At 49.7% G+C, this 50,255-nt stretch carries 47 protein-coding genes, 1 tRNA gene and 2 pseudogenes (1 of these 50 cut by a window edge); 45 read left to right on the top strand and 5 right to left on the bottom strand.

Features of this window, described 5'->3' with window-relative positions:
- Positions 1-79: 79 nt before the first annotated feature.
- The 11 genes and pseudogenes from FGQ86_RS04420 to FGQ86_RS04370 all read left to right on the top strand — a co-directional run.
- Positions 80-283: pseudogene (locus FGQ86_RS04420) on the top strand (antirestriction protein ArdA); the annotation flags it as partial.
- A 104-nt stretch (positions 284-387) separates the two neighbouring features.
- Positions 388-777 carry a conjugal transfer protein gene (locus FGQ86_RS04415; RefSeq protein WP_070504088.1) on the top strand — a complete coding sequence of 130 codons (390 nt, stop codon included), beginning with the start codon at positions 388-390 and terminating at the stop codon, positions 775-777.
- Positions 764-3,223, top strand: a complete 2,460-nt coding sequence (locus FGQ86_RS04410) for an ATP-binding protein (RefSeq protein ID WP_070504091.1) — start codon at positions 764-766, stop codon at positions 3,221-3,223. Before FGQ86_RS04415 ends, FGQ86_RS04410 begins: the two co-directional genes overlap by 14 nt.
- Positions 3,220-5,376, top strand: coding sequence for an FUSC family protein (locus tag FGQ86_RS04405; RefSeq protein ID WP_070504094.1), 2,157 nt, complete (start codon positions 3,220-3,222; stop codon positions 5,374-5,376). The genes FGQ86_RS04410 and FGQ86_RS04405 overlap by 4 nt, the downstream gene beginning before the upstream one ends.
- Complete coding sequence (locus FGQ86_RS04400) at positions 5,373-6,374, top strand: bifunctional lytic transglycosylase/C40 family peptidase (protein ID WP_070504096.1); 1,002 nt, start codon at positions 5,373-5,375, stop codon at positions 6,372-6,374. The genes FGQ86_RS04405 and FGQ86_RS04400 overlap by 4 nt, the downstream gene beginning before the upstream one ends.
- 21 nt (positions 6,375-6,395) lie before the next feature.
- Positions 6,396-7,301, top strand: a complete 906-nt coding sequence (locus FGQ86_RS04395; RefSeq protein WP_117579492.1) for a conjugal transfer protein — start codon at positions 6,396-6,398, stop codon at positions 7,299-7,301.
- A gap of 171 nt (positions 7,302-7,472) precedes the next feature.
- Positions 7,473-7,940 (top strand): RNA polymerase sigma factor, encoded by a 468-nt coding sequence (locus FGQ86_RS04390; RefSeq protein ID WP_207742250.1) that lies wholly within the window; start codon positions 7,473-7,475, stop codon positions 7,938-7,940.
- Entirely contained in the window at positions 7,937-8,653 is a 717-nt protein-coding gene (locus FGQ86_RS04385; RefSeq protein ID WP_070504102.1) for a hypothetical protein, read from the top strand. Before FGQ86_RS04390 ends, FGQ86_RS04385 begins: the two co-directional genes overlap by 4 nt.
- A pseudogene (locus tag FGQ86_RS04380) lies at positions 8,638-9,270 on the top strand (ABC transporter ATP-binding protein); the annotation flags it as partial. The gene FGQ86_RS04385 and the pseudogene FGQ86_RS04380, both read left to right, overlap by 16 nt.
- Before the next feature lie 64 nt (positions 9,271-9,334).
- Positions 9,335-10,591 (top strand): ABC transporter permease subunit, encoded by a 1,257-nt coding sequence (locus FGQ86_RS04375; RefSeq protein WP_070504108.1) that lies wholly within the window; start codon positions 9,335-9,337, stop codon positions 10,589-10,591.
- Positions 10,592-10,761: 170 nt separating this feature from the next.
- Positions 10,762-10,941 (top strand): cysteine-rich KTR domain-containing protein, encoded by a 180-nt coding sequence (locus FGQ86_RS04370; RefSeq protein ID WP_070504111.1) that lies wholly within the window; start codon positions 10,762-10,764, stop codon positions 10,939-10,941.
- 67 nt (positions 10,942-11,008) lie between these two features.
- On the opposite strand, the gene FGQ86_RS04365 is transcribed toward FGQ86_RS04370, so the two are convergent.
- Positions 11,009-11,368 carry a helix-turn-helix domain-containing protein gene (locus FGQ86_RS04365; protein WP_070504114.1) on the bottom strand — a complete coding sequence of 120 codons (360 nt, stop codon included), beginning with the start codon at positions 11,366-11,368 and terminating at the stop codon, positions 11,009-11,011.
- A 547-nt stretch (positions 11,369-11,915) separates the two neighbouring features.
- On the opposite strand from FGQ86_RS04365, the gene FGQ86_RS04355 reads away from it, so the two are divergent.
- The 4 genes from FGQ86_RS04355 (at position 11,916) to FGQ86_RS04340 (ending at position 14,753) form a co-directional block, all read left to right on the top strand.
- The gene (locus tag FGQ86_RS04355) at positions 11,916-12,332 is read left to right on the top strand and encodes a sigma factor-like helix-turn-helix DNA-binding protein (protein WP_070504117.1); all 417 of its coding nucleotides are present in this window, start codon (positions 11,916-11,918) and stop codon (positions 12,330-12,332) included.
- Between the two features lie 5 nt (positions 12,333-12,337).
- A complete protein-coding gene (locus FGQ86_RS04350; protein WP_070504119.1) occupies positions 12,338-12,574 on the top strand; it encodes a helix-turn-helix domain-containing protein in 237 nt (78 codons plus the stop codon).
- Between the two features lie 345 nt (positions 12,575-12,919).
- Positions 12,920-13,132, top strand: a complete 213-nt coding sequence (locus FGQ86_RS04345; RefSeq protein ID WP_070504122.1) for a helix-turn-helix domain-containing protein — start codon at positions 12,920-12,922, stop codon at positions 13,130-13,132.
- 97 nt (positions 13,133-13,229) lie between these two features.
- Positions 13,230-14,753, top strand: coding sequence for a tyrosine-type recombinase/integrase (locus FGQ86_RS04340; RefSeq protein WP_070504125.1), 1,524 nt, complete (start codon positions 13,230-13,232; stop codon positions 14,751-14,753).
- Between the two features lie 53 nt (positions 14,754-14,806).
- On the opposite strand, the gene FGQ86_RS04335 is transcribed toward FGQ86_RS04340, so the two are convergent.
- Positions 14,807-14,892 (bottom strand) — tRNA-Leu (locus FGQ86_RS04335).
- A gap of 360 nt (positions 14,893-15,252) precedes the next feature.
- On the opposite strand from FGQ86_RS04335, the gene polA reads away from it, so the two are divergent.
- Genes polA through FGQ86_RS04305 form a run of 6 tightly spaced genes read left to right on the top strand, consistent with a single transcriptional unit; the run spans position 15,253 to position 21,904 of the window.
- Positions 15,253-17,868 carry a DNA polymerase I gene (polA, locus tag FGQ86_RS04330; RefSeq protein ID WP_138303068.1) on the top strand — a complete coding sequence of 872 codons (2,616 nt, stop codon included), beginning with the start codon at positions 15,253-15,255 and terminating at the stop codon, positions 17,866-17,868.
- A gap of 12 nt (positions 17,869-17,880) precedes the next feature.
- Positions 17,881-18,492 carry a dephospho-CoA kinase gene (gene coaE / locus FGQ86_RS04325; RefSeq protein ID WP_033124605.1) on the top strand — a complete coding sequence of 204 codons (612 nt, stop codon included), beginning with the start codon at positions 17,881-17,883 and terminating at the stop codon, positions 18,490-18,492.
- A gap of 22 nt (positions 18,493-18,514) precedes the next feature.
- Complete coding sequence (locus FGQ86_RS04320) at positions 18,515-19,312, top strand: MBL fold metallo-hydrolase (protein WP_033124606.1); 798 nt, start codon at positions 18,515-18,517, stop codon at positions 19,310-19,312.
- A gap of 26 nt (positions 19,313-19,338) precedes the next feature.
- Positions 19,339-19,611 carry an ACT domain-containing protein gene (locus FGQ86_RS04315; protein ID WP_033124647.1) on the top strand — a complete coding sequence of 91 codons (273 nt, stop codon included), beginning with the start codon at positions 19,339-19,341 and terminating at the stop codon, positions 19,609-19,611.
- Between the two features lie 16 nt (positions 19,612-19,627).
- The gene (locus FGQ86_RS04310) at positions 19,628-20,992 is read left to right on the top strand and encodes a PFL family protein (RefSeq protein ID WP_138303067.1); all 1,365 of its coding nucleotides are present in this window, start codon (positions 19,628-19,630) and stop codon (positions 20,990-20,992) included.
- Between the two features lie 54 nt (positions 20,993-21,046).
- Positions 21,047-21,904 carry a DegV family protein gene (locus FGQ86_RS04305; protein WP_033124608.1) on the top strand — a complete coding sequence of 286 codons (858 nt, stop codon included), beginning with the start codon at positions 21,047-21,049 and terminating at the stop codon, positions 21,902-21,904.
- 69 nt (positions 21,905-21,973) lie between these two features.
- Here the strand turns inward: FGQ86_RS04305 and FGQ86_RS04300 are convergent, their stop codons facing one another.
- A complete protein-coding gene (locus FGQ86_RS04300; protein WP_033124609.1) occupies positions 21,974-23,254 on the bottom strand; it encodes a nucleotidyltransferase in 1,281 nt (426 codons plus the stop codon).
- Positions 23,255-23,393: 139 nt separating this feature from the next.
- Here FGQ86_RS04300 and mgtE point away from each other — a divergent pair, with 139 nt between their 5' ends.
- The 16 genes from mgtE (at position 23,394) to ilvA (ending at position 41,404) form a co-directional block, all read left to right on the top strand.
- A complete protein-coding gene (gene mgtE, locus FGQ86_RS04295; RefSeq protein ID WP_052083807.1) occupies positions 23,394-24,785 on the top strand; it encodes a magnesium transporter in 1,392 nt (463 codons plus the stop codon).
- A gap of 121 nt (positions 24,786-24,906) precedes the next feature.
- Positions 24,907-25,923 (top strand): phosphate acetyltransferase, encoded by a 1,017-nt coding sequence (gene pta / locus FGQ86_RS04290; protein ID WP_255349842.1) that lies wholly within the window; start codon positions 24,907-24,909, stop codon positions 25,921-25,923.
- 51 nt (positions 25,924-25,974) lie between these two features.
- The gene (locus FGQ86_RS04285; RefSeq protein ID WP_033124611.1) at positions 25,975-27,180 is read left to right on the top strand and encodes an acetate kinase; all 1,206 of its coding nucleotides are present in this window, start codon (positions 25,975-25,977) and stop codon (positions 27,178-27,180) included.
- Between the two features lie 44 nt (positions 27,181-27,224).
- Positions 27,225-27,752, top strand: a complete 528-nt coding sequence (locus tag FGQ86_RS04280) for a DUF177 domain-containing protein (protein WP_033124612.1) — start codon at positions 27,225-27,227, stop codon at positions 27,750-27,752.
- A 3-nt stretch (positions 27,753-27,755) separates the two neighbouring features.
- Positions 27,756-27,935, top strand: coding sequence for a 50S ribosomal protein L32 (gene rpmF / locus FGQ86_RS04275; protein WP_033124613.1), 180 nt, complete (start codon positions 27,756-27,758; stop codon positions 27,933-27,935).
- 171 nt (positions 27,936-28,106) lie between these two features.
- The gene (locus FGQ86_RS04270) at positions 28,107-28,853 is read left to right on the top strand and encodes a DeoR/GlpR family DNA-binding transcription regulator (RefSeq protein WP_033124614.1); all 747 of its coding nucleotides are present in this window, start codon (positions 28,107-28,109) and stop codon (positions 28,851-28,853) included.
- 3 nt (positions 28,854-28,856) lie between these two features.
- Positions 28,857-29,777 (top strand): 1-phosphofructokinase, encoded by a 921-nt coding sequence (gene pfkB, locus FGQ86_RS04265; protein WP_033124615.1) that lies wholly within the window; start codon positions 28,857-28,859, stop codon positions 29,775-29,777.
- Between the two features lie 15 nt (positions 29,778-29,792).
- Positions 29,793-31,724 carry a fructose-specific PTS transporter subunit EIIC gene (locus FGQ86_RS04260; protein WP_033124616.1) on the top strand — a complete coding sequence of 644 codons (1,932 nt, stop codon included), beginning with the start codon at positions 29,793-29,795 and terminating at the stop codon, positions 31,722-31,724.
- A gap of 387 nt (positions 31,725-32,111) precedes the next feature.
- Positions 32,112-32,345: a hypothetical protein gene (locus FGQ86_RS04255; protein ID WP_033124617.1), complete on the top strand. Its 234-nt coding sequence runs from the start codon at positions 32,112-32,114 to the stop codon at positions 32,343-32,345.
- A 167-nt stretch (positions 32,346-32,512) separates the two neighbouring features.
- A complete protein-coding gene (locus FGQ86_RS04250; RefSeq protein ID WP_138303066.1) occupies positions 32,513-33,412 on the top strand; it encodes a tyrosine-type recombinase/integrase in 900 nt (299 codons plus the stop codon).
- Positions 33,413-33,508: 96 nt separating this feature from the next.
- Complete coding sequence (gene plsX, locus FGQ86_RS04245; RefSeq protein ID WP_138303065.1) at positions 33,509-34,531, top strand: phosphate acyltransferase PlsX; 1,023 nt, start codon at positions 33,509-33,511, stop codon at positions 34,529-34,531.
- A 30-nt stretch (positions 34,532-34,561) separates the two neighbouring features.
- Positions 34,562-34,792, top strand: a complete 231-nt coding sequence (acpP, locus tag FGQ86_RS04240; RefSeq protein WP_033124620.1) for an acyl carrier protein — start codon at positions 34,562-34,564, stop codon at positions 34,790-34,792.
- Between the two features lie 52 nt (positions 34,793-34,844).
- Positions 34,845-35,540: a ribonuclease III gene (gene rnc / locus FGQ86_RS04235; protein WP_138303064.1), complete on the top strand. Its 696-nt coding sequence runs from the start codon at positions 34,845-34,847 to the stop codon at positions 35,538-35,540.
- 7 nt (positions 35,541-35,547) lie between these two features.
- Positions 35,548-39,129: a chromosome segregation protein SMC gene (gene smc, locus FGQ86_RS04230; protein WP_138303063.1), complete on the top strand. Its 3,582-nt coding sequence runs from the start codon at positions 35,548-35,550 to the stop codon at positions 39,127-39,129.
- 37 nt (positions 39,130-39,166) lie between these two features.
- Entirely contained in the window at positions 39,167-40,114 is a 948-nt protein-coding gene (gene ftsY, locus FGQ86_RS04225) for a signal recognition particle-docking protein FtsY (RefSeq protein WP_138303062.1), read from the top strand.
- Positions 40,115-40,183: 69 nt separating this feature from the next.
- Positions 40,184-41,404: a threonine ammonia-lyase gene (ilvA, locus tag FGQ86_RS04220; RefSeq protein ID WP_138303061.1), complete on the top strand. Its 1,221-nt coding sequence runs from the start codon at positions 40,184-40,186 to the stop codon at positions 41,402-41,404.
- Positions 41,405-41,465: 61 nt separating this feature from the next.
- Here ilvA and FGQ86_RS04215 read toward each other — a convergent pair whose 3' ends face one another.
- A complete protein-coding gene (locus FGQ86_RS04215; protein WP_138303060.1) occupies positions 41,466-41,690 on the bottom strand; it encodes a helix-turn-helix transcriptional regulator in 225 nt (74 codons plus the stop codon).
- Between the two features lie 95 nt (positions 41,691-41,785).
- Between FGQ86_RS04215 and FGQ86_RS04210 the strand changes: the two genes are divergently transcribed.
- Positions 41,786-43,291: a sugar transferase gene (locus FGQ86_RS04210; RefSeq protein WP_243127154.1), complete on the top strand. Its 1,506-nt coding sequence runs from the start codon at positions 41,786-41,788 to the stop codon at positions 43,289-43,291.
- A 24-nt stretch (positions 43,292-43,315) separates the two neighbouring features.
- Positions 43,316-43,936 carry an immunoglobulin-like domain-containing protein gene (locus FGQ86_RS04205; RefSeq protein ID WP_033124820.1) on the top strand — a complete coding sequence of 207 codons (621 nt, stop codon included), beginning with the start codon at positions 43,316-43,318 and terminating at the stop codon, positions 43,934-43,936.
- Here FGQ86_RS04205 and FGQ86_RS04200 read toward each other — a convergent pair.
- Positions 43,931-45,025 carry an acyltransferase gene (locus FGQ86_RS04200; protein ID WP_033124821.1) on the bottom strand — a complete coding sequence of 365 codons (1,095 nt, stop codon included), beginning with the start codon at positions 45,023-45,025 and terminating at the stop codon, positions 43,931-43,933. The genes FGQ86_RS04205 and FGQ86_RS04200 overlap by 6 nt on opposite strands.
- A gap of 77 nt (positions 45,026-45,102) precedes the next feature.
- On the opposite strand from FGQ86_RS04200, the gene FGQ86_RS04195 reads away from it, so the two are divergent.
- The 6 genes in view from FGQ86_RS04195 to FGQ86_RS04170 are tightly spaced (at most 22 nt apart) and all read left to right on the top strand, a layout consistent with a single transcriptional unit that may run on beyond the window.
- Complete coding sequence (locus FGQ86_RS04195; protein WP_033124822.1) at positions 45,103-45,822, top strand: CpsB/CapC family capsule biosynthesis tyrosine phosphatase; 720 nt, start codon at positions 45,103-45,105, stop codon at positions 45,820-45,822.
- Positions 45,823-45,831: 9 nt separating this feature from the next.
- Positions 45,832-46,533: a Wzz/FepE/Etk N-terminal domain-containing protein gene (locus FGQ86_RS04190; protein ID WP_033124823.1), complete on the top strand. Its 702-nt coding sequence runs from the start codon at positions 45,832-45,834 to the stop codon at positions 46,531-46,533.
- Between the two features lie 22 nt (positions 46,534-46,555).
- Complete coding sequence (locus tag FGQ86_RS04185) at positions 46,556-47,236, top strand: CpsD/CapB family tyrosine-protein kinase (protein WP_138303059.1); 681 nt, start codon at positions 46,556-46,558, stop codon at positions 47,234-47,236.
- Positions 47,233-48,432, top strand: a complete 1,200-nt coding sequence (locus FGQ86_RS04180) for a glycosyltransferase family 4 protein (RefSeq protein ID WP_138303058.1) — start codon at positions 47,233-47,235, stop codon at positions 48,430-48,432. The genes FGQ86_RS04185 and FGQ86_RS04180 overlap by 4 nt, the downstream gene beginning before the upstream one ends.
- A 12-nt stretch (positions 48,433-48,444) precedes the next feature.
- Positions 48,445-49,542, top strand: coding sequence for a glycosyltransferase family 4 protein (locus tag FGQ86_RS04175; protein ID WP_033124825.1), 1,098 nt, complete (start codon positions 48,445-48,447; stop codon positions 49,540-49,542).
- A protein-coding gene (locus FGQ86_RS04170; protein WP_033124826.1) for a glycosyltransferase crosses the window boundary here: on the top strand, positions 49,529-50,255 show its 5' portion. Its footprint extends 314 nt past the window's final position; 727 of the gene's 1,041 nt are visible here — the first part of the coding sequence; the start codon lies at positions 49,529-49,531; its stop codon lies beyond the right edge, outside the window. Before FGQ86_RS04175 ends, FGQ86_RS04170 begins: the two co-directional genes overlap by 14 nt.

Below are 50,255 nucleotides of genomic sequence, written 5' to 3'. Positions count from 1 at the left end.
ATACTTCTATTGTATCATGTATTGTCTATTTGGAATTTTCTCATTTTGACTTGCACTATTTATATTCTAGCACCACTACGAGCATAAGGACGATATTATCCAGTATCCCGGCTGCGAGAACATGGTAGACGTTGCTTATTACCTCATTGACGAGTGCAGCTCTCTGGGCGAGATACCAGACCGTTTGAGAAATTACATTGACTATGAAGCCTATGCCCGTGATATTGACTTAGAAAGTTGTTTCATAGAGACAAGATATGGGGTATTTGAAATCCCCTACTAGCTGTCAGATCTAACGCAAGTGTTCTTCTGGCAGTTTTTTTATTGCAGCAGTCTGTATATACAGGCTGCTGTATTCATTTCAGAAGAAAGGAATGGTACGAGACTTTGAAAAAAATTAGAAGCTACACAAGTATCTGGAACGTGGAAAAGGTCATTTACGCTATCAATGATTTTCAACTCCCGTTCCCGATTACCTTTACACAGATGGCATGGTTTGTTGTCTCCCTGTTTGTGGTTATCCTGTTCGGGGAGCTGCCGCCCTTTTCCCTCATTGACGGGGCGTTTCTTAAATATTTTGGTATCCCCGTCGCCCTTACATGGTTTATGAGCCAGAAAACTTTTGACGGCAAGAAACCTTTCGGATTTTTAAAATCCAGTGTCAGCTATCTGGTGCGCCCTAAAGTGACCTATGCCGGGAAACCAGTGAAACTGGGGAAAGAAAAATTCGATACCGCCATCACAGCAGTTAGGAGTGATTTGTATGTTCCCAATTAAATATATCGAAAACAATCTAGTGTTCAACCATGACGGGGAGTGCTTCGCCTATTATGAGCTGCTCCCCTATAATTACTCGTTCCTATCGCCGGAGGAAAAATACCGGCTGCATGACAGCTTCCGTCAGCTTATCGCACAGAACCGTGACGGGAAGATACACGCCTTGCAGATAAGCACGGAGTCCAGTATCCGACAGATACAGGAACGCTCCAAAGAGGAAGTGACCGGGCGGCTGCGTGAAATCGCCTGTGAGAAGATAGACGAACAGACGGACGCTTTAGTGGATATGATTGGTGAAAATCAGATTGATTACCGCTTTTTTCTTGGCTTTAAGCTGCTGGTGAACGAGGAAGAAATCAGTCTGAAAGGCGCAAGGAAATCCCTGTCCATGACCTTTGCTGACTTCCTCTATGAAGTCAACCACAAGCTGATGGGTGACTTTGTCTCCATGAGCAATGATGAAATCAACCGCTTTCTAAAGATGGAGAAACTATTGGAGAATAAAATCGCTCGCCGGTTCAAGGTGCGCCGTCTGGAGAAAAAGGACTTCGGCTATCTTTTGGAGCATATCTACGGCAAGACCGGCGTTGCCTATGAGGACTATTCCTATGACTTTCCTGTAAAAAAGCTGAAACGGGAAACGCTGGTAAAACGGTATGACCTTATCCGTCCGACACGCTGCTTAGTGGAAGAAAATCAGCGATACCTCCGTCTGGAAAGTGAAAATCAGACGGCGTATGCCGCCTACTTCACGATTAACAATATCGTAGGGGAGCTGGATTTTCCATCTTCGGAAATCTTCTACTACCAACAGCAGCAGTTTACGTTCCCGGTGTCCACCTCTATGAACGTGGAAATCGTCACCAACAAAAAGGCGCTGACAACGGTACGCAACAAAAAGAAAGAGCTGAAAGATTTGGATAACCACGCATGGGAAGCCGGGAACGAAACCGGCAACAGTGTGGTGGAAGCTCTGGACTCGGTCAATGAGCTGGAAACTGCCCTAGACCAGAGCAAAGAGTCCATGTATAAGCTCTCCTATGTGGTGCGTGTGTCTGCGGACAGTCTGGACGAACTGAAACGCCGCTGCGACGAGGTCAAAGATTTTTACGACGACTTGAACGTAAAGCTGGTGCGCCCTTTTGGTGATATGCTCGGACTTCACAGCGAGTTCATTCCTGCCAGCAAGCGATACATAAACGATTATATCCAGTATGTGACCAGCGATTTTCTGGCTGGTCTGGGTTTCGGTGCGACACAGCAGCTAGGGGAAAAGGACGGTATCTATATCGGCTATAACCTCGATACCGGCAGGAACGTGTACCTAAAACCCAGCCTTGCGGCACAGGGAGTCGAAGGCTCTGTCACAAATGCGCTGGCGGCTGCCTTTCTCGGTTCTCTGGGCGGTGGAAAATCATTCTGCAATAACCTCATTATCTATTATTCTGTACTGTTCGGTGGTCATGCGGTGATTATTGACCCAAAATCAGAGCGTGGCAGATGGAAAGAGACACTCCCGGAGATTTCGGAGGAAATCAATATCGTAAACCTCACCAACAGCGAAGAAAACAGGGGTATGCTTGACCCGTATGTGATTATGAAAGACGTACATGACGGGGAAAGCCTTGCCGTGGATATTCTGACCTTTCTGACAGGTATCCGATACCGTGACGGCGAAAAATTCCCTGTCCTCATGGCGGCACTACAGGAAGTGACAAAGGGAGAAAAACACGGACTTCTCTGTGTGGTGGACGAGCTGCGGAAAATCGGCACGCCAACGGCAAACAGTATCGCCAGCCATATCCAGAGTATTGCGGACTATGACTTTGCACATCTGCTCTTTTCCGACGGAACGGTGGAACATTCTATCAGTCTGGACAAGCAGCTTAACATCATACAGGTGGCTGACCTTGTACTGCCGGATTGTGACACGAAGCTGGAGGACTACACCTCTACGGAGCTGCTCTCTGTAGCTATCCTTATGGACATCAGTACCTTTGCCTTAGATTTTATCCATTCTGACAGGAGTATTTTTAAAATCGTGGACTTAGACGAAGCGTGGACGTTCTTACAGGTGGCACAGGGGAAATCCCTCTCTAATAAACTTATCCGTGCCGGGCGCTCCATGAACGCCGCCGTCTATTTCGTGACGCAAAATTCCGGCGACGTGGACGACGAGAAAATGAAGAACAATATCGGTCTGAAATTTGCGTTCCGCTCCACGGACAGCAAGGAGATTAAAAACACGCTGGAATTTTTCGGCGTGGACGGCGACGACGAGAACAACCAGAAGCGGCTCCGGGATTTGGAGAACGGGCAATGCCTGTTTCAAGACCTCTATGGGCGTGTGGGCGTTGTCCAGATACACCCGGTCTTTGCGGATTTATTTGCCGCTTTTGATACCAGACCGCCAAAGCAGCGTGAAGAAACGAGGGAGAGCCTATGAGGAAACGAAACATCCTGCGCTATCTCGGTATCGCCCTGCTGGTGGTGTTCGGTATTCTGGCGTTTCTCTCCATCACAGGTACGGTGGCTCATGCTGCCGGTCTGGTGGACGATACAGTGGACGCTGCCAATGAATACTCAAAATATCCGCTGGAAAACTATCAGCTTGACTTCTATGTAGACAGCTCGTGGGATTGGCTGCCATGGAACTGGCTGGACGGTATCGGTAAGAGTATCCAGTACGGACTCTATGCGATAACTAATTTTGTCTGGACAGTGAGTATGTATATCTCCAACGCCACTGGCTATGTGGTGCAGGAAGCCTATAAGCTGGACTTTATTTCAGATACGGCAGACGCAATCGGAAAGAATATCCAGACCCTTGCCGGGGTGACGGAGAACGGATTTTCCACACAGGGATTTTATGTAGGCTTCCTGCTTATCCTCATTCTGGTCGTGGGTATCTATGTAGCCTATGTGGGATTGCTGAAACGGGAAACGACAAAGGCGGTTCACGCCGTCCTTAACTTCCTTGTGGTCTTTCTCCTGTCAGCGTCCTTTATCGCCTATGCCCCTAACTACATTGCAAAAATCAATGATTTTTCCTCGGACATCAGTAGTGCGGCTCTGACGCTGGGTACAAAAATCACGCTGCCAGACTCCAGCAGTCAGGGGAAAGACAGCGTTGACCTTATCCGTGACAGCCTGTTTTCCATACAGGTAAAGCAGCCGTGGCTCTTATTGCAGTATGATACGACAGATGTAGACAGTCTCGGTGCTGATCGGGTGGAGAGCCTGCTGTCTGCCAGTCCAGACACCGACGAAAGAGAGAATATCGTGATTGAGGAAATCGAGGACAGGGATAACAACAACATGAGCATTACTAAAACCATGAGCCGGTTAGGTACAGTCGTCTTTCTGTTTATCTTCAATATCGGTATCTCTGTCTTTGTGTTCCTGCTTACCGGCATGATGATTTTCTCGCAAGTGCTGTTTATCATTTATGCCATGTTCCTGCCGGTGAGTTTTATCCTGTCCATGATACCGACGTATGAGGGCATGGGGAAACGGGCGGTCACAAAGCTGTTCAACACTATTATGCTGCGTGCCGGTATTACCCTTATCATCACCGCCGCCTTTAGCGTCAGCACAATGTTTTACTCTATTTCAGCCGGGTATCCGTTCTTTATGATAGCCTTTTTGCAGATTGTCACCTTTGCCGGTATCTATTTCAAGATGGGCGATTTAATGTCCATGTTCAGCTTACAGTCCAATGACACCCAACAGGTCGGCAGACGTATCATGCGCCGCCCGTATCTGTTCCTCAACCGTGGGGCAAGGCGTTTGGAGCGTCGTATCGGCAGGACACTGACGGCTGGTGCTGCCGTTGGCGTGGTAGGAGCTGCGGCGGCTTCCGGCTCTAAATCTGATACCAAAAGAGCCGCTTCCCGTCCTAACCATAGTACCGGGCAAAACCCGGGCACTTTTTCCGGGAAACGTGCCGCTTCTGCTGTAGGTGATACGGAAGAAAAACAGCGTGCCGGTGACACCAGCCGGAAATCACAGGCTGGCAAGGCACAGGACAGGAAAAACCTGTCACAGTCTGGCTATGCGGCTTCCACAGAACAGACAACAAAGGTATCCGGCGTTCAGCGTGACGTTATAGAGAACCGCCATGCAAGGCGGCATGATCGGAGCAACCGGCAGGAGAACCGCCGTCCATCTATCGCTCAAAGGCGCATGGAAATGGAGAAAGCGAAACAGGCAGGATCAGCGACAAAGGCTGCCCCTGTCCATGAGCGTCCAGCGACACAGCCGGTATTAGAAAAACCTACTTCCCCGGTGGCTGCTTCTAAGGTGCAGCATAGTGAACCTATGAAAAAAGAGCGTCCGGCGGTATCCCGTGAGAATGTAGCAAAATATCCCACACCCAAAGAGCCGGTGTCAAAGACACAGGAAATCCGTACACAGGTGAAGAATGAGCCGGTGTCTCATGCGCCGAGAGTAAAAAATCCGGCTCTCCCGGAACGAAAGAACCCATCTTTGCCCGGGAATAAGGAAATCCGGCAGACTGCCACGAAACGGTCTGTCCAGAAAAATATCGAGCGTAACACCGTGAAGAAAACTACCACAAAGAAAGGACGGAAACAATGAAGCTGCGCCATCTGCTGATATTTGGATGGATTTTCACGGGGATTATCAGCTTGCTTTTGTTCCTTTTTATCGTCACTTCTGACGACGAGGAAAGCAGCGGCGCACAGTTTGACTATTCGGGGTTGAACCTGTCAGCGGAGGTTTTGAAACATCAGCCTACTGTTGAAAAATACGCACGGAAGTACGGCATTGAGGACTATGTGAACTATCTGCTCGCCATCATGCAGGTGGAGTCCGGCGGCACAGGCGAGGACGTTATGCAGTCCAGTGAAAGTCTTGGTCTGCCGCCCAATTCCCTTAATACGGAGCAGTCGATTGAGCAGGGGTGCAAGTATTTTGCTTCCCTGCTTTCTTCAGCAGAAGCGAAAGACTGCGATATAAATACCGTCGTCCAGAGTTACAACTATGGCGGCGGTTTTATCGACTATGTGGCTGCTCGTGGAAAGAAATACAGCTTTGCACTGGCAGAGAGCTTCGCAAGGGAGAAATCCGGCGGCGTCAAGGTGGACTATAAGAATGAAATCTCCATCAAGCAGAACGGCGGCTGGCGGTATAAATACGGGAATATGTTCTATGTACAGCTTGTCTCACAATATCTGGCTGTACCTCATTTCAGCGACGCAACCGTACAGGCAATATTCAATGAAGCCTTAAAATATCAAGGCTGGAACTATGTCTATGGCGGCAGCAATCCTAATACTTCCTTTGATTGCAGCGGTCTGGTTCAGTGGTGCTATGGAAAAGCCGGTATCTCACTTCCCAGAACGGCACAGGCACAGTATGACGCTGTGCAGCATATCCCTCTGTCACAGGCAAAAGCTGGTGACTTGGTATTTTTTCACAGTACCTACAGTGCCGGAACGTATGTAACCCACGTCGGGATATACGCCGGGAATAACCGTATGTACCATGCCGGTGACCCGATTGGATATGCAGACCTCAATTCCTCGTACTGGCAGCAACACCTAATCTGCGCCGGACGTGTAAAATCCAACTAAGACAGAAAGGACAATATTTTTATGAAATGGAAGAAAAAAGAAAAAGAGACAAAACCTAATAAAGTGAAAAAGGTGCGTACTATGAAAGTCGGCACGCACAAGAAATCCGTGATTGCCCTGTGGCTGGTGCTGATCGCAAGCGTCAGCTTCGGGGTATATAAGAATTTCACTGCGATAGATATGCACACCGTCCATGAAAAGAAAATCATAGAAGAGCGTATCGTGGACACCAATAAAATAGAAAATTTCGTCAAGGACTTTGCAAAAGCCTATTATACATGGAGCAATACCAAAGAAGCGATTGACGCACGGACAGCCGCCATCAGCGGCTACCTCACAGAGAGCTTGCAGGATTTGAACGTGGACACTGTCAGAAGCGATATTCCTACCAGTTCTGCGGTGGGCGAAGTCAAGATATGGAATATCGAACAGACCAGCGAGGACGAGTACACCGTCCTCTACTCGGTAGATCAGACGGTGACGGAGGGAGAACAGGTGACAGAAAACACCGCCGCTTATACGGTAACTGTTCATGCGGACAGCAACGGAGATATGGTTATCATCAAAAATCCGACTATCAGCAGCCTGCCGGGGAAATCCGGCTATACGCCAAAAGCACAGGAAGCGGACGGCTCGGTAGACGCTGCCACCACAGTGGAAGTGACAGAATTTTTGGAAACATTCTTCAAGCTGTATCCTACCGCCACAGATAAGGAGCTTGCCTACTATGTGTCCGGCAATGCCCTTGAACCCGTGGGCGGCAATTATCTGTTCTCGGAGCTTATCAACCCGGTATTTGGTATGGATGGGGATAACGTCAAAGTGTCCGTATCCGTGGCATACCTAGACCAGACTACAAAAGCGACACAAATATCACAGTTTGATTTGACACTGGCAAAGGCAGATGGAAACTGGAAGATAATATAAGTAACTGGAGGCTTATAGTGTATATCAAATATGCCCTATAAGCCTTCAATTTTAAATGCACAATGACGACAGTTGAAAATAGAAGTATTCTTACAGTAAAATAATATACAAAATTTAAAAAAAAGCGCACATACCATATGATTTTTACGTTGAACATAATGAAAGGAGGTTTTGATTATATACATTGATTTAGAAGAACAATACAGAAAAATATACCGCTATTGCTATTTCAAGCTTCAACACCAACAGTTGGCAGAAGATATTACACAAGAAACCTTCCTTAAATTTTATGAAAGTAACCAATATGTAGAAGCTGGGAAAAAGGTGAGATACCTATATAAAATAGCTCATAATTTGTGTGTAGATTTGTATAGGAAAGAAAAAATAGACACAAAACCTTTGACAGATGAATTGTTTGTAGAGGATACAGAAGAAGAAATATTGACAAGTATAGCTGTCAAAAGAGCGTTAATGCAACTTGAACAAGTAGAACAGGAAATATTACTTTTGCGGTATGTTAATGAAGTACCTGTATCAGATATTTGTAATATTTTACATATATCGAGATTTGCTCTTTATAGAAAAACTAAAAAGGCAGTAGAGCATTTTAAAAACATCTTAGGGGAGGGTTTCATATGAATAAAAAATTGAAAAAGGCTTTACAAAATGCTTTTGAACCACCTAAACCAATACATGAAAAAGAATTTATCAAGCAATTTCCACAACCTACTATCAGCACGTTGTCGTTTGTATTGTCACAAATAAGATATATCCAAAAGTATGTATGGATAGTTTCATTTGCAGTTTTTTTAATAGCTCTTATGGGAGCTAGAGCTTTTGAAAAGGATGTATTGTGGGTGATTTCTGCCTTAATTCCTTTTATTGCGCTATCGCTTGTGACAGAGAATGCTCGTTCTAATACTTATAGTATGGCAGAATTTGAAATGTCTGCCCGCTTTTCTCTAAAAAGTATTGTCCTTGCTCGGATGGGAATTTTAGGGGGATGTCATTTGATTTTACTCGTAATACTAATTCCATTAAGTGCTGCATATAGCGTGGCTACTGTTTTTCAAGTGGGATTATATTTACTTGTTCCCTATTTGCTGACAACTTGCATTGGACTGTTGGCTGTGCGGAAAGTACACGGAAAAGAAGCTATATATGTGTGTATGGGAATTGCGATTAGTGTCAGTGGACTTAATATGTTTATAAGGACCATATTTCCTTATATATACACTAATGAGTATAACTTGAATTGGTTAATATTACTTCTCATTATTGGTGTTTCAGTCATTGTAGAATTACGGAAAAATATCAAGCAAACGGAGGAACTAACATGGAGCTTTTCTTAGACAGAGTATCAAAGCAATATCAAAATAAAATTGCAGTAGACAGGATTTCTTTAAAACTACATAAAGGAGTCTATGGTCTTTTGGGCGCAAATGGTGCTGGTAAAACAACACTAATGAGAATGATTTGCGGTATATTAAAGCCTACAAACGGTACAATTACCTTTAACGGGTTGGATGTTACTACGGAAGAATACCGTGCAAACCTTGGATATTTGCCGCAAGATTTTGGATATTATCCAGAATTTACAGGTAGGAATTTTCTGCTTTATATGGCTACATTAAAAGGATTAACAAAAACACAGGCAAAAAGAAAAACAGATGAAGTTTTAGAATTAGTAAATTTGCAAGAAAATGCCAGAAAGAAAATTAAAACATATTCTGGCGGAATGAAACAAAGGTTAGGCATTGCACAGGCTTTATTAAATGACCCATTGCTTTTAGTTTTAGACGAACCCACGGCAGGATTAGACCCAAAAGAGCGTGTGCGTTTTCGTAATTTAATAGCAGAACTTGGCAAAACAAGTATTGTTATTCTCTCTACACACGTTGTATCTGATATTGAGCATATTGATAATACTGTATTGATGATGAAAAATGGTCAATTTATTTATCAAGGTAAATGGCAGGAACAACAGGGTGATCTTGAGGCTTTTTATTTGCAGCAATTTGAGGAGGATTAAAATGAAAAAAATAGCTCCATTGTTTATCTATGAATTTAAAAAGATTTGTTATAGGAAAATTGTATGGGTGATTGGCAGTGTAATACTCTTATTATGCGCATTTTTAAGTATAAGTGACCTTGTTTCAACTTCGGTATATTACGAAGTAAATGGAAAAGAGGTTAGCGGATATGAAATGATGAAAATAAATAGACAAAATGCAAGAGATTTGTCTGGAAAACTGATAGATGATACTTTGCTTCAAGAAATGAATAAATCTTATACAAAAGCTGGAACAACAGATAACAGTTCACAGAATGTTGAAACATCATCCGATGGAAATCAAATGGTTGTCCTTTCGGGCGATACTGAGGATGATGTTGGAAATGATATACAGCCTTATACGCCTATTTATTCCTTTGTGCAACAGATAATGGGTGATAGTAAAGATGTGTTAAATTCTTCTGCAAATGATATTTACGCTGAACGAGAAAACACTATCTCTGAAAATCGAGCAGACCAGATGTTGAATGAAAAAGAAATGGATTATTGGAAAAGGAAAGATACACAGATAAAAACTCCTTTTACTTACGCCTATTCAGAAGGTTGGAGCAACATGTGGGAATATGCTTATACTTTGAATTACATGTTATTACTAATGCTTGCAATCTGTCTTTCAAATATTTTTTCAATAGAGTATGTTCGTAAAACAGATGCAATTATCATGTGCAGTCGGTACGGAAAAACACAATTATATTATGCAAAAATCTTTGCAGGAATTGTTTTTGGAATAATTGTTGCAATTTTATTCTTCGGGGTTACGCTCCTATCAAGTATTATAGTTTATGGTGCAGATGGGTTTAATACGGCGTTACAAATTGCATTTCCAACCGCTACTAGAAATATGAGTATAGGAAACGCTGTTTGCATGTTATTCCTATTATTTGTACTTATATCCGTGTTGTATAGTGTAGGAATTATGTTTTTATCAATAATATTCAAAAACAGTATTGCTGTTATGGCTATTCCTGTAGGAATTATGTTTTTAACAATGCTTATAGATATACCTTACCAGTTTAGAATAGCTTCACAGATATATGACTTATTACCGACAAACCTATTGGTTAAATGGGAATTATGGAACGACAGGTTAGTATCCATTTTAGGAAAATGCTTTACAAATTTTGAGATTGCTCCTTTTGTATATGTTATTGTCATTCTTCTGTTTCTCTTTTTAGGGAAAAGAAAATATCAAAAATATCAGATTATGGTGCGGTAAAATCGCTATAAACATAATTTTATCATTCAGTTTTTGTTTGGAGCAGATAACTTAGACCCTACTGTGTGGGAGCAAAGCGATTTAACCGATTATGTTTTTTAATCTGCTATGTTAATAGATAATCCTATTAGTTTTTGAATTAGCCGTTGCGTCCAGAAAAGAGGGATAAAATGATTGTGTCCGAGTCTTATTGGTTACATTGTCCAGTCTGCGGCAATAAAACCAGAGTCAAAATCAGAACAGATACAGAATTAAAGAAGTTTCCTTTATTCTGTCCAAAATGTAAACAGGAAAATCTAATTAACGTATACAAATTAAAAATGGAAATTATTAAAGAGCCAGACACTTAGTTGCAGAGCCGATAATTTAAAGGTCAATCCTTTTAAATTACCGGCTCATTTTTTATAGAGTGGATACCTACTTTCCCTCTTCTTCTTTAGACTTGACGATACCATCAATGACGCTTTCTACAATGATAAGCTCTTGATCGGTAAGTTCGTCAAGTCCGGCTTCCACAGCTCTGCGCCGGGTGCTTTTAATCCGGCGTTCGCCGGCTGACAGAAAATGTTCGTCGAGAGATACGTCGAGCAGAGAGACAAGGTCATATAGCACCTGTAGGCTAGGGTGCGCCCCTTTATTTTCAATGTTTGTTAAATAACGTGGGTCAATCTCTATCGCTGCACCCACCTGTTCACGGGTCAATCCCTGTCTTTTGCGTGCTTCTTTGATTGACTGTCCTACTGCCCTGAAATCGTATCTATCCTCTTTTTTACGCATATGTAATCACCTCACCACATTTTACTGTTCCTGTTGAATTAGCAACAGGTATAGAAAAACGTGTTATAGGACTTTCTAATTCCTATTAGGTGCATTTTTCAACTGTATATGCTGCATGGCGGCAAATAAAAAAAACCGCCGTTGGCAGCAAGGCTTTTTCGTGCGCCTTTTTAAACGACGGTTTTACAGCCGCCGTTTTCTTTTTTCCAGACGGTCAAGGTTTTTGTTTTAGCGGCTTTAGGAGGTAGCCGCATGGAAATTCGTATCAGACCGCCACTGGTCTTTGGTAGACCGTCAAAAAAATCTCACTTCTTCCTGCGGCTCAAAGCACCCTGGAATGTGGTTTTTCACATCATATAGCAGGAATAATCTGCAAAGCACAAGATCAGTACGCTTGTATTGTCCTTGTGCTTTTTTGTTGCCAAAAACTTTTTGAAAAAGTTTTTGAAGTCGGGTATCAAATCCCACCTTCTCTGGCGAGTGTTAGTGCGGAAAGGGGTAAAAGCCTTTTTGCTTTAGCAACTTCCGACAGAAAGGAGGTGAGATTATGAACCCATCTTCTTTCGAGAGTGCTATCAGACTTCAATTTGACTGTCTGGCTCGTAAAGTTGTAGGCACTACAGTAAAGGACTATAACAGAGAGCTTGGCAGACGTGCAAAACGTGAAACTCCGTTCTGCGAGCTGTCCGAGATGGAAATAAACCATATCGGCGCTGTAGACGAATACTCGGTTGAATTTACAGCTTTTGACGTATTCGGCAATGAAGTCCGTATCTATGATGAACGCTTATGTGAAGCAATCAAAAAATTAGCAGAAAGACGGCGTAACATTCTGCTTATGTCGTACTTTCTGGAGATGACCGACGCTGAAATAGCAGCGGTCATGGAAATGGAGCGTTACTCCGTTTGCCGGAACAGACTACGCACATTGAAGCTCATTAAGGATATGTACGAGGAGGATTAAAACATATGAAGTCTGTAAAAAAGTGTCCGTTGTTCTCAACCATCTGCTCTGCGGCAGACGGCGACGAAACGGCGATTGCAAAGATTTTGAACCACTACGACGCTTACATATCAAAAGCAAGCCTGCGCCCGTTCTATGACGAACACGGCAATATGTATATTGTGGTCGATATGGAACTGAAAGGCAGAATAAGAGCTGCGCTGATTGAAGCAATTCTTGGTTTTGAAGTCAAAGTGAAATAAAGCCTACAGGAGCGTGTACCACCTCATTCCAGCTCCTAATCTTGCTTTTTGAAAATTGAATAAGGTAATCAGATACTTTAGATATATGACGAGCCTGTAGGCAGATACGCCATGACCTCATACACATGAGCGAGCGGTTCATATCTGTGATCTGCAAGCGACTTGTGGAATGGTCGTGTGCCATGACTCATATATCCTACAATGATACTCCCGTATAGCCTTAGTTTGAGCGTTAGAAGCGTCGCACGCAAAGGGTATGGCTGCACCGTGTATGCAGGGGTGAGACTCCCGTGAGCCGCTAGGCTGTCTGATTACCTGTCTGTATCTTGCCCCGGAGGTGTTGTAATGGATAAAGAATATATGACAAACGATACCTACCGTGTAATGTTCAAGGATTATCCAGACGTAGTGACCGTAGAGCAAATGAGTAAAATGCTCGGTATCAGTATGAAAACAGCCTACATATTATTGAGGGAAAATAAAATCCTGCATTTTAGGGTCGGAAGAACCTATAAGATACCAAAGCTCAATATCCTGCGGTACATGGAAATGCTGTAGAGGTTTACTGCGTCGCTTGTTGTCAGCAGCCCTAGAACCTGTTATACTTGACATAGTCAGTGATAGGTGAATGGCTGCTGCTATTAGGAGGACAAACATGGTAGCAGGACATTTACGAAAACAAAACGGATATTTCCAGATGATTTTAAGCTATAAAGACAGCACTGGCAAAAGGCGTACAAAATCAATCAGTACAGGACTTCCCGTAAAGGGAAATCAGAAGCGTGCGGAAGCTATGCTTTTGGAAACGAGAAAGAATTTCACGCCAGAGGACGCTATGACGGATAAAGAACTCCCGTTTGACAAGTTCCTCGACAAATGGCTGAAAGACCATCTCAACCTTAAGACCTTAGAAGCAGAAACATATGCCCTGTACTCTTACAATGTGAGAATGTATCTCACGCCGTATTTTCAAAAAAAGACATCTCGTATCTGTGATTTGAGGACTACGGACATTGAGAGCTATTACAATTATGAGAGGACGGAACATCACGCTTCAAAGGTGGTAATCTTACAGCTACATGAGATTATTAAAATTTCTCTTGATTATGCGGTCACGCTTGGCTGGATTGAGGACAATCCGGCAGATAGTATTAATCCGGCGACAAATGAGGTATCTATCTTATTTACGGATTTTATGCTGGAATGGCTGGAAATGATGAAACAGTGTGTAGAAGAAACAACAATGGCTTCTTACACTTGCTCTGTGAAAAAGCGTATTGTTCCCTACTTTTTAGAGAAACGATATACTTTGACAGAGATTGAAGAAAACCCTAAATACATTCAAGACTACTATCAGTCAGAATTAGATAAGGGGCTGTCTGCTAACACTGTTATTCACCGCCATGCCAATATCAGAAAGGCTCTGCAATATGCTTTTCAGATTGGACTCATCAAGTCAAACCCGGCAGACCGTGTGGAAAGACCAAAGAAGAACAAATTTGTAGCTTCCTACTATAATAAAGAAGAACTTGACACTTTGTTCAAAGTTTCTAAAGGCGACCCTATGGAACTGGCGATTATTCTCGCTGCTTTCTATGGTCTGCGCCGGAGTGAAGTGGTAGGATTGAAATGGAGTGCGATTGATTTTGAGCGTAAAACTATCACAATCAAATACACTGTAATAGAAGTCAATCTGAATGACGGGCGTGGTAATGTGCTTATTGAAAAAGAGCGGACGAAGTCAAAGACGAGCCGCCGCACGCTGCCGCTTGTGAAACCGTTTGAAGATTTACTTATCAAGATGTATCGGGAACAGAAACAGAACCGGCGATTGTGTGGTGACTGTTATTGCACGGATTATCTGGACTTTATCTATGTTAATGAAATCGGGGAAAGAATAAAACCCGGTTATCTGACACAACATTTTCCCTTGTTGCTGAAAAAATATAATCTGCGGAAAATCCGCTTTCACGATTTGAGGCATAGCTGTGCCAGCCTTTTATATGCTAATGGCGTGAGCTTGAAACAGATACAGGAATGGCTCGGTCACAGTGACATTTCTACAACATCTAATATCTATACGCATTTAGACTACAGTAGCAAGGTTTCATCTGCCAATGCGATATTATCCGTATTCCCGTCACAGACGGCAGCGGAAATTGAAAAGGCAGTAGGTTAGAACTTTTGACAAGAAAAAAGCTCCCTAGCCGTAAGCTAAAGAGCTGAATTTGCTGGTGCCGCTGGCCGGACTCGAACCGGCACGGATATTCTCCGTCTGATTTTGAGTCAGGTGTGTCTGCCAATTCCACCACAGCGGCTTATATTTCAAATCCCTTATTTCTTGTATATCCTTTCCGATTTTGGAGGGATATGCAGGAGGGATATTGAAAACGAAGCAAGTCATTAAGTTGTCAAAAGCCTTGAAAAATCAAGGGATTTAAAAGTTACCTATCAGCCGAGCGCATTGGATTTTGAGTCGTATGCGTCTGCCAATTCCGCCACAGCGGCGCACATAACAGGGTCCTGGGCGCACCAGGACTGAAATAAATTATATCATATGGAAAACCGGATTACAATCATTTTTTGAGTTATGCCTTTCAAAAAATGTCAGTTTGTTGTATAGTAAATAGCAGCAGCGTCTGAATAGACAGGGGCTGACAGAAAAATGGAGAGAAAGAATGGCTGAAAAGATAGTATTGATTGATGGACACAGTATATTGAACCGGGCATTTTTCGGACTCCCGGATCTGACTAACGCCGAGGGGCTCCACACAAATGCCATCTACGGCTTCCTCAACATTATGCTGAAGATACTGGAGGAGGAGAAGCCGGAATATCTGACTGTGGCATTTGACGTACACGCCCCCACCTTCCGCCACGAGATGTACGCGGACTACAAAGGGACGAGAAAGCCCATGGCAGAGGAGCTGCGCCAGCAGGTGCCGGTGATGAAGGAGGTCCTGACGGCTATGGGCATCCGGATCATCGAAAAGGCTGGCCTGGAGGCGGACGACCTGCTGGGCACCATCGCAGGAAGATGCGAGGCCTCGGGGATGGAAGTCTCCGTCATCAGCGGGGACAGGGATCTTCTGCAGCTTGCCACGGAGCACACCAAGATCCGCATCCCCAAGACGAAAAGAGGGGGAACACAGATCGAGGACTACTACGCGGCGGACGTGAAGGAGAAGTACGGCGTGACGCCCCATGAGTTTATCGACATGAAGTCCCTGATGGGAGATACCTCCGACAATATTCCGGGAGTTCCCAGCATTGGCGAGAAGACGGCGGCCAAGATCATAGCGGAGTATCATTCCATAGAAAACGCCTATGAGCACGTGGATGAGCTGAAGCCTCCCAGAGCTTCCAGAGCTCTGAAGGAGCACTGGGACATGGCGGTCATGAGCAAGACTCTGGCCACTATCTGTGTGGACGCAGATATAGACTACGACATTGAGGGGGCAAGGCTGGGAAATATTTTTACCGAGCAGGCCTATCCTCTTTTCCAGCGGCTTCAGTTCAAGAACCTTCTCGGCAGATTTGAGGTGGAAGGGCCCAAAAACGAGGTGGAGGATCACTTTCGTATAATATCCTCCAGAGCCGAGGCCGAAACCGTCTTTGAAAGGGCCCGGAAGGCGGAAAGAGTGGGAGCCGCCATCCTGAAGAATACAGCGGATGTGCCGCCTCTTTTTGCCTCCCAGGCGAAGGCCGGGGGCGCGGCGCTGTGCTTTGGAGAGGAGGAGATCTACTGCATCTGTGCCGGGGAGGAGCTTGCGGCAAAGGAGATTCTGGAAAAGCTGGGACAGACGGCGGCCGGGGCCGGCTGCTTTGCCATCTTTGGGCTGAAGGAGGCCATGGCCAGCTTTACGCCAGGCCGGCAGGACAACTGCTTTGACGGGATCATAGCGGCCTACCTTCTCAATCCCTTAAAAAGTGACTACACCTTTGAGGATGTGGCCAGGGAGCAGCTCTCCCTTCTCCTGGACGAGAAGCAGGAGGATGAGGCTCGGGCCTGCTACGAGGCCTACTGTGCCTGGAAATCCCAGCCCATCCTTGCGGATAAGCTTGAGGAGGCGGGGATGCTCCGGCTCTTTGAGGAGATAGAGATGCCTCTTGTGTTCACCCTGTTCGACATGGAGAGGAACGGAGTGAAGGTGGAGGCAGCCGAGCTGAAGGACTACGGCGACAGGCTGGCCGTCCAGATCGAAAAGCTGGAGCAGGAGATCTACCAGGAGTCCGGGGAGGTGTTCAACATCAACTCTCCCAAGCAGCTGGGCGTGATCCTCTTTGAGAAGATGGGGCTGAAGGGCGGAAAGAAGACCAAGACCGGCTACTCCACAGCGGCGGATGTGCTGGAGAAGCTGGCGCCGGATTATCCCTTTGTGGCGAAGATCCTGGAGTACCGCCAGCTGGCTAAGCTGAAATCCACCTACGCAGACGGGCTTGCCGTCTTCATAGGGGAGGACGGCAGGATACACGGAAAGTTCAATCAGACCATCACCGCCACGGGAAGGATCAGCAGCACAGAACCCAACCTGCAGAACATCCCGGTGCGGATGGAGCTGGGCAGGCTGATCCGGAAGGTGTTCGTGCCCGAGGAGGGCTATGTGTTTGTGGACGCGGACTACTCTCAGATCGAGCTGAGAGTCCTGGCCCACTGTTCCGGCGACCGGCAGCTCATAGAGGCCTACCGGGAGGAGAAGGACATCCACCGGATTACAGCTTCCCAGGTGTTCCACACACCCTTTGACCAGGTGACGGACCTGCAGCGCCGGAACGCCAAGGCGGTCAACTTCGGTATCGTCTACGGCATCAGCTCCTTTGGGCTGAGCCAGGACCTGAGCATCACGAGGAAAGAGGCAGCCCAGTATATAGAGCAGTACTTCAAGACTTACCCGGGCATCAAGGTGTTTCTGGACAACGCGGTGGCCCAGGCAAAGGAGAAGGGCTATGTGACCACTCTCTTTGGCAGGAGGCGCCCGGTGCCGGAGCTCTCCTCCAGCAATTTCGCCCAGCGCTCCTTCGGGGAGCGGGTGGCCATGAACTCGCCCATCCAGGGGACGGCGGCAGATATCATGAAGATCGCCATGATCGGCGTGGAGAGGCAGATGAAGGAGAGGGGCATGCGCTCCCGGCTTGTGCTTCAGGTCCACGACGAGCTCCTTGTGGAGGCCTGGGAGCCTGAAGTAGAGGAAGTCAGGAAGATACTGAAGAATGAAATGGAGCATGCGGCGTCCCTGGAGGTGCCGCTGGAGGTAGATATGCATACTGGCATGAGCTGGTATGAAGCAAAATAGGAGTGACAGAAGATGAAGATCATAGGAATTACCGGGGGGATCGGATCAGGAAAAAGCCAGGTGCTCACGTACCTGGAGAAGACTTATGGCGCCGCCTGCTGTCAGGCGGACCAGGTGGCAAAGAGGCTCCAGAAAAAGGGCACGAAGTGCTATAGAAGGATCGTGGATCACTTTGGAGAGGGCATACTGGACGGGGAGGGCAGGCTGGACCGGGCCGCGCTGGGGAACATTGTCTTTTCCAACAAGGCCCAGCTGCGCATCCTGAACGAGATCGTGCACCCTGCGGTGAAGGAGAAGATCCGGGAGATCATCCGGAAGGAGGAAAAGAAGGGAACTTCTGTCTTTGTTCTGGAGGCGGCGCTTTTTATAGAAGAAAATTATAATGCCATGTGCGATGAAGTGTGGTATATTTATGCAGATGAGGAGACGAGAAAAAGGCGTCTGACAGCCTCCCGGGGCTACAGTGAGGAGAAGATCGAAGGGATCTTTGCCTCCCAGATGTCCTCCTCGGACTTCTTTGCCGGCTGTGACAGAGCCATTGACAACTGCAACTCCTTCCAGGAGGCCTGCGGTGAGATCGACGATGTCATGGCGCAGATTGGCATTAAAAAAATACATGAATAACAGGCAGGAGAGATGACAGACAATGAGACTATGCAGCATAGCAAGCGGCAGCAGCGGCAACTGCATTTATGTGGGCAGCGATCACACCCACCTTCTGGTGGACACCGGCATCAGCAAAAAGAGGATCGATGAGGGGCTCCACACCCTGGGCATCAAAGGGGAGGAGCTGTCCGGCATCCTGATCACCCACGAGCATTCGGACCACATCCAGGGGCTTGGGGTGTTCAGCAGAAAGTATGGAATTCCGGTGTACGCCACAAAGGGAACGCTGAAGGGCATCATGGAGTACAGAAGTCTTGGAAAGATGCCTGAGGGGCTGCTCCACGAGATACAGACAGACACGGATTTCCTTCTGGGAGACCTCTGTGTCCACCCCTTTGCCATATCCCACGACGCCTACGAGCCGTCCGGATACCGGATCGTCTGCGGGGAGAAGTCGGTGGCGGTGGCTACGGACCTGGGAATATACGACGAGTACACGGTGGAGAACCTGAAAAATCTGGACGCGGTGCTTCTGGAGGCCAACCACGATATACATATGCTGGAGGTGGGCCCCTACCCCTATCCGCTGAAGCGCCGGGTCATGGGGGATAAGGGACATCTCTCAAATGAATTGTCAGGACAGCTTCTCTGTGATATACTGCACGATAAGCTGCAGCATGTCATACTGGGACATCTGAGCAAGGAAAATAACTATGCGGAGCTGGCCTACGAGACAGTAAAGCTGGAGGTGACGGTGGGGGACAACCCCTATAAAGGGGAGGACATTCCCATCATGGTCGCCGGGCGTGACGCTGTGTCAGAGGCAGTGACAGTGTAAGAGACTAAGGTATGGAGGACAGAAGAATGAGAAAATGTATTATCACAGTTGTGGGAAAAGACCAGGTTGGCATCATTGCGAAGGTGTGCAACTACCTTGCGGAGGCGAATATCAACGTTCTGGACATCTCCCAGACCATCGTGGACGGGTACTTCAATATGATGATGGTGGTGGACGTGTCGGCGGCAGACAGGGATTTCTCCGTGTACGCGGAGGATCTGGACAAGCTGGGCGAGAGCATGGGCCTTAATATCCGCTGCCAGAGATCAGAGATATTTGAGAAGATGCACAGACTGTAAGAAAGGACACCGGACTATGATCAATATATACGAAGTAAACGAGACAAATCAGATGATAGAGGAGGAAAATCTGGACGTCCGCACTATCACCCTTGGCATCAGCCTTCTGGACTGCGTTGACACAGATCTGGACAGACTCAACGAGAAGATCTATAAAAAGATCACCACGCTGGCGGAAAATCTCGTGTCCACCGGGGAGGAAATCGAGAAGGAGTTCGGCATTCCCATTGTCAACAAGCGGATCTCTGTGACTCCCATCGCGCTTGTGGGGGCTTCCGCCTGCAAGAGCCCGGAGGACTTTGTGACCATCGCAAAGACTCTGGACCGGGCAGCCCTGAAGGTGGGCGTGAATTTTATCGGCGGCTACTCCGCCCTTGTGTCCAAGGCCATGACAAAGAGCGACGAGGATCTGATCCGCTCCATACCGGAGGCTCTGGCCTGCACGGAGAGAATCTGCAGCTCCGTCAATGTGGGCTCTACCCGCACAGGCATCAACATGGATGCGGTGCGCCTCTGCGGCCAGATCGTGAAGGCTACGGCTGAGGCCACAAAGGAGAGAGACTCTCTGGGGTGTGCCAAGCTGGTAGTGTTCTGTAACGCGCCGGATGACAACCCCTTCATGGCGGGAGCTTTCCTTGGCGTGACGGAGGGGGACGCAGTCATCAACGTGGGAGTCAGCGGCCCCGGCGTTGTGAAGCACGCCATCGAGAAGGTGAGAGGGAAGGGCTTTGAGGAGCTCTGCGAGACCATCAAGAAGACAGCCTTCAAGATCACCAGAGTGGGACAGCTTGTGGCCGGTGAGGCATCAAAGAGGATGGGGATCCCCTTTGGCATCATCGATCTGTCTCTGGCGCCTACACCGGCGGTGGGGGACAGCGTGGCTGAGATACTGGAGGAGATCGGCCTCTCCCAGGTGGGTGCGCCAGGCACCACAGCGGCCCTTGCCATGCTCAACGACCAGGTGAAAAAGGGCGGCGTCATGGCATCCTCCTATGTGGGCGGATTAAGCGGAGCCTTCATACCGGTCAGCGAGGACAAGGGTATGATCGACGCGGTGCAGGCGGGAACCCTCACTATTGAGAAGCTGGAGGCCATGACCTGCGTCTGCTCCGTGGGACTGGATATGATTGCCATACCCGGAAAGACAAGCGCGGCCACCATCTCCGGCATCATCGCGGACGAGATGGCTATCGGCATGGTGAACCAGAAGACGACGGCTGTGCGCCTGATCCCGGTGATCGGAAAGGACGTAGGGGAGACTGCCCAGTTCGGCGGACTTTTAGGCTACGCACCTATTATTCCGGTAAACGAGGCGGACTGCACCGCCTTTATCAGCAGACAGGGACGGATCCCCGCGCCCATACACAGCTTTAAGAACTAGGCGGGTACACTCCCGCGGCGACAGCTCACAGAAGCAGAAAGGGAAGAATTCAGTATGAAGAAAGTGGCGGTCATGACAGACAGCAACAGCGGCATTACCCAGAAGGAGGCCCGTAAGCTGGGAATCCGGGTGGTGCCCATGCCGTTTTATATTGACGGTGAATTATATTACGAGGATATCACGCTTACACAGAAGGAATTTTATGAGAAGCTCTCCGGGGACGCGGATATTTCCACCTCCCAGCCATCCCCGGCGGATGTGATGGAGATCTGGGAGGAGCTGCTGGACGAGTACGATGAGGTGGTCCACATTCCCATGTCCAGCGGGCTCTCCACCTCCTGCGAGACAGCCATGATGCTGGCCAAGGATTTTGACGGGAGGGTGTTTGTGGTGAACAACCAGCGCATCTCCGTCACTCAGCGCCAGGCGGTACTGGACGCTCTGGAGCTTGCGGCGGCCGGGCGGTCCGGCCAGGAGATCCATGACATACTGATGAGGGAAAAGCTGGAGGCCAGTATCTATATCACTGTGGACACCCTGAAGTATCTGAAAAAGGGCGGACGGGTGACGCCTGCGGCGGCGGCACTGGGGACTGTGCTGAACCTGAAGCCGGTGCTCACCATCCAGGGGGAGAAGCTGGACGCCTTTGCCAAGGTGCGTGGGCTGAAGTCCGCGAAAAAGGTGATGAAGGAAGCCATGGAGAAAGATATCAAAGAGCGCTTCAGAGGAAAAAGGGTACACCTTGAGGCGGCCCACACCTGCACGGAAGAGGAGGCGGCCCAGTGGAAGAAGGAGCTGGAGGAATATTTCCCCGGCTATGACATCCACATGGATGCCCTCTCCCTGAGCGTTGCCTGCCATATCGGCCCGGGGGCCATGGCGGTGGCCTGCAGCAGGTACGTGGAATATTGATATAGGAAGCAAGGTATAGAACAGACCGGACAAAAAACAGACGGGAACAAAAAATGAGGGCAGCAGGCGTCAGACGATGACGACCTGCTGTCTGTATTCAGAGACAAAGGCGCGATGAAATTTCTCCGTGACCACTGACTCATACAGATCCGCGGCCAGAATGTCCGCCCTGAGCATGTCCCCGGCAAGCCCGCTCCAGGCTTTTGCGCTCTGGCCGGTTCCGGCCCTGGACCCGGTGCGGGGCAGCTTTGTGACAAGAGGGATGGAGCTGCTCTTTTTTATGGCGCCAAGGAGGGAGGATGCGTCCTTTCGAAAGCCGAGAAGGCGGGCGTAGCCGCAGCCCCCCTCCCCCTTGAAGCGGTCCATGTCCTCCCCTGTGATGCCGAGGAGGATGTGGAGCAGGGCACGGCTGATCCGGGAGTAGGTCATCTCCTTTGTCTTCAGGAGGCTGCAGAACTGGTCAAAGGAGAGAAAATCGTTCCGGCTTCCCATGATGCGGTTTGCCAGCTCCCGGCTGACGTCCGCATACCTGGTCAGGCTCTCCTTTGTCTCCTGAAGAAGCCGGTATTTGAGGAGCAGAGAAAGATCGTCTGCCCACACAGGGTACCTTGCCCGGTACGTCTCCTGCAGGATCTGTGCGGAGGAGGGGGGCATCTGTCCCTCCGGGAGGGACAGGCCCGAAGCCGCGGATGAGCAGCCTTCCTTTTCCAGCAGAAGCCGGCGGATGGCGGTGGCGGAGCTGTACCGGCCGGACAGCTCCTGGTCGTGATAGCCCGACTCCCGCCGCCGGATGGTGCAGAACTGAAGGGGGCTCCTCCGGCACAGGATGGCCTTGATATATTCCACACCCAGGATGTTGTTGGGCTCCTCCAGGACGCACCCGGCCTCCTCGTCTCCGAGAAAGGAGGAGAGGGCCTGCTGTCTGGCTCCTGGGAAGGAGAGGCCGCGGCGCAGCCCCTCTTTTAAAAGAGACTTGTAGGGCTCCGGTTCCAGGGCGGTGACCCGGGCGGCCTTCTCCAGAAGGCGGATGTCCCCGCACTCGCTCCCGAAGCAGACTGTGTCCACACATCCCAGGCGGTCCAGCAGGGAGATGGCGCCGGCGGCAAAGTATTCGGCGCTGCCGCAGGCACACCAGAGGGGCAGCTCGATGACAGCGGAGACGCCGGCCTCCAGGGCCATGCGGGCCCGCAGGTGCTTGGGCAGGAGGGCAGGGGCTCCCCGCTGCACGAAATCGCCGCTCATGACAGCAATCACAGCGTCCGCTTTGGTGGCTCTGACTGCCTCCTGCATATGGTATAGATGTCCGTTGTGAAAGGGATTGTACTCGGTGATCAGTCCGACAATTTTCATGGAAATCTCCTTGTATATCTTTTTGAAATTGATTATACTATATGAAGATGTTTACGGCAACCGCTGTAAATATGCCCTTTTTGCGCGCAATACGAAAAAGCGGCTGGCAGAATAACGGCGAAGAGAAAGGAGGATACGTATGGGAAGCACAGATGAAAAGGAAGAATATACGTATGAAAATGAAGAGCGGGAAGAGCTGACAGAAGAACGTATCCTCCAGATGCTGGATGAACGAAAATTCAAGGAGCTCAAAGAAGAGCTGGAGCACATGTACCCTGTGGACCTGGTGGAGCTGATGGAGGATTTCACCCAGAAGCAGCTCGTCATGGTGTTCCGTCTCCTGGCAAAGGAGGAGGCCGCGGAGACCTTTACCGAGATGGACAGCGACATGAGAGAGACGCTGATCGGCGGGCTGACGGACTCCGAGCTGGAGGAAGTCATGGAAGAGATGTATCTGGACGACACGGTGGACGTGCTGGAAGAAATGCCCGCCAACGTGGTGGACCGTCTTCTCATGGCCACCGACGAGGAGACCCGCCAGCAGATCAACCAGCTCCTTCAGTACCCGGAGGACAGTGCGGGAAGCGTCATGAACGTGGACTACATCGCCCTGCGCAAGGAGATGACAGTGGCGGAGTCCATCCTCAAGATCCGCCAGGTGGGTATCAACAAGGAGACCATCTACACCTGCTATGTGACGGAGAAGAGGAAGCTCATCGGCATGGTGGATGTAAAGGAGCTGCTGACCACCAGCGAATCCAAGACCATTGAGGAGATCATGGACACCAATGTGCTCTACGCCCACACTACCGACGACCAGGAGGAAGTGGCCCAGATCATCAACAAATACGGCCTCATTGCCCTCCCCATCGTGGATCACGAGATGTGCATGGTGGGTATCGTCACGGTAGACGACGCCATGGACGTCCTGCAGGAGGAGACTACAGAGGATATCAGCATCATGGCCGGTGTCAGCCCCAGCGACGACTCCTACTTTGAGACCACTGTGCTGGAGCATGTGAAGAGCCGGCTCCCCTGGCTCCTGTTTCTGATGCTGTCCGCCACAGTGACCCAGATGATCATGAACCACTATGAGAGTGCCCTGGCTGTCATGCCCCAGCTGGCGGGATTTATCCCCATGCTGACGGGCACGGGCGGAAACTGCGGCTCCCAGAGCTCCACCCTGGTGATCCGGGGAATTTCCGTGGGGGAGATCGAGTTTGGAGACCTCTTCCGGGTCATCTTCAAGGAGATTCGGGTGGCCATACTCATCAGCCTGATCCTGTCCGTGGTAAACGGCATCCGCATTATCGTCATGGGACAGGGGGACGCGCTGGTGGCCCTCACCATCGGCCTGACCATGGCCTGCACCATCGTCATCGCCAAGGTGGTGGGCTGTACGTTGCCTCTGGTGGCAGAAAAGATCGGTCTGGACCCGGCCATCATGGCCACGCCGCTGATCTCCACACTGGTGGATATCAGCACCATCAGCGTGTATTTTGCCATCGTCAGCGCCGTGTTTTCCCTGTGAGAACAGGGGGGATACCTGACAGAAAATTAACATGGATTGTACTCCAAAAGAGACATCTGATCGACAAAAGAGCCCTTGTTTGCAAGGGTTCTTTGTATTATAATGAAAACAGTGAGAAAAAATGGAAAGGAGTCTTTCAGTCATGGGATTTATAGATGAGATGAAAGCAAAAGCAAAAGCAGACAAAAAAACAATCGTTCTCCCCGAGTCCGAGGACGAGCGCACCTACAAGGCCGCTGAGACGGTCCTGAAGGAGGGCATCGCCAACGTGGTCATCGTGGGAAGCCAGGAGGAGATCGAGAAGAATAAGGGAAGCTACGATATCAGCGGCGCGCAGATCGTAGACCCGGCCACAAGCGACAAGACTGCAGGATACATCGCAAAGCTGGTGGAGCTCCGTCAGAAGAAGGGAATGACAGAGGAGCAGGCAAGGGAGATCCTCCTCACAAACTACCTGTACTACGGTGTCATGATGGTGAAGATGAAGGATGCGGACGGAATGGTGTCCGGAGCATGCCACTCCACAGCGGACACACTGCGTCCCTGCCTCCAGATCCTGAAGACAAAGCCGGGCACAAAGCTTGTATCCGCTTTCTTTGTTATGTGTGTGCCGGACTGCGAGTACGGCGAGAACGGCGTGTTCGTATTTGCTGACTGCGGACTGAACCAGAACCCGGCGCCGGAAGAGCTGGCAGCCATCGCGGAGTCCTCCGCTCAGTCCTTCAGGATGCTGGTGGGAGCAGAGCCCAAGGTTGCCTTCTTGAGCCACTCCTCCAAGGGAAGCGCAAAGCATGCCGATGTAGATAAAGTGGTGGAGGCTGTAAAGATCGCCAAGGAGGCCAACCCGGATCTCATGCTGGACGGCGAGCTTCAGCTTGACGCTGCCATCGTTCCCAGCGTAGGAGAGTCCAAGGCGCCCGGAAGCCCGGTAGCGGGACATGCCAACGTGCTGGTCTTCCCGGATCTGGATGCCGGAAATATCGGATACAAGCTGGTGCAGAGACTGGCCAAGGCAGAGGCCTACGGACCCATGACACAGGGTATCGCGGCTCCTGTAAACGACCTGTCCAGAGGCTGCTCCGCAGAGGATATCGTGGGTGTGGTAGCCATCACAGCTGTGCAGGCCCAGAACCAGTAGAGCGGACAATCTGAGAGAAAGTATACGAAAAATTCCGGAGGAGAAAAGAAGATGAATGTATTAGTAGTAAACTGTGGAAGTTCTTCCCTGAAATTCCAGCTGATCAATTACGATAACAGAGAGGTCATGGCAAAGGGTATCTGCGAGCGCATCGGCATTGACGGACGCCTTGTGTATGAGCCGGAGGGCGGCGAGAAGGAAGTGACCGAGGCGGCTATGCCGGATCACACAACAGCCATCCAGATGGTGCTGGACGCCCTTGTGAACGAGAAGACAGGCGTCATCAAATCCCTGGAGGAGATCGACGCCATCGGACACCGGGTACTCCACGGCGGCATGAAGATCACCAACTCTGTTATCATCGACGACGAGGTTATCAAGGTCATCGAGGACTGCGCGGACTTGGGACCGCTCCACAATCCCGCCAACCTGATGGGGATCAACGCCTGCATGAAGCTGATGCCGGGCGTTCCCAATGTGGCTGTCTTTGACACCGCCTTCCATCAGACCATGCCTCCGAAGGCTTATATGTACGGAATTCCGAAGGAATACTATGAGAAGTATGCCATCCGCAAGTACGGCTTCCACGGCACATCACACAAATACGTGTCTGCCCGGACAGCCGCCTTCCTCGGCAAGGACATCAAGGATCTGAAGATCATTGTGTGCCATATGGGCAACGGCGCTTCCCTGTCCGCTGTGAAGGACGGGAAATGTGTGGACACTTCCATGGGACTGACACCTCTCGAGGGCGTGATCATGGGTACCAGGTCCGGTGACATTGATCCGGCCTTTGTAGAGTACCTGTGCAATAAAGAGAACCTGTCTGTGTCTGAAGTGCTCAATATTCTCAACAAGAAGTCCGGTATGCTGGGAATGACAGGCATCTCCAGCGACTACCGCGATGTGTCCGCCGCCGCTGAAGCGGGCAACCAGGACGCCATCAACTGCCTGGAGGCCTACGCCTACCGCATCATCAAGTACATCGGCTCCTACATCGCAGCCATGGGCGGCGTGGACGTGATCACCTTCACGGCAGGTCTCGGCGAGAACGCCATCCCGCTGAGAAAGACAATCTGCGAGGCCTTTAATTTCATGGGACTCGTGTTTGATGATGAGGCAAACAACAGCCGCGGCAAAGAGGTGATCATCACAAAGCCGGAGTCCAAGATCACAGCCTGCGTCATTCCGACCAACGAGGAGATCGCAATCTGTGAAGAAACCGTAGAACTGGTAAAGAAAAACCTTGACAAATAATGGTTGAAAAGATATACTTTATAAAGTGTGGTTAGGAGAGCGTTATGCTGATTGAACTGACAAAGGTTTTAGAGCAGGATGACAAGGTCATCCGGCAGGAAGCACACCTTGAGATGCAGGACATGAGAGTGTCCGGCAGGAAGTACCGGCTCGAGGAGCTGGAGACACCTGTGTTTGAGATCACCAATCTCGGAAAGAAGCAGGTGCAGGTGAAGGGCAGTGCCAAGATAAAGACCGTTGTCCCGTGCGACAGATGCCTGGAGGATGTGGAGCAGATCTTTGATCTCGCCTTTGAGCGGGAGGTAGATATGAAGCTCGACGAGGAAGGGCGCAGACAGTCCGACGAGGAGTACAGCTTCATGGACGGAACCTGTCTCGACACGGATGTGCTGATACGCAACGAGCTCCTGGTCAACTGGCCAATTCGGGTGCTGTGCAGGGAAGACTGCAAAGGTCTGTGCAGCATTTGTGGTGCTAATCTCAATCATGGTGAATGTGGCTGTGACAGAGAGGTATTAGACCCGAGGATGGCAGCCTTTCAAGATATATTCAGCAAGTTTAAGGAGGTGTAAAGTATGTCCATCTGTCCAAAGAATAAAACATCAAAAGCCAGAAGAGATAAAAGAAGAGCTAACTGGAAAATGAGCGCACCGAACCTGGTAAGATGCAGCAAGTGCGGCGAGCTGATGATGCCCCACAGAGTATGCAAGGCATGCGGTTCCTACAACAAGAGGGAGATCATCGCTCAGGACTAATTACAGCTTAGTGAAATGAAGGAGATCAGTAATGGTCTCCTTTATTTTTTTGCGTTTTGTGACTGAAAATGATTGACAATGACCGATATTGAGCGTATTATAGGGGTAAAGATGACTGAAAATGATTGAAACGTGATTGAAAATGACTGAGACGGAGAGGAAGGAGCACATATGCTGGCAGAAGAGAGAATGAACGAGATACTGGCCATCGTGGGCGACAGGGGGACTGTGACCGTGCAGGAGCTGACCCGGATCCTTGACACCTCCGAGTCCACCATACGCCGGGATCTGACGGAGCTTCACAGGCGGGGCAGCCTGGTGAAGGTCCACGGGGGAGCGGCCGCTGTGGGACTTAAGAGTATGACCAAGGATCCCTCCCTGAGCCTTCGGCAGGAGCTGCACAGGGAGGAGAAGGAGAAGATCGCCGCCAGGGCTGCCCGGCTGGTGGAACCGGGAGATTTCATCTACGTGGACGCAGGAACCACCACAGAGCTCTTCGCGGGGAGGATCAGGGGCAGGGACGTAGTCTGCGTCACCAACGCCATCAGCCATGCCAGAGAGCTGATGAAGCAGGGGGCCCGGGTCTTCCTTCTCGGAGGGGAGCTGAAGGCGGTGACAGAGGCCATCGTGGGAGCCGAGGCCGTGGAGTGCCTGAAAAAGTATAATTTTACAAAAGGATTTTTCGGAGCAAACGGGGTCGACCGGGAGAGAGGGATGACCACTCCGGACCTGACAGAGGCCCTGGTGAAGGCGGAGGCCTTCCGCAGGTGCAAAGAGCGCTATGTGCTGGTGGACAGCTCCAAGCTGGGACAGATATCCGGCGTCACCTTCGGGGAGGCGGATGAGGGGATCATCCTGACGGCCAGCGCCGCGGGAACTGAGTTTGAAGGCAGAGAAAATATCATGGAGGTGGAATAGACAATGATCTACACAGTCACATTTAACCCGTCCCTGGACTATGTGATCTCCCTGGATAAACTTGAGAAGGGGCAGATCAACCGGACCAGGCAGGAGCATATTTACCCGGGAGGAAAGGGCATCAACGTGTCCGTCATCCTCTCCAATCTGGGGTACAGCAGCGTTGCCCTTGGCTTTGAGGCGGGATTTACCGGGAAGACGCTGCGGGAGATGCTGGATCAGTTCGGATGCCAGACAGATTTCATCCACCTGGATGAGGGGATGACAAGGATCAATGTAAAGATCAACGCTGGGGAGGAGACAGAGATCAACGGCCAGGGCCCTGCCATCCCGGAGAGGGCGGTGGAGGAGCTCTACGGAAAGCTGGACGCGCTGCAGGCGGGGGACTACCTCGTGCTGGCGGGCAGTATTCCGGACTGCCTCCCCTCAGACATGTATGAGCGCATACTGGAGCGCCTGGAGGGAAGGGGCATCCACTACATCGTGGACGCCACAAAGGACCTGCTCCTGAATGTGCTGAAGTACCACCCCTTCCTGATCAAGCCGAACCAGCACGAGCTGGGCGACATGTTCGGAAGGACACTGACCACGGAGGAGGAGATCATCGCCCACGCCAGACTACTCCAGGAGATGGGAGCCCGCCATGTGCTGGTGTCCATGGCGGGGGACGGAGCCATCCTGGTGCCCGAGGACGGGGAGGTGATCCGGGAGCGGCCGCCAAAGGGAGAGGTGAAAAACTCTGTGGGGGCCGGGGACTCCATGGTGGCCGGCTTCCTGGCCGGATATCTGGGCACGGGAAGCTGCGAAAAGGCCTTCCGCCTGGGCCAGGCGGCCGGCAGCGCGACAGCCTTTGACTACTGGCTGGCGGACAGAGCCAGCATCGTATCCCTTTTGGGAGAACCAGCGGACAGCTATGGACTGTAGAGGAGTGTGGAAAAGATGAAGATTACAGATTTACTGAAAAAAGAGAGCATAGAGCTGAACGGAAACGTGCAGACAAAGGAGGAGGCCATCAACCAGATGGTGTCCCTCATGGTAAAGGGTGGAAATATCCAGGACGTGGAGATCTACCGGAAGGGCGTTTTTGCCAGAGAGGAGGAGGGCACCACAGGCATCGGCGAGGGGATTGCCATTCCCCACGCGAAATCGGACGCGGTGAAAGCCCCCGGCCTGGCCGCCATGGTAGTACCGCAGGGCGTGGACTATGAGGCGCTGGACGATGAGCCGGTACACCTGATCTTTCTCATAGCCGCCCCCAACACAAAGGACAACGTGCATCTGGACGTGCTCAGCAGGCTGTCTACCCTCCTCATGGACGACAGCTTCCGAGAAAATCTTTTAAAGGCGGAGACGCCGGAGGAATTCCTGGGCTATGTGGACCAGGCGGAGAAGGAAAAGTTTGCCGAGGAGGAGAGAAAGGCGAAGGAAGAGGAGGAGACGGCAAGGACCACCGGCTTCCAGATCCTGGCCGTCACCGCCTGTCCCACAGGCATCGCCCACACCTACATGGCGGCGGAGAGCCTGGAGAAGAAGGCGAAGGAGATGGGCTGCACCATCAAGGTGGAGACCAACGGCTCCGGCGGTGACAAGAATGTGCTGACAGCGGAGGAGATCGCTGCCTGCCAGTGCATCATCGTGGCTGCGGACAAGGAGGTGCGGATGGCCCGCTTTGACGGGAAGCCGGTCCTTGTGACCAAGGTGGCGGACGGCATCAATAAGCCGGAGGAGCTGATCACCAGGGCACTCAGCGGATCCGTCCCCGTGTACCACAGCAAGGGAGGAGAGGAGGAGACCTCCTCTGTAGAGGGCGAGAGCCTGGGAAGAAAAATTTATAAAAGCCTGATGAACGGCGTTTCCCACATGCTGCCCTTTGTCATCGGCGGAGGCATCCTCATTGCCCTCTCCTACCTGGTGGACGGGGCGAACGCCGGTACGGCGGACTTCGGAAACGGCACCCCGCTGGCCCATTTTCTGAACCTGGCGGGCAACACCTCCTTCAGCATGATGTTCCCCATCCTGGCCGGGTTTATCGCCATGGCGGTGGGAGACAGGCCGGCTCTGATGCCGGGTATCGTGGCAGGTCTTCTTGCAAAGGCCGGAACCTCTGTCTTCCTTCCGGAAGACCAGTGGATCGCCTCCGGATTTTTCGGGGCCCTGGCAGGCGGCTTCATCGCCGGCTACCTGATGGTCCTGATCAAAAAGCTGCTGGAGAAGCTGCCCAAACCCCTGGAGGGGACGAAGCCGGTCCTTCTCTATCCGTTCCTGGGGCTTCTCGGCATCAGCGCCATCATGATCTTCCTCATCAACCCGCCTCTTGGAGCCTTCAACACCTGGCTCAACAACAGCCTGGCGGGGATGGGAGAGTCCAGCAAGATCCTGCTGGGGATTGTGCTGGGCGGCATGATGTCCATCGACTTTGGCGGCCCCTTCAACAAGGCGGCCTACGTGTTCGGGACAGCCTCCATCGCGTCAGGACAGTTTGACATCATGGCGGCTGTCATGATCGGCGGCATGACCCCGCCTATCGGCATCGCCCTGGCAACCACCTTTTTCAAGAACCGGTTTACAAAGAGTGAGCGGCAGACAACCGTCACCAATTACATCATGGGACTGTCCTTTATCACAGAGGGGGCTATCCCCTTCGCCGCATCAGATCCTTTAAGGATCATCCCTCCCTGCGTGGTGGGCTCAGCGGTGGCGGGAGCTCTGTCCATGGCCTTTGGCTGCGGATCAAGGGCGCCCCACGGCGGACTCTTTGTCATCGGTATCATCGAGAACGCGCCCATGTTCCTGGTGGCTCTGGTGGCCGGAGCCGTCGTCACCATGATCGGCATCGTGCTTCTGAAGAGGCCGCTGAAGGAGGAGGCGTAGCCTCGTTGCAGGAAAATTTTTAAAAATCCCCTTTTGAAAATTCGGGAAAATTTCATTATAATATAAGTACAACGAGTGGCTTTCAGGCGTAATTCCAGTTGCGCCTGAGGGCCACTCGTCATTTTCAGAAAGAGAGGTAGGACAAGTGAAACGAGTAAAAGCCGCCTGCATCTGTCAGACACTTCACTTCATGCTTATGGTGAAGATCATCAAGCAGTACAATTCCAGCCCGGTTGGAAATTATCTGGACTAAGTGAAAAACCTCTTTCTTTTTTGCGAGTTAAACTGCTAAATTGTTTGAAATTCCGCGAAAGTAGTGTATAATAAAATCAGAATACGTGAAAATTCTAACCAACAGCAAAAGCAAGAAAGAAAGAGGGTTCCATCATGGGAAGATATTATCGGTTAACAAAAAAGATCTCGGACGAGATGGCGCAGGAAATCCTGAAAGAGCTGCAGGAGCTTGAGAATGTAAAAAGCGTAGGCTTTTCAGAGGACCTGTCATTGCTGAAGGTTGAGACAAAGAACGGTCTGTTCCCTGAAGTTATGAACCGGGCAGTCAACATCTGCCGGCGCATAGGAGGAGGCTGTGACCTGAGCTTTGCCGGATTTGTCTGCTAGGGAGCCTGAAGGATCGATTTGCAAAGTGAAAACGGTTGAAACCGAAATAGGATTGCGCCTGGTGCGCAATCTCTTTTATAACCAAAATGTTATAGTATGAAGTATACAGATAACAATTTGGGTGGTTCCGCTTCGCGGAAAATACAGACAAGGCGGGAGGACAGGATATGGACAGCGCATGTGTATCTGAAAGGACCAGGACAATTCTCTGGCCCGATTTTGCGGCCCACTTTAAGAGCGCCACAAGCCGGGCTTCCTACTGGAGCGACCTGTGCGAGTTTTCCAGGATTGCCGGAAAGGACATCACGGAGGCCGGTGCGGCGGATGTACAGAGATACTACGACATCATGGCGGAGAAGACGAGGAGGGGAGAGCTGCAGCCCGGGACACCGGCGAAGAAGTTCCGGGAGCTCCACTCCATTGCGGATTTTCTCAGCCGGGAGAGGGAGCGGTACGGCCTGCCGGAGACCTTTCAGGACTATTTCTATCCCTACCTGCCGCGCCTGGCCAGGCAGGAGAAATACGCCCGGGTCATCCCGGTGGAGGATGTGGACAGGCTTTTTAAAGCCGCGGAAGAAGACCGGATGGCCTACACCATTTTTGTGCTCATGTACCGAGTGGGGCTCTCCTCCACAGAGATATGCGGCCTCTCCCCGGGGGATATAGGGATTTACGAGAACGGGGCCTTTGTGGAGCCGGAGGGGAGGCGCAGCGGTGTGTATGTCCCCGACGACGCCCTGGCCGTGCTGGAGAGCTACTTGGGGCAGAGGGAAGAGCGGCCCTTCCTCTTCTATAACAGGAGGGGCGGCCGGCTGAACACCATGTATATTTCCAGACTTATGAAAAAGTACACTGCCCTTGCGGGCATACCGTCCTACAGCAGCCAGATGCTGCGCAGCGCCTGCGCCTACAATCTGTTTTCCTACGAGGCCAGCCCCGGGCAGGTGGCGGCCCAGCTGGGGACGACGGACACCCACGTGAAGCGGTACAGAAAGATGGCCTACAAGGAGGAGCTGTCGCGGGCCGCCGGGAGCCTGGTGAAGATCCGGGTGGAACGGCCTCTGTAGGTCTTTTCCCCTTTCCGCTAACATCCCGTAAACAAATTATTGATTTTTGGGATAATGTCTAGTAGAATATTTCTAGTAGTTATGGAGGAAAGAAAAATGGCAGAACTTACAAAAATTGCCCTTGACGCCATGGGCGGTGACAACGCCCCGGTGGAGATGGTCAAGGGCGCGGTTGATGCCCTCTCCAGGGAGAAGAGCATCAAGGTGTATCTTGTAGGACAGGAAGAGGTTGTCAGGAAAGAGCTGGAAAAATATACGTTTGACAGCGACAGAATAGAGATTGTGAATGCCACAGAGGTTATCGAGACGGCGGAGCCCCCGGTCAACGCTATCCGGAAAAAGAAGGACTCATCCATTGTGGTGGGCATGAAGATGGTCAGATCCGGCGATGCCGACGCCTTCGTGTCGGCCGGCAGCTCAGGAGCTGTGCTGGTGGGAGGACAGACCATAGTGGGAAGGATCAAGGGAGTGGAGCGGCCGCCCCTTGCGCCCCTCATCCCCACGGAGAAGGGAGTCTCCCTTCTGATCGACTGCGGCGCCAACGTGGATGCCCGCCCTTCCCATCTGGTTCAGTTCGCCAAGATGGGCTCTATCTATATGGAGCATGTGATGGGAGTGAAGAACCCAAAGGTTGCCATCGTCAATATCGGAGCTGAGGAGGAGAAGGGCAACGCCCTGGTGAAGGAGACCTTCCCCCTCCTGAAGGCGGCAAAGGGCATCAACTTTACCGGAAGCATAGAGGCAAGGGAAATTCCCCACGGCCAGGCGGACGTCATCGTCTGCGAGGCCTTTGCCGGGAACATTATCCTGAAGCTGTTCGAGGGTGTGGGAGCTGTGCTGATCAGCAAGGTGAAGGAGGGCATGATGAGCAGCCTCCGCAGCAAGATCGGCGCCCTTCTGGTGAAGCCGGCCCTCAAGGAGACGCTGAAGGGCTTTGACACGAGCGAGTACGGCGGAGCGCCGCTGCTTGGGCTGAAGGGGCTCGTGGTGAAGACCCACGGAAGCTCAAAGGCGAGAGAGGTATCCAACTCCATCCTCCAGTGCCTGACCTTCCGGGAGCAGAGGATCAATGAGAAGATCCAGGAGTGTATTCAGGCGGATGACTCGTCCGATGAATAGATATAAAGCAATATAAAGGAGATGAAGAAAATGGAATTTGAAAAATTACAGGAAATTATCGCTGATGTACTTAATGTGAACGCAGATGAGATCACAATGGAGACAAAGTTTGTGGATGACCTGGGAGCGGACTCCCTGGATATTTTCCAGATCATCATGGGGATTGAGGAAGCATTTGACATTGAGATCGACAATGATGACGCAGAGAAGATCGTGACAGTGGGAGACGCTGTAGAGCAGATCAAAAACGCAACAAACTAGGCAGAAAGGAGAAAAAGCCCGGATGCGGGCTTTTTCTTTTATGAGGGTTTATATGAGTCGGAAATTAAAAGAGCTGGAAGAGCAGATCGGGTACACGTTCCAGGATCCCAAGCTCCTCCGGCGGGCTATGATGCACAGCTCCTATGTGAATGAGAAGCATCTGCCCAAGTACGAGTGCAATGAGAGACTGGAATTCCTGGGGGACGCGGTCCTGGAGCTGGTGTCCAGCGAATTTTTGTTTCACGAAAATGAAAGGATGCCTGAGGGAGAGCTGACGAAGACAAGGGCGGCTATGGTCTGCGAGCAGGCGCTTGCCTTCTGCGCGCGCCAGATCCATCTGGGCGAGTATCTTCTCCTTGGAAAAGGGGAGGACATGACAGGCGGAAGAAAGAGGGACTCTGTCACATCGGACGCCATGGAGGCGCTGATCGGAGCCATCTATTCAGACGGTGGTTTTGCTAGCGCAAAAGAGTTTATACACAGGTTTGTTCTGAACGACCTGGAGCACAAGAAGCTCTTTTATGATAGCAAGACTATCCTGCAGGAGCTGGTGCAGGCCGCCTTTGAGCAGCCGGTGGCCTATGAGCTCACCGGGGAGGAGGGGCCGGACCACGATAAGACCTTCCATGTGGAGGTCCACATCGGGGAGGAGGTCTACGGCACCGGAAGCGGGAGGACCAAGAAGGCGGCCGAGCAGGAGGCGGCCTACAGGACTATCCTGCTCCTGCACAAAAGGAATATAAAGTAGGTGTTACATGTATTTAAAAAGTATCGAGATACAGGGCTTTAAATCGTTTGCAAACAAGATCGTATTCGATTTTCATAACGGGATTACCGGGATCGTGGGCCCCAACGGAAGCGGGAAGAGCAATGTGGCGGACGCTGTGCGCTGGGTTCTTGGCGAGCAGCGCGTCAAGCAGCTGCGCGGCGGCAGCATGCAGGATGTCATCTTCTCCGGGACGGAGAACCGCAGGCCTTTAAGCTACGCCTCCGTGGCCATTACCCTGGACAATTCGGATCATCAGCTCCCTGTGGACTACGAGGAGGTCACGGTCACAAGAAAGCTGTATCGATCCGGGGAGAGCGAGTATCTCCTGAACGGCAGTCCCTGCCGTCTGAAGGACATCAATGAGCTGTTCTACGACACCGGCATCGGCAAGGAGGGCTACTCCATCATCGGGCAGGGCCAGATCGACAAGATCCTAAGCGGCAAGCCGGAGGACAGAAGAGAGCTCTTCGATGAGGCGGCGGGCATTGTGAAGTTCAAGCGCAGAAAGAATATGTCCGTCAAGAAGCTGGAGGATGAGAGGCAGAACCTTCTCAGGGTAAACGATATCCTCGCCGAGCTGGAGAGGCAGATCGGCCCCTTAAAAAGGCAGGCCGAGGTGGCAAGGGAGTACCTGCAGAAGAAGGAGCAGCTGAAGACATTTGACATCAACATGTTTCTTCTGGAGACAGAGCGCCTGAAGGAGCAGATCAGCGAGACTGAAAAAAAGCTGTCTGTTTCCCGGGAAGAGCTTCAGGAGGCGGACGCTTCCTACAGCGCCATGAAGGAGGAGTACGAGGCCATCGAGGCCCAGGTGGACGAGATCGACGACTCCATCGAGAAGGCCAAGGGCCAGTTAAATGAGACCAATCTCCTGAAGCAGCAGCTGGAGAACCAGATTGAGCTCTTAAAGGAGCAGATCAACAGCGCCCGGATGACGGACGAGCATTTCGGACAGCGATACCAGACCATTCAGCATGAGATCCAGGAGAGAAAGGATCAGCTCCTTCAGTTCCAGAAGGAGAAGGAGGAGATTGCCGGGGAGCTGCGGGAAAAATCCGCGGCCAGAGAAAGGGCCAGGGAGCGTCTCATCGAGGTGCAGAGCCGCATCGCCGGACTGACGGACCAGGTGGAGAAGAGCAAGAATGACATCATAGAGATCCTCAACAGCAGAGCCTCCACCCAGGCCAAGATCCAGCGCTACGATACCATGATGGAGCAGATCCAGGTGCGCAAATCCCAGATGAACCAGCGGCTCATCAGGGCCAGAAGTGAGGCTGAGGAAGAGCAGAGGAACGCGCAGGAGCACAGGGAGAAGCTGGAGGAGATCTCGGAGAAGATCCGAGGCCTTTCCGATGAGAACAAGGCCTGTGAGCAGAAGATAGAGAGACTGCAAAGGGAGCTCTCCGGACAGACGGAGAAGCTGCGGGTGGGGCAGACCGCCTACCACAGGGAGGAGTCCCGCCTGGAGTCCCTGAAAAATATCACCGAGCGGTATGACGGCTACGGCGGCAGCATCCGCAGGGTTATGGAGCAAAGAGAAAAGGAAAAAGGCATCCTGGGCGTGGTGGCGGACATCATCAAGGTGGACAAGGAGTATGAGATTGCCATTGAGACCGCCCTTGGAGGCAGCATCCAGAACATTGTCACAGACACGGAGGAGACGGCCAAGAGGATGATCGATTTCCTGAAGAAGAACCGGTATGGGAGGGCTACCTTTCTCCCGCTTACAGGCATCGGGGGAGGCAGGGGCATATCCCGGCCGGAGGCGCTGAGGGAAAAGGGGGTTGTGGGCCTTGCCAACACCCTCGTAAAGGTGGAAGAGCAGTACCGGGGCCTGGCGGAGAACCTGCTCGGCAGGACGGTCGTGGTGGACAATATCGACCACGGCATCGCCATTGCCCGGAAATACAGGCAGACCCTCCGCCTGGTGACTCTGGAGGGAGAGCTTTTGAACCCCGGGGGCTCCATGACAGGAGGAGCCTTTAAGAATTCCAGCAATCTTCTGAGCCGAAGAAGAGAGATCGAGGAATTTGAAAAGACCGTCCGCCGTCTGAAAAAGGAGATGGAGGAGATGGAGGCCTCTGCGGACAGCATCCGGAAGGAGAGGGCTGCCTGCTATGAGACGATAGATGAGATCCAGCAGAAGCTCCAGAAGGCCTACGTCATCCAGAACACAGCCAAGATGAACCTGGATCAGTCCCAGGAGAGGATACAGGCTGCCCTGGAGACTTCCCGGGCCATCCAGAGAGAAAGCCAGGAGCTGGATCAGCAGATCACGGACATCAGCAACAACCAGGAGTCCATCACGGTGGAGCTGGATACCTCCACAGCTCTGGAGCAGGATATCACCCGGAAGACGGAGGAGGATCAGCGGCTTCTGGAGCAGGAAAAGGAAGAGGAGATCCGCTGCCAGAAGGCCTCCGAGGAGGCGCAGCTGGCCTTTGCGGGTCTGGAGCAGAAGCACACCTTTATCCTGGAAAATGAGGAGCGTATCCAGGAGGAGATCGCCAAGTTCGAGGAGGAGCAAAGAGAGCTGGGCGAGAACAAGGAGGACGCCTCCCGGGAGATCCAGGACAAGGAGGAGCAGATCCGAAAGATACGGCAGACCATTGAGGACTCAAAGGAGCTGTTCCAGGAGATCGAGGAGCAGATCCAGGAGAGCGTGAAGCAGCGTGAGGAGCTGAGCCAGAAGCACAAGTCCTTCCTCGGGAAGCGGGAAGAACTCTCCAGGCACATGGCGGACCTGGACAAGGAGATCTTCCGCCTGGAGAGCCGGAAAGAGGGCTTTGAGGAGGCCTCGGAAAAACAGATCAACTACATGTGGGAGGAGTATGAGATCACCTACAGCCACGCCATGGAGCTGCGGGACAAAAACCTCACGGACCTGGCCTACATGCGCAGGCAGATCCAGACTCTGAAGAGCGACATCAAGGGCCTTGGCTCTGTCAATGTGAATGCCATTGAGGACTACAAGGACGTGTCCGAGAGGTACGAGTTCCTGAAAGGGCAGCACGAGGACCTGGTGGAGGCGGAGGCCACTCTGGAGAAGATCATCGCGGAGCTGGACGAGGCCATGCGCAGGCAGTTCACAGAGCAGTTCGCACGTATCGCCCAGGAGTTTGACAAGGTGTTCAGGGAGCTCTTCGGCGGCGGCAAGGGAACGCTGGAGCTGATGGAGGACGAGGACATCCTGGAGGCGGGCATCCGTATCATCGCGCAGCCGCCAGGCAAGAAGCTGCAGAATATGATGCAGCTCTCGGGAGGCGAGAAGGCGCTGACTGCCATTTCCCTTCTGTTTGCCATCCAGAACCTGAAGCCCTCCCCCTTCTGTCTGCTGGATGAGATCGAGGCGGCCCTGGACGACTCCAACGTGACCCGGTTCGCCCAGTATCTCCACAAGCTGACGAAGAACACCCAGTTCATCGTCATCACCCACAGGAGAGGGACTATGACAGCGGCGGACAGGCTGTACGGTATCACCATGCAGGAGAAGGGAGTCTCCACCATGGTTTCTGTCAGCCTTCTGGAAAATGAACTGAATGAGATGGAGAAGCAGCATCAGCAATAAAGGAGAGGCGGCATCAAAAAGAAAAAGGAGCAGGAATATGGCAGAGGAAAAAGGATTTTTCAGAAGACTCGTCTCCGGACTCACAAAGACGAGGGACAATATCGTGTCCGGAATGGACAGCATTTTTCACGGATTTTCCCATATTGACGAGGATTTCTACGAGGAGCTCGAGGAGGTTCTCATCATGGGGGACCTGGGAGTTGCGGCCACAGAGGACATACTGGACGATCTGCGGGCCAAGGTGAAGGAGCAGCATATCAAGGAGCCCTCTAACTGCAGGCAGATCCTCATCGACAGCATCAAGGAGCAGATGGATGTGGGCGAGACGGCCTATGAATTTGAGGAGCGGACCTCTGTGGTCATGGTAGTGGGGGTCAACGGCGTCGGCAAGACCACCACCATCGGCAAGCTGGCGGGCAAGCTGCGGGCTCAGAACAAAAAGGTCATCCTGGCGGCGGCAGACACCTTCCGGGCCGCTGCGGGAGAGCAGCTCAGGGAGTGGGCAAACAGGGCCCAGGCAGAGCTCATCGGCGGCCAGGAGGGCTCTGACCCGGCGGCTGTCGTCTACGACGCGGTGCAGGCGGCCAAGGCGCGTCACGCGGATGTGCTGCTGTGCGATACAGCCGGCAGACTGCACAACAAGAAGAACCTGATGGAGGAGCTGCGGAAGATGAACAGGATCATCGACCGGGAGTACCCGGAGGCCTTCCGGGAGACGCTGGTGGTGCTGGACGCCACCACCGGGCAGAACGCCCTCCAGCAGGCGAAGGAATTCAAGGATGTGGCCGACATTACAGGCATCATCCTGACAAAGATGGACGGGACGGCCAAGGGCGGTATCGCGGTAGCCATACAGGCTGAGCTTGGCATCCCGGTGAAATATATCGGCGTGGGTGAGACCATTGACGATCTGCAGAAGTTTGACGCGGATACATTTGTGGACGCGCTCTTCGCGGTTTCCCCGGACAGGGAGGAAGAGCAGTAGGCGGCGACCTTGCTGTGATCATATAATCGATATACAATAGACAATAAAAGAGAAAGGCAGGAGATTAGGATGGACAAACTGACACTGGAAAATTTTGAACAGGCAAGCGAACTGGTAAAGAAGGTGACCCTTCCCACGGATCTTGTTTACAGTGAGTACTTCAGCTCCCAGACAGGGTGCAAGGTATATCTGAAACCGGAGAACATGCAGTACACAGGAGCCTTCAAGGTAAGAGGAGCCTACTATAAGATCAGCACCATGACAGAGGAGGAGCGGGAGAAGGGACTCATCACGGCTTCTGCCGGCAACCACGCCCAGGGCGTTGCCTTTGCGGCCCAGAAGTTCGGCTGCAAGGCCACTATCGTCATGCCCACAGTGACCCCGCTCATCAAGGTGAACCGCACAAAGAGCTACGGCGCCAATGTGATCCTGCACGGAGATGTGTACGACGATGCCTGCGCCTATGCGCTGAAGCTGGCCGAGGAGCAGGGCATGACCTTTGTCCACCCCTTTGACGACCTGGATGTGGCGACAGGGCAGGGAACCATCGCCATGGAGATTGTCCAGGAGCTTCCCACAGTGGACTATATCCTTGCTCCCATTGGGGGCGGCGGCCTGATCACAGGCGTGGCCACTCTGGCAAAGATGCTGAACCCCAAGATCAAGGTAATCGGTGTGGAGCCCGCGGCCGCGGCAAGCATGAAGGCAGCTCTGGAGGCAGGCGAGCCCGTCACCCTGCCAAGCGCCAACACCATTGCCGACGGCACGGCCGTGAAGCGGGTGGGCGAGAAGGTGTTCCCCTATGTGCAGGAGAATGTGGACGACATCATCACTGTGGAGGACGACGACCTGGTAGGCGCATTCCTGGACATGGTGGAGAACCACAAGATGGTGGTGGAGAACTCCGGACTCCTCTCTGTGGCCGCCCTGAAGCAGCTTGATGTGAAGAATAAAAAGGTAGTCTGCATCTTAAGCGGCGGCAACATGGATGTGATCACCATGTCCTCTGTTGTGCAGCACGGGCTGATCCAGAGAGACCGCATCTTCTCCATCTCTGTTCTCCTTCCGGACAAGCCGGGCGAGCTTGTGCGTGTGGCCACAGCCATCGCTGACGCCCAGGGCAATGTCATCCGGCTGGAGCACAATCAGTTTGTCAGCACCAACCGAAACGCGGCTGTGGAGCTGCGTATCACGCTGGAGGCCTTCGGCACGGAGCACAAGCACCAGATCATGCAGGCTCTGCGGGAGGTTGGATACGAGCCCAGGGAGATCGGGGCAAAGCTGTATTAGAATTTGATGATGTAAGATAATATATATTTGAATAAAAGAGAGCCATATCTAAGAAAAAAGATTATTTTTTCCTTGGATATGGCTTTCTTTCATCTGTGATACCAACTAAGTAATCTATACTGACATTATATAGTTCGGATAAATGAATGAGGAAATCAACAGGAATCTGTCGGGTGCCCTTTTCATATCTGCGATATACTTCTCTTTGACATCCTAGAAAAGAGGCGACATATGCCTGCGTCAAATCTTTATCTATTATCAAATTTTCCAAACGTTGAAAATACATATAGTTTGTCACCTCATTGTGATGCTACCAAATAATTGCTTTTTTTTACATTTATGCTACTATATGGTTGCACATAAACAGTGGATGCTGAGTATATGACACAAAATATAGTTGTTGTGGAAAGGAATGTGAGTGAATGTATGTATCGTAAGCCCTCGGAAGGCTGGCTGAAGCACTGGGATTTTATGTGTCTGGATCTGTTCTTTTTGCAAGCGGCGTATGTGATTTCTTATATAGCCAGAAATGGATTGCAGAATCCATATAAAATACAGCTGTATTTAAATATGGCGATTGTGATTTGCCTGATTGATCTGTGTACGGTTTTTTTTGCAGAAGGATACAGCGGTATTATGAGGCGGGGATATCTTCAGGAATTTAAAGCGGTGGTCAAGCACATATGCATTGTTTGTATGATGATGGTCCTGTATCTTTTTTTCAGCCAGACCGGAGCGGATTTTTCACGTATAAATTTTCTGCTTTTTACCGTAGTCTCTATTATTCTTCTTTATGTGGAAAGAACTCTATGGAAACAGTATCTTCTCAGGCGTCGGAAGACTTCCTTTGAAAGAAAGACACTTCTTGTGATTACAACGTTTGACAGAACAGAGGATGTTATGAGGAAAATGAAGAGGAGTTTTCCTTTTGAGATTGAAGTGATAGGGATTGTACTGTTGGATCGGGACGATTTAAAAGGCAAGAATGTTGACAATACAAAAATTGTATGTCTAAAAAGTGAAATTCTTGATTATGTGAGAACCAAATGGATTGATGGCATATTGATCAATGCTGATCAGGACAATGATGAACTGCGCTCTCTGAAGGATGCGCTCATCAACATGGGAATGACTGTACATACGGTGGTGGCTGTTGAGGAGGAGCGGAGCGGGATGGATAGTGAAGTGCAGAATCAACTTCTGGGAAATCTGGGAGGATATATTGTACTTTCTACAGCAATCCGCGTGGCTTCTTCAAAACAGTTGTTCCTGAAGCGAATGATGGATATAGCCGGAGGTATTACAGGACTGGTTGTAACTGGAGTTCTTACAATTTTTATTGCGCCAGCCATTTATTTTTCTTCTCCGGGTCCTGTGTTTTTTTCACAGACAAGAGTAGGGAAAAATGGAAAAACATTTAAAATCTATAAGTTCCGCAGTATGTATATGGATGCTGAGGAGAGAAAGAAGGAGCTTCTTAAAGAAAATAAAATGCAAGGCCAGATGTTCAAATTGGAGAGGGATCCTAGGATTATCGGAAGCGGAAAGAATGGAGATGGGCATGGTATTGGCTGGTTTATCAGAAAAACGTCTATTGACGAATTTCCTCAGTTTTGGAATATATTAAAGGGAGATATGAGTCTTGTGGGGACCAGACCCCCTACTTTGGATGAATGGGAAAAATATGATTATCATCACAGGGCAAGGCTTGCTACTAAACCTGGCCTTACCGGCCTATGGCAAGTAAGCGGAAGAAGTGATATTACAGATTTTGAAGATGTAGTTAAGCTTGATCTTCAGTATATACAGAACTGGAGTCTTGAACTTGATATAAAAATATTGTTTAAGACGATTTTTGTTGTGCTCTGTGGACAGGGTGCAAAATAGAAGACAATATGAGAGGATAAAAAAATGAGAACAAAGATAATTGCCGTATTATTGCTGCTGTCAGTTGCGCTCGGCGGAGTGCTGAGTGTTGTGAAAATCAGGCAGGATAGAGAGCCTCCGGTGATTTCAATTCCGGAAGTGCGATCATATTCGATGGGAGTATCAGACGAGGAGCTGCTTCAGGGAGTAACAGCAGAGGATGGGCAGGATGGAGATGTGACGGATTCTTTGAGAATAGAATCTGTATATAAGGAGACAGAAGAGGAAATGCTGACTGTCATTTATGTGGCTAAGGATAGTAGCAATAACGTGGCTAAATGTCAGAGAAGCTATACTATTGACCAGAGTGATTCTGACCAGAACATACAGGATCAACAGACAACAGTGGAGACGGCAAGTACAGTTCCACAGATTATTTTGACCACCAATGGATTGGAGCTTCCGGTAGGCTCCGTTTTTAATGCGCTTGATTATGTAAAGGAAATTATCGACGATAAAGATACAGAAGAAGACCTTTGGACTCGTATCAATGTGACAGGGCAGATAGACACGAATATAGCAGGACAGTATCAGGTGGAATATTATGTGGTGGACAGTGATGGTAATCAGTCACCGGCTGCCAGACTCACCGTCTCGGTTTTATAAGGTGAAGATTTTTGACAGAACCGGAATTTTGCTTGCCACAGAAGAGAGTAAAGCACAGATCCACAGAAGGACTAGTGCTGCCCCAATATTTATAAGTATGTTTCCGGAAATTGGAGTATGGGATAGTGCTGTGTGCATGAAGTCAGCCAGAATAGACTGCAGTAGGTATATTCCAAGAGAATGATCGGAAATAAATCTGACATATCTACAGATTCGTTTTTCAGAATACCTATAGGCAAGACTACACCTGAAAATGCAGAGCGTGCCGATGAGAACAAAAATTGTCTCCATTCCGCCCCACACAGGATCGAAATAGGTATCTTGTCCATACGAGCACATAACTCCGTATAGAGTCAGACACAACATGCTAGCAAGATATAAAATAAGAGCGAGCATAAAAGAAAGCTTTTGTGAAAGATGACGGATATGAGTGACTAACAGAGCGCCGACAAGGAAGTAGGCAAAGGAAAAGCCATATATGCCCCTGAAGGGATTAAATTGATTGAAAAAGTTTATGTCGGAAGTAGGAACAGGAGCATGAAAAAGAAATGCGACTAGGCGGGTACAGATTAGCAGCATATTGTTTCCGCAGACAATTACCAGCGATGCGGCTGTAAAAATTAAAAAGGTATGCTTTTTAGTATCGTAGGTCGCCTTCAGGATGGGAAAGAAAAAATACAGGACAAAAAGAGCCATAAGAAACCAGAGCTGATTGCTCCAGCCCGCGTCAAAGCTCCAAAAATGCCGGAGGATAGAAGCAGGGTCTGCAGTATGATACAGAAAAGTCGCTTTGACCAGTACATTTCCCATATCCCATACGATGACAAGAAATATCATATGTGCCATTTTACGGATATGTTTTTTTAAATGAAAAGATTTATTAAACAGGAGGCCACCATTTACTGCAAAAAATACGGGCATACATATTGAAAGACAGGAAATGATGAAGTAGTTGAAATAGGAAACTAGAGATCCTGATCTGACATTTCCTGACACAGTGAGACTGTGATAGAGAATAACACAGAAAATAGCAATTGTTTTTAGAAGATCAAGATAGTGGAGACGGGATTTTTCATTTGTTGTATTCATAAAAGTACCTCCTGTTTGTAAATGGTAATTTTATTGTAGACGGATTTCAAAAAATAAGCAAGTATAGGAGGTTATTTATGACAGGATTGTATGATATACACTGTCATCTGCTGCCGGGAGTTGATGATGGAGCAGAAACAGAAAAAGAGTCGGAGGGTATGTTGGCAATGGAGTACAACCAAGGGGTGCGTCATATTTTTTTGACGCCTCATTACAGGAGGGGGATGTTTGAGACAAAGCAGGAAAAACTGGATGTCCTTATCCAGCAGATCTGTGAAATGGCCCACAGAATCGGTCCTGACCTGACAGTCTATCCTGGATGTGAATTTTATGCGGATGATAGGCTTTTAGACACCTTGGAAGAGCACAGAAAATTCTTCCTGGGAGGATCTGACCATGCTCTGATTGAGTTTGGTGCAGGAACAAGTCAGGTGGAACTAAGAGAGACACTCTGCGGTGTGCTGAGTTATGGTTGGACTCCTGTTCTCGCGCATGCGGAGCGATATGACTGTGTAACGAAAGATTTTACATTTCTGGAGGAACTGTCAGACCTGGGAGTGTTGATATCTGTCAATGCAGGAAGTGTCTTGGGACAGAATGGCATATCTGCCAAGAAGTTCTGTCGGTCTCTTATTAAGTACGATCTGTTGGATCTGATTGGATCTGATGCACACGGACTAAGACGCAGAAAGCCTGATCTGGGAGCCTGTGCTGCGTATCTTACAAAGAAGTACGGTAGTAATTATATGCGGAGGATCATGATTGATCATCCACAAAAAATAATGGAAGGAAGATAGCTGACAAGTATGAAAAGGGACAATGAAAGATTTGAAATAGATACGAAAAAAATATTAACAGAAATATGGAAGAATATGGCAATTATTCTTTTAAGCGGTCTCGCGGCAGCCCTGGCTGCCATGCTGCTATCAGTAACGCTCCTGCCAAGGCAGTATGAATCAACGACGAAAATGTATGTTCTTGCAAAACAGGAGAGCGGCACAGTGACAAACGGAGATATGGAAGCTAGTACAGCTCTGACGAGAGATTATCAGGAATTGATCCAGAGCAGGACGGTGATTGAACAGGTGATTGTTAAGCTTCAGTTGGACATAGAGTATGAGGATCTCCTTAAAAAACTGACTATCCTTGCACCGTCGGAAACGCGGGTAATCTATATTACAGTGTCAGACGAAGATCCCTATCTGGCAGCGGAAATTGCAGATGAAGTGCGAGAAGTATCGGCGCAGCATATTCAAAAGGTTATGAGCACTCAATCTGTCAATGTCGTAGACTATGCCAATATTCCAGATACTCCAGCAGGCGTCGGATCTGTAAAGTACGCTCTGCTTGCCGGTATCGTCGCAGTCTTCCTGGTGCTGGTGACGGTGACCGTAAAAGGCCTTGTAAATGATAAGATAAAAAGTACAGAGGATGTGGAACGGTATCTGAATATCAGCACGCTGGGCATGATACCGGCTATAAATAAAAAAATAGGAAAAAAGAAATAAAATGCTGAAAGGCGGAGAAAAAATGAAAATTAAATTAGCATTAAAACAGCTGGATTATTTCAGTGATGAGGCATATAAAAAACTGCGTACAAATATACAACTTTGTGGAGGAAACAAGAAAGTAATCGCATTTACAAGTAGTATACCAAATGAAGGGAAAAGTAGTGTTTCTCTGAATCTGGCTCTTTCTATGGCGGAGGCGGGCAAAGGAACCCTGTTTATCGATGCCGACCTGCGAAAATCTGTCTTGAAGGCTAGAGTTCGGGTTAAAGATAAAGTGGATGGTCTTACCAACTATCTGACAGAGCAGGCGGAAATCAAAGAGATTATCTATTCAACGGAATTTCCGGAATTGGATATTATTTTTTCAGGACCGGTTCCACCGAATCCGGCAGAGCTGCTGGGAGGGGAAAGGTTTCAGGAACTGGTGCATCAGGTGAGGAAAGAATATGATTATGTGATTATTGATACACCGCCCCTTGGGAGTGTCATAGACTGTGCAGTCATCGCTAAAGAATGTGACGGAGCAGTGCTTGTGATCGAGTCAGATAAGATCAGTTATAAGTTCGCTCAAGAGGTAAAGGAACAGCTAGAGAAGACAGGATGTCCCATCTTGGGAGCAATCTTAAATAAAGTCGATATGACCCAAAATAAGTATTATGTACAATACAAAGAGTATCAACACAAGGTAAGCAGAAAATGAAAATTTTATTCGTCAATAAATTTTTGTACCAGCGGGGTGGAGCGGAGTCCTATGTTTTGAGACTTGGGAAATATTTCGAAGAACACGGACATGAGGTCATGTATTTTGGAATGCTTGATCAGAAGAATGAGGTGGGAAATAAATGGGGACTGTATACCTCTCACATGGATTTTCACAGTACAGGTTTAAGAACTCTCTTATATCCTGTCAAAATCATATACTCTTTTGAAGCATACAGGAAATTTTCAGAGCTGCTGGAACGGTTCAGACCGGATATTGTGCATCTGAATAACATAAATTTTCAAATTACTCCCTCGGTCATTGATGCTGCCTGGAAGAAAAATATTCCTGTTGTCCAGACGGTCCATGATTCCCAGATGGTCTGTCCCAGTCATCTTCTGTACAATGCAGAAAAAGAAGAAATATGCAGAAAATGTATTGAAGGAAGCAAGTGGAATTGCGTGCGTTACAGATGTATCCACGGTTCAGTTTTAAAAAGCTTGATCGGATCTGTGGAAGGGCTCTTTTATAGCCTGAAAACAACTTACGATAAGGTGGCTCTGTATATCTGTCCGAGCTCTTTTATGGAGTCTGTTCTGTGCACCAAGAAACGGTATCAGGGGAAGACAAAAGTTATCCCCAATTTTATCATGGTTCCATCTCACATGGAGAACTTCATAAAGAAAGATTATATTTTATATTTTGGAAGACTATCACAGGAAAAAGGAATTCAACTATTTCTGCAGCTGGCGTCCAGACATCCTGAATTGCAGTTTAAAATTGCGGGGAGCGGTCCTTTGAAGGAAAGCTGCTGTTCCCGCTCTAATGTCCAATATCTAGGCGTACTTACAGGCGAAAAGCTATATGAGACAATTGCAGGGGCTAAGCTGGTCGTTTTTCCATCGGTCTGCTATGAAAATTGTCCTCTGTCAGTACTGGAGTCCATCTCCCTGGGGACTCCTGTTGTCGCAAGCGGGAGAGGAGGCACAAGGGATTTGATTCGTGATGGGGAAAACGGGGTGCTGGTCCGCGAGCCATTTGGAATCGATTCTCTGGACAGGTCTGTGAAGTCACTTCTGGAGCAACCGGGGCAGATAGAACGAATGAGCAGATATTGTGCAGAAACCAGGAAATGTCTCTGGTCTCTGGAGAAATATGGAAAGGAAATGGAGAAAATCTATAGGAGCTTTCTCTGATATACAGAAGATATGAAGGTTGCAATGATTGGACATAAGCAAATCCCATCCCGCAGTGGCGGTGTGGAGATCGTCGTAGAAAAATTATCGGAACATCTTATGAAACGGGGAATACAGATTGATATATATAACCGCAGAATGCCCGAGGGGGAGCAGATCAGAGAATATAAAGGCATGCGTATGTACTATTCGTTTACTGTTCACAGGAAAAATCTGGATGCCATTATTGCAGCATTCTTTTCTACTCTCCGTGCCCTGACCCGGGGGTATGACATTCTTCACTATCATGCAGAGGGATCCTGCTTAATGCTCTGGCTTCCGCATCTGTTCCACAAGAAGATAGCTGTGACTATACATGGATTGGACTGGAGGCGGGCAAAGTGGAGCAGGTTTGCGTCAAAAATGCTCCTTGTTGGTGAAAAGTTTGCAGTTAAATATGCGGATCAGATTATAGTCTTGTCAAAAGATGTTCAGAGATATTTCATGGAACAGTATGGGAGGCGAACAAACTATATTCCGAACGGAGTTGATCCGATGCCTAAGCGCAGACCGAATCTAATTCGGAAAAAATTCGGCCTGGAAAAAGAAGGGTATATCCTTTTTCTCGCCCGGATCGTACCTGAAAAAGGGCTCCATTATCTTATAAATGCCTACAAGAATATAGATACAGAGAAAAAGCTGGTGGTCGCTGGAAACTGCCCCTATGCACAGGAATACGGCAGGCAGATCTTGGAGCTTGCAGGAAACAGTGAGAAGATTATCTTTACCGGATTTGTGGAGGGAGAACTTTTGGAGGAACTGTTTAGTAACGCGGCTGTATATGTTCTGCCTAGTGAGATTGAGGGAATGCCGATAAGTCTTCTGGAAGCCATGAGCTATGGACGGTGCTGTCTTGTCAGTGATATTCCAGAGAATCTAAATGTGGCAGAGGGATGTGTGGAGAGCTTTTGCACTGGAAACACTGATGATCTGCAGAGACATTTGGAAGAATTGCTAAGAGATCCTGAAAAATGCTGCCGACTGGGAGAGAAGGCTGCTGATTATGTGGGCAGGTGTTACAACTGGGAAATGGTTGCGGAAAGAACGGTGGAAGTATATGAAAGTAAGTAAAAATATGATCGTAACGGATACTGTGCCTGGGCCCGGATGGAATTTTGACAGTATACTTGCAGAGCTGACTGGTGAAAGGTGGACAGCCTCCCACGGCGGGCTGAAGTATAAATTGTCCGGACGAAAGGAGAAAATCCGACGCTATATAAATTTTCTGATCTTCCCATTCCGGCTTTTTTTACACAGGAACGAGATTGACAATCTAATCGCATTGCAACAGTATTATGGAATTTTTTATGCGTTTTATTGTTTGCTCTTCCATGTGAAAAAAAAGAATTACTGTATGGTCATGACTTTTATCTATAATCGGAGAAAGGGCGCAGCAGGTGCTTTGCAATACAGATTTATAAAAAAGATCATCAATAGTAAGTATTTGGATTGTATTGTTGTTTATTCGGAGTATGAAAAAAAATATTACGAAAAATTATTTGGCGTTCCGGCAGGAAAGCTCCTAAGCTGCAGGCTGGGTCTGGAAGATCTGACCGGAGGTATAAAGAGGAAGAAGACGGAGCCCTATATTTTGTCTGCAGGGAGAAGTAACCGAGATTATGAATTCCTATTTCGGGCACTGAGAGGTCACCCATACGAGGTGAAAATTGTCTGTGACAGTATAGACAGGAAAACCGAAGAAAATTTTACGGTCTATAAAAATACCTACTATGAAGATTTTTTCCAGATGATTGCAGAGTGCTTTTGTGTTGTCATCGCCTTGA

Origin of the sequence: Clostridium sp. BSD2780061688st1 H5 (assembly GCF_005845155.1) — a bacterium.
GTDB classification, from domain to species: domain Bacteria; phylum Bacillota; class Clostridia; order Lachnospirales; family Lachnospiraceae; genus Claveliimonas; species Claveliimonas intestinigallinarum.
This window is presented reverse-complemented; position numbering and strand designations above follow the sequence as displayed.

Excerpts from the sequence above, each read along its gene's own strand:
- FGQ86_RS04410 (WP_070504091.1), top strand. The coding sequence starts at position 764 with ATGTTCCCAATTAAATATATCGAAAACAATCTAGTGTTCAACCATGAC.
- FGQ86_RS04405 (WP_070504094.1), top strand. The coding sequence starts at position 3,220 with ATGAGGAAACGAAACATCCTGCGCTATCTCGGTATCGCCCTGCTGGTG.
- FGQ86_RS04400 (WP_070504096.1), top strand. The coding sequence starts at position 5,373 with ATGAAGCTGCGCCATCTGCTGATATTTGGATGGATTTTCACGGGGATT.
- FGQ86_RS04395 (WP_117579492.1), top strand. The coding sequence starts at position 6,396 with ATGAAATGGAAGAAAAAAGAAAAAGAGACAAAACCTAATAAAGTGAAA.
- FGQ86_RS04385 (WP_070504102.1), top strand. The coding sequence starts at position 7,937 with ATGAATAAAAAATTGAAAAAGGCTTTACAAAATGCTTTTGAACCACCT.
- FGQ86_RS04375 (WP_070504108.1), top strand. The coding sequence starts at position 9,335 with ATGAAAAAAATAGCTCCATTGTTTATCTATGAATTTAAAAAGATTTGT.
- FGQ86_RS04370 (WP_070504111.1), top strand. The coding sequence starts at position 10,762 with ATGATTGTGTCCGAGTCTTATTGGTTACATTGTCCAGTCTGCGGCAAT.
- FGQ86_RS04365 (WP_070504114.1), bottom strand. The coding sequence starts at position 11,368 with ATGCGTAAAAAAGAGGATAGATACGATTTCAGGGCAGTAGGACAGTCA.
- FGQ86_RS04355 (WP_070504117.1), top strand. The coding sequence starts at position 11,916 with ATGAACCCATCTTCTTTCGAGAGTGCTATCAGACTTCAATTTGACTGT.
- FGQ86_RS04350 (WP_070504119.1), top strand. The coding sequence starts at position 12,338 with ATGAAGTCTGTAAAAAAGTGTCCGTTGTTCTCAACCATCTGCTCTGCG.
- FGQ86_RS04345 (WP_070504122.1), top strand. The coding sequence starts at position 12,920 with ATGGATAAAGAATATATGACAAACGATACCTACCGTGTAATGTTCAAG.
- FGQ86_RS04340 (WP_070504125.1), top strand. The coding sequence starts at position 13,230 with ATGGTAGCAGGACATTTACGAAAACAAAACGGATATTTCCAGATGATT.
- polA (WP_138303068.1), top strand. The coding sequence starts at position 15,253 with ATGGCTGAAAAGATAGTATTGATTGATGGACACAGTATATTGAACCGG.
- coaE (WP_033124605.1), top strand. The coding sequence starts at position 17,881 with ATGAAGATCATAGGAATTACCGGGGGGATCGGATCAGGAAAAAGCCAG.
- FGQ86_RS04320 (WP_033124606.1), top strand. The coding sequence starts at position 18,515 with ATGAGACTATGCAGCATAGCAAGCGGCAGCAGCGGCAACTGCATTTAT.
- FGQ86_RS04315 (WP_033124647.1), top strand. The coding sequence starts at position 19,339 with ATGAGAAAATGTATTATCACAGTTGTGGGAAAAGACCAGGTTGGCATC.
- FGQ86_RS04310 (WP_138303067.1), top strand. The coding sequence starts at position 19,628 with ATGATCAATATATACGAAGTAAACGAGACAAATCAGATGATAGAGGAG.
- FGQ86_RS04305 (WP_033124608.1), top strand. The coding sequence starts at position 21,047 with ATGAAGAAAGTGGCGGTCATGACAGACAGCAACAGCGGCATTACCCAG.
- FGQ86_RS04300 (WP_033124609.1), bottom strand. The coding sequence starts at position 23,254 with ATGAAAATTGTCGGACTGATCACCGAGTACAATCCCTTTCACAACGGA.
- mgtE (WP_052083807.1), top strand. The coding sequence starts at position 23,394 with ATGGGAAGCACAGATGAAAAGGAAGAATATACGTATGAAAATGAAGAG.
- pta (WP_255349842.1), top strand. The coding sequence starts at position 24,907 with ATGGAAAGGAGTCTTTCAGTCATGGGATTTATAGATGAGATGAAAGCA.
- FGQ86_RS04285 (WP_033124611.1), top strand. The coding sequence starts at position 25,975 with ATGAATGTATTAGTAGTAAACTGTGGAAGTTCTTCCCTGAAATTCCAG.
- FGQ86_RS04280 (WP_033124612.1), top strand. The coding sequence starts at position 27,225 with ATGCTGATTGAACTGACAAAGGTTTTAGAGCAGGATGACAAGGTCATC.
- rpmF (WP_033124613.1), top strand. The coding sequence starts at position 27,756 with ATGTCCATCTGTCCAAAGAATAAAACATCAAAAGCCAGAAGAGATAAA.
- FGQ86_RS04270 (WP_033124614.1), top strand. The coding sequence starts at position 28,107 with ATGCTGGCAGAAGAGAGAATGAACGAGATACTGGCCATCGTGGGCGAC.
- pfkB (WP_033124615.1), top strand. The coding sequence starts at position 28,857 with ATGATCTACACAGTCACATTTAACCCGTCCCTGGACTATGTGATCTCC.
- FGQ86_RS04260 (WP_033124616.1), top strand. The coding sequence starts at position 29,793 with ATGAAGATTACAGATTTACTGAAAAAAGAGAGCATAGAGCTGAACGGA.
- FGQ86_RS04255 (WP_033124617.1), top strand. The coding sequence starts at position 32,112 with ATGGGAAGATATTATCGGTTAACAAAAAAGATCTCGGACGAGATGGCG.
- FGQ86_RS04250 (WP_138303066.1), top strand. The coding sequence starts at position 32,513 with ATGGACAGCGCATGTGTATCTGAAAGGACCAGGACAATTCTCTGGCCC.
- plsX (WP_138303065.1), top strand. The coding sequence starts at position 33,509 with ATGGCAGAACTTACAAAAATTGCCCTTGACGCCATGGGCGGTGACAAC.
- acpP (WP_033124620.1), top strand. The coding sequence starts at position 34,562 with ATGGAATTTGAAAAATTACAGGAAATTATCGCTGATGTACTTAATGTG.
- rnc (WP_138303064.1), top strand. The coding sequence starts at position 34,845 with ATGAGTCGGAAATTAAAAGAGCTGGAAGAGCAGATCGGGTACACGTTC.
- smc (WP_138303063.1), top strand. The coding sequence starts at position 35,548 with ATGTATTTAAAAAGTATCGAGATACAGGGCTTTAAATCGTTTGCAAAC.
- ftsY (WP_138303062.1), top strand. The coding sequence starts at position 39,167 with ATGGCAGAGGAAAAAGGATTTTTCAGAAGACTCGTCTCCGGACTCACA.
- ilvA (WP_138303061.1), top strand. The coding sequence starts at position 40,184 with ATGGACAAACTGACACTGGAAAATTTTGAACAGGCAAGCGAACTGGTA.
- FGQ86_RS04215 (WP_138303060.1), bottom strand. The coding sequence starts at position 41,690 with ATGTATTTTCAACGTTTGGAAAATTTGATAATAGATAAAGATTTGACG.
- FGQ86_RS04210 (WP_243127154.1), top strand. The coding sequence starts at position 41,786 with ATGACACAAAATATAGTTGTTGTGGAAAGGAATGTGAGTGAATGTATG.
- FGQ86_RS04205 (WP_033124820.1), top strand. The coding sequence starts at position 43,316 with ATGAGAACAAAGATAATTGCCGTATTATTGCTGCTGTCAGTTGCGCTC.
- FGQ86_RS04200 (WP_033124821.1), bottom strand. The coding sequence starts at position 45,025 with ATGAATACAACAAATGAAAAATCCCGTCTCCACTATCTTGATCTTCTA.
- FGQ86_RS04195 (WP_033124822.1), top strand. The coding sequence starts at position 45,103 with ATGACAGGATTGTATGATATACACTGTCATCTGCTGCCGGGAGTTGAT.
- FGQ86_RS04190 (WP_033124823.1), top strand. The coding sequence starts at position 45,832 with ATGAAAAGGGACAATGAAAGATTTGAAATAGATACGAAAAAAATATTA.
- FGQ86_RS04185 (WP_138303059.1), top strand. The coding sequence starts at position 46,556 with ATGAAAATTAAATTAGCATTAAAACAGCTGGATTATTTCAGTGATGAG.
- FGQ86_RS04180 (WP_138303058.1), top strand. The coding sequence starts at position 47,233 with ATGAAAATTTTATTCGTCAATAAATTTTTGTACCAGCGGGGTGGAGCG.
- FGQ86_RS04175 (WP_033124825.1), top strand. The coding sequence starts at position 48,445 with ATGAAGGTTGCAATGATTGGACATAAGCAAATCCCATCCCGCAGTGGC.